Origin of the sequence: Flavobacterium sp., assembly GCF_044338735.1 — a bacterium.
GTDB lineage: Bacteria > Bacteroidota > Bacteroidia > Flavobacteriales > Flavobacteriaceae > Flavobacterium.
In genome coordinates this window covers 1-43,606 of the sequence record NZ_JBIIWV010000002.1, presented here as the reverse complement: position 1 = coordinate 43,606, position 43,606 = coordinate 1, and the positions used below count along the sequence as shown (strand labels likewise).

The 43,606-nt window shown below is 32.3% G+C and carries 49 protein-coding genes, 1 tRNA gene, 1 rRNA gene and 1 pseudogene; 13 read left to right on the top strand and 39 right to left on the bottom strand.

Annotated features, from left to right (window positions below):
• The first annotated feature begins 92 nt into the window (after positions 1-92).
• A 5S ribosomal RNA gene (gene rrf, locus ACIQZC_RS00450) occupies positions 93-202 on the top strand.
• A gap of 232 nt (positions 203-434) precedes the next feature.
• Here rrf and ACIQZC_RS00445 read toward each other — a convergent pair.
• From ACIQZC_RS00445 to ACIQZC_RS00435, 3 genes are all read right to left on the bottom strand, one after another.
• Positions 435-719: a hypothetical protein gene (locus ACIQZC_RS00445; protein WP_396137261.1), complete on the bottom strand. Its 285-nt coding sequence runs from the start codon at positions 717-719 to the stop codon at positions 435-437.
• Between the two features lie 5 nt (positions 720-724).
• Positions 725-1,120, bottom strand: a complete 396-nt coding sequence (locus tag ACIQZC_RS00440) for a hypothetical protein (protein ID WP_396137260.1) — start codon at positions 1,118-1,120, stop codon at positions 725-727.
• A gap of 234 nt (positions 1,121-1,354) precedes the next feature.
• Entirely contained in the window at positions 1,355-2,494 is a 1,140-nt protein-coding gene (locus ACIQZC_RS00435) for an acyl-CoA dehydrogenase (protein ID WP_396137259.1), read from the bottom strand.
• A 96-nt stretch (positions 2,495-2,590) separates the two neighbouring features.
• Here ACIQZC_RS00435 and ACIQZC_RS00430 point away from each other — a divergent pair, with 96 nt between their 5' ends.
• The 8 genes from ACIQZC_RS00430 to ACIQZC_RS00395 all read left to right on the top strand — a co-directional run bounded on the left by ACIQZC_RS00430 (position 2,591) and on the right by ACIQZC_RS00395 (position 9,780).
• Positions 2,591-3,652: an anhydro-N-acetylmuramic acid kinase gene (locus ACIQZC_RS00430; protein ID WP_396137258.1), complete on the top strand. Its 1,062-nt coding sequence runs from the start codon at positions 2,591-2,593 to the stop codon at positions 3,650-3,652.
• Positions 3,653-3,736: 84 nt separating this feature from the next.
• A complete protein-coding gene (locus tag ACIQZC_RS00425; protein ID WP_396137257.1) occupies positions 3,737-4,963 on the top strand; it encodes a Glu/Leu/Phe/Val dehydrogenase dimerization domain-containing protein in 1,227 nt (408 codons plus the stop codon).
• 4 nt (positions 4,964-4,967) lie between these two features.
• Positions 4,968-6,098, top strand: a complete 1,131-nt coding sequence (nhaA, locus tag ACIQZC_RS00420) for a Na+/H+ antiporter NhaA (protein ID WP_396137256.1) — start codon at positions 4,968-4,970, stop codon at positions 6,096-6,098.
• Positions 6,099-6,149: 51 nt separating this feature from the next.
• A complete protein-coding gene (locus ACIQZC_RS00415) occupies positions 6,150-6,857 on the top strand; it encodes a MotA/TolQ/ExbB proton channel family protein (protein WP_396137255.1) in 708 nt (235 codons plus the stop codon).
• A 2-nt stretch (positions 6,858-6,859) separates the two neighbouring features.
• On the top strand, positions 6,860-7,255 hold the full coding sequence (locus tag ACIQZC_RS00410) for an ExbD/TolR family protein (protein ID WP_396137254.1): 396 nt from the start codon (positions 6,860-6,862) through the stop codon (positions 7,253-7,255).
• 2 nt (positions 7,256-7,257) lie between these two features.
• Positions 7,258-8,043, top strand: coding sequence for an energy transducer TonB (locus tag ACIQZC_RS00405; protein ID WP_396137253.1), 786 nt, complete (start codon positions 7,258-7,260; stop codon positions 8,041-8,043).
• A 130-nt stretch (positions 8,044-8,173) separates the two neighbouring features.
• Positions 8,174-9,388, top strand: coding sequence for a bifunctional folylpolyglutamate synthase/dihydrofolate synthase (locus tag ACIQZC_RS00400; protein WP_396137264.1), 1,215 nt, complete (start codon positions 8,174-8,176; stop codon positions 9,386-9,388).
• A 314-nt stretch (positions 9,389-9,702) separates the two neighbouring features.
• A tRNA-Val gene (locus tag ACIQZC_RS00395) sits at positions 9,703-9,780 on the top strand.
• Here the strand turns inward: ACIQZC_RS00395 and ACIQZC_RS00390 are convergent.
• Both ACIQZC_RS00390 and ACIQZC_RS00385 read right to left on the bottom strand, forming a co-directional pair.
• Positions 9,737-11,284 (bottom strand): recombinase family protein, encoded by a 1,548-nt coding sequence (locus ACIQZC_RS00390; RefSeq protein ID WP_396137263.1) that lies wholly within the window; start codon positions 11,282-11,284, stop codon positions 9,737-9,739. The two genes, ACIQZC_RS00395 and ACIQZC_RS00390, sit on opposite strands and share 44 nt — an antisense overlap.
• A gap of 220 nt (positions 11,285-11,504) precedes the next feature.
• Positions 11,505-12,455 (bottom strand): hypothetical protein, encoded by a 951-nt coding sequence (locus tag ACIQZC_RS00385; protein WP_396137252.1) that lies wholly within the window; start codon positions 12,453-12,455, stop codon positions 11,505-11,507.
• 82 nt (positions 12,456-12,537) lie between these two features.
• On the opposite strand from ACIQZC_RS00385, the gene ACIQZC_RS00380 reads away from it, so the two are divergent.
• The gene (locus ACIQZC_RS00380; RefSeq protein ID WP_396137251.1) at positions 12,538-12,930 is read left to right on the top strand and encodes a hypothetical protein; all 393 of its coding nucleotides are present in this window, start codon (positions 12,538-12,540) and stop codon (positions 12,928-12,930) included.
• Positions 12,927-13,139 carry a hypothetical protein gene (locus tag ACIQZC_RS00375; protein WP_396137250.1) on the top strand — a complete coding sequence of 71 codons (213 nt, stop codon included), beginning with the start codon at positions 12,927-12,929 and terminating at the stop codon, positions 13,137-13,139. The genes ACIQZC_RS00380 and ACIQZC_RS00375 overlap by 4 nt, the downstream gene beginning before the upstream one ends.
• Positions 13,140-13,349: 210 nt before the next feature.
• Here the strand turns inward: ACIQZC_RS00375 and ACIQZC_RS00370 are convergent.
• From ACIQZC_RS00370 to ACIQZC_RS00215, 32 genes and pseudogenes are all read right to left on the bottom strand, one after another.
• Positions 13,350-13,514 (bottom strand): annotated as a pseudogene (locus ACIQZC_RS00370) (L,D-transpeptidase family protein); the annotation flags it as partial.
• Positions 13,515-13,691: 177 nt separating this feature from the next.
• Positions 13,692-14,423, bottom strand: coding sequence for a DUF2490 domain-containing protein (locus ACIQZC_RS00365; protein WP_396137249.1), 732 nt, complete (start codon positions 14,421-14,423; stop codon positions 13,692-13,694).
• A 27-nt stretch (positions 14,424-14,450) separates the two neighbouring features.
• On the bottom strand, positions 14,451-14,948 hold the full coding sequence (locus ACIQZC_RS00360) for a DUF6691 family protein (protein ID WP_396137248.1): 498 nt from the start codon (positions 14,946-14,948) through the stop codon (positions 14,451-14,453).
• A 10-nt stretch (positions 14,949-14,958) separates the two neighbouring features.
• Complete coding sequence (locus tag ACIQZC_RS00355) at positions 14,959-15,528, bottom strand: YeeE/YedE family protein (protein ID WP_396137247.1); 570 nt, start codon at positions 15,526-15,528, stop codon at positions 14,959-14,961.
• Positions 15,529-15,646: 118 nt separating this feature from the next.
• The gene (locus ACIQZC_RS00350) at positions 15,647-15,874 is read right to left on the bottom strand and encodes a hypothetical protein (RefSeq protein ID WP_396137246.1); all 228 of its coding nucleotides are present in this window, start codon (positions 15,872-15,874) and stop codon (positions 15,647-15,649) included.
• Between the two features lie 53 nt (positions 15,875-15,927).
• Complete coding sequence (locus ACIQZC_RS00345) at positions 15,928-17,532, bottom strand: hypothetical protein (protein ID WP_396137245.1); 1,605 nt, start codon at positions 17,530-17,532, stop codon at positions 15,928-15,930.
• Positions 17,529-17,891 carry a hypothetical protein gene (locus ACIQZC_RS00340; protein WP_396137244.1) on the bottom strand — a complete coding sequence of 121 codons (363 nt, stop codon included), beginning with the start codon at positions 17,889-17,891 and terminating at the stop codon, positions 17,529-17,531. The genes ACIQZC_RS00345 and ACIQZC_RS00340 overlap by 4 nt, the downstream gene beginning before the upstream one ends.
• A 76-nt stretch (positions 17,892-17,967) precedes the next feature.
• Positions 17,968-18,231 carry a hypothetical protein gene (locus ACIQZC_RS00335; protein WP_396137243.1) on the bottom strand — a complete coding sequence of 88 codons (264 nt, stop codon included), beginning with the start codon at positions 18,229-18,231 and terminating at the stop codon, positions 17,968-17,970.
• 116 nt (positions 18,232-18,347) lie between these two features.
• Positions 18,348-18,608 carry a heavy-metal-associated domain-containing protein gene (locus ACIQZC_RS00330; RefSeq protein WP_396137242.1) on the bottom strand — a complete coding sequence of 87 codons (261 nt, stop codon included), beginning with the start codon at positions 18,606-18,608 and terminating at the stop codon, positions 18,348-18,350.
• Positions 18,605-19,438 (bottom strand): methyltransferase domain-containing protein, encoded by an 834-nt coding sequence (locus ACIQZC_RS00325; protein WP_396137241.1) that lies wholly within the window; start codon positions 19,436-19,438, stop codon positions 18,605-18,607. Before ACIQZC_RS00325 ends, ACIQZC_RS00330 begins: the two co-directional genes overlap by 4 nt.
• Positions 19,431-19,736, bottom strand: a complete 306-nt coding sequence (locus ACIQZC_RS00320) for a DUF202 domain-containing protein (RefSeq protein WP_396137240.1) — start codon at positions 19,734-19,736, stop codon at positions 19,431-19,433. The genes ACIQZC_RS00325 and ACIQZC_RS00320 overlap by 8 nt, the downstream gene beginning before the upstream one ends.
• Complete coding sequence (gene trxA, locus ACIQZC_RS00315) at positions 19,736-20,038, bottom strand: thioredoxin (RefSeq protein ID WP_396137262.1); 303 nt, start codon at positions 20,036-20,038, stop codon at positions 19,736-19,738. The genes ACIQZC_RS00320 and trxA overlap by 1 nt, the downstream gene beginning before the upstream one ends.
• A 218-nt stretch (positions 20,039-20,256) precedes the next feature.
• Positions 20,257-20,712: a DinB family protein gene (locus ACIQZC_RS00310; protein WP_396137239.1), complete on the bottom strand. Its 456-nt coding sequence runs from the start codon at positions 20,710-20,712 to the stop codon at positions 20,257-20,259.
• A gap of 86 nt (positions 20,713-20,798) precedes the next feature.
• Positions 20,799-21,179, bottom strand: coding sequence for a rhodanese-like domain-containing protein (locus ACIQZC_RS00305; protein ID WP_396137238.1), 381 nt, complete (start codon positions 21,177-21,179; stop codon positions 20,799-20,801).
• A 3-nt stretch (positions 21,180-21,182) separates the two neighbouring features.
• Entirely contained in the window at positions 21,183-21,500 is a 318-nt protein-coding gene (locus ACIQZC_RS00300) for a rhodanese-like domain-containing protein (protein ID WP_396137237.1), read from the bottom strand.
• A 26-nt stretch (positions 21,501-21,526) separates the two neighbouring features.
• Positions 21,527-22,942, bottom strand: coding sequence for a rhodanese-like domain-containing protein (locus ACIQZC_RS00295; protein ID WP_396137236.1), 1,416 nt, complete (start codon positions 22,940-22,942; stop codon positions 21,527-21,529).
• A 92-nt stretch (positions 22,943-23,034) separates the two neighbouring features.
• Positions 23,035-23,697, bottom strand: coding sequence for a carbonic anhydrase (locus ACIQZC_RS00290; protein WP_396137235.1), 663 nt, complete (start codon positions 23,695-23,697; stop codon positions 23,035-23,037).
• 128 nt (positions 23,698-23,825) lie between these two features.
• Positions 23,826-25,241: a rhodanese-like domain-containing protein gene (locus tag ACIQZC_RS00285; protein WP_396137234.1), complete on the bottom strand. Its 1,416-nt coding sequence runs from the start codon at positions 25,239-25,241 to the stop codon at positions 23,826-23,828.
• A 232-nt stretch (positions 25,242-25,473) separates the two neighbouring features.
• Positions 25,474-26,118, bottom strand: a complete 645-nt coding sequence (locus tag ACIQZC_RS00280; RefSeq protein WP_396137233.1) for a peroxiredoxin — start codon at positions 26,116-26,118, stop codon at positions 25,474-25,476.
• Between the two features lie 134 nt (positions 26,119-26,252).
• The gene (gene cydB / locus ACIQZC_RS00275; protein ID WP_396137232.1) at positions 26,253-27,290 is read right to left on the bottom strand and encodes a cytochrome d ubiquinol oxidase subunit II; all 1,038 of its coding nucleotides are present in this window, start codon (positions 27,288-27,290) and stop codon (positions 26,253-26,255) included.
• Positions 27,291-27,310: 20 nt separating this feature from the next.
• Positions 27,311-28,663, bottom strand: a complete 1,353-nt coding sequence (locus ACIQZC_RS00270) for a cytochrome ubiquinol oxidase subunit I (protein ID WP_396137231.1) — start codon at positions 28,661-28,663, stop codon at positions 27,311-27,313.
• Between the two features lie 2 nt (positions 28,664-28,665).
• The gene (locus tag ACIQZC_RS00265; protein WP_396137230.1) at positions 28,666-29,064 is read right to left on the bottom strand and encodes a DUF983 domain-containing protein; all 399 of its coding nucleotides are present in this window, start codon (positions 29,062-29,064) and stop codon (positions 28,666-28,668) included.
• 73 nt (positions 29,065-29,137) lie between these two features.
• Entirely contained in the window at positions 29,138-29,818 is a 681-nt protein-coding gene (locus ACIQZC_RS00260) for an ABC transporter ATP-binding protein (RefSeq protein WP_396137229.1), read from the bottom strand.
• Positions 29,815-31,056 carry an ABC transporter permease gene (locus tag ACIQZC_RS00255; protein ID WP_396137228.1) on the bottom strand — a complete coding sequence of 414 codons (1,242 nt, stop codon included), beginning with the start codon at positions 31,054-31,056 and terminating at the stop codon, positions 29,815-29,817. Before ACIQZC_RS00255 ends, ACIQZC_RS00260 begins: the two co-directional genes overlap by 4 nt.
• A complete protein-coding gene (locus tag ACIQZC_RS00250) occupies positions 31,057-32,142 on the bottom strand; it encodes an efflux RND transporter periplasmic adaptor subunit (RefSeq protein WP_396137227.1) in 1,086 nt (361 codons plus the stop codon). It abuts the gene before it with no gap.
• Entirely contained in the window at positions 32,142-33,452 is a 1,311-nt protein-coding gene (locus tag ACIQZC_RS00245) for a TolC family protein (RefSeq protein ID WP_396137226.1), read from the bottom strand. Before ACIQZC_RS00245 ends, ACIQZC_RS00250 begins: the two co-directional genes overlap by 1 nt.
• A 7-nt stretch (positions 33,453-33,459) precedes the next feature.
• Entirely contained in the window at positions 33,460-33,831 is a 372-nt protein-coding gene (locus ACIQZC_RS00240; protein WP_396137225.1) for a hypothetical protein, read from the bottom strand.
• A gap of 3 nt (positions 33,832-33,834) precedes the next feature.
• Complete coding sequence (locus tag ACIQZC_RS00235) at positions 33,835-34,416, bottom strand: TetR/AcrR family transcriptional regulator (RefSeq protein WP_396137224.1); 582 nt, start codon at positions 34,414-34,416, stop codon at positions 33,835-33,837.
• Between the two features lie 13 nt (positions 34,417-34,429).
• Positions 34,430-34,840: a hypothetical protein gene (locus tag ACIQZC_RS00230; RefSeq protein ID WP_396137223.1), complete on the bottom strand. Its 411-nt coding sequence runs from the start codon at positions 34,838-34,840 to the stop codon at positions 34,430-34,432.
• A 157-nt stretch (positions 34,841-34,997) separates the two neighbouring features.
• Positions 34,998-36,269, bottom strand: a complete 1,272-nt coding sequence (locus ACIQZC_RS00225) for an FAD-dependent oxidoreductase (protein WP_396137222.1) — start codon at positions 36,267-36,269, stop codon at positions 34,998-35,000.
• Between the two features lie 84 nt (positions 36,270-36,353).
• Entirely contained in the window at positions 36,354-37,154 is an 801-nt protein-coding gene (locus ACIQZC_RS00220) for a sulfite exporter TauE/SafE family protein (protein WP_396137221.1), read from the bottom strand.
• Positions 37,155-37,227: 73 nt separating this feature from the next.
• The gene (locus ACIQZC_RS00215; RefSeq protein WP_396137220.1) at positions 37,228-37,854 is read right to left on the bottom strand and encodes a Crp/Fnr family transcriptional regulator; all 627 of its coding nucleotides are present in this window, start codon (positions 37,852-37,854) and stop codon (positions 37,228-37,230) included.
• Between the two features lie 222 nt (positions 37,855-38,076).
• On the opposite strand from ACIQZC_RS00215, the gene ACIQZC_RS00210 reads away from it, so the two are divergent.
• A complete protein-coding gene (locus ACIQZC_RS00210) occupies positions 38,077-38,322 on the top strand; it encodes a GIY-YIG nuclease family protein (protein ID WP_396137219.1) in 246 nt (81 codons plus the stop codon).
• A gap of 120 nt (positions 38,323-38,442) precedes the next feature.
• On the opposite strand, the gene murF is transcribed toward ACIQZC_RS00210, so the two are convergent.
• Together murF and gldJ are read right to left on the bottom strand one after the other, a co-directional pair.
• Complete coding sequence (gene murF / locus ACIQZC_RS00205) at positions 38,443-39,726, bottom strand: UDP-N-acetylmuramoyl-tripeptide--D-alanyl-D-alanine ligase (protein ID WP_396137218.1); 1,284 nt, start codon at positions 39,724-39,726, stop codon at positions 38,443-38,445.
• Between the two features lie 79 nt (positions 39,727-39,805).
• The gene (gene gldJ / locus ACIQZC_RS00200) at positions 39,806-41,521 is read right to left on the bottom strand and encodes a gliding motility lipoprotein GldJ (protein ID WP_396137217.1); all 1,716 of its coding nucleotides are present in this window, start codon (positions 41,519-41,521) and stop codon (positions 39,806-39,808) included.
• A 211-nt stretch (positions 41,522-41,732) separates the two neighbouring features.
• On the opposite strand from gldJ, the gene porU reads away from it, so the two are divergent.
• On the top strand, positions 41,733-43,606 hold a 1,874-nt coding region (gene porU, locus ACIQZC_RS00195; protein ID WP_396137216.1), incomplete at its 3' end, for a type IX secretion system sortase PorU.

Sequence of the window (43,606 nt, the reverse complement as noted above, 5' to 3'; positions counted from 1 at the left end):
ATTTGCAACTATGTTGCAGTGAAAAGTAACTAGTAACAAGTGATTAGCCCAAAAGCTAATTACTAATCACTAAGAGCTTATCACTTAAAATTTAAGGTGGTTATTGCGTCGGGGCTCACCTCTTCCCATTCCGAACAGAGAAGTTAAGCCCGATTGCGCAGATGGTACTGCAGTTATGTGGGAGAGTATGTCGCCGCCTTTTTTTAGTAACCCCAGCTTAAAAAGCTGGGGTTATTTTTTTTATAGGTACGCCGTGTTCGCAAGCTCGGTTCGCCGCCTTTCTTTTGAAAAGCCTGTTCTTTTGAACAGGCTTTTTTGTTACCCATATTTCGTCCTGATGGGACTATAAAATAAAAAAGCTACAAGAGTTCAATTGTAGCTTTTTTTGTATGGATTAAAGTCGGAAGACTTACGAAGTGGTTTATTAGTTAGTTTCACCACGCGAAAGGATTCGCGCGGCAGCGGGGGGAATTTGGATTGTCTTTATGAAGGTTACTATATAGAGCCTCAAAATTTTTAGCATTTAAATTTTCAGGTATATTTTCAATTAAATCGGTTAGTCCAACAATCTCAATAAAATTATCCATTGAAGGTAATTTTTTACCATATAATTCTCCATTTCTGTATGTTGAAGCAATACTTGCACCAGCACCAAGAATTACAACGTGACCACCTCCACTCATAACTGTTTTAATTCTATCTTCTTTTGTTTTCGGCATTATTTTTAAAAATTATAAGTAAAAAAATATGCCTTATATTCTTCATCGTATACAAGATTAATTTTCATTAAGCCTCCACCTTCGAGATATGCTTTCCAAGAAGTTTCTGAAACAATAACATATTTTTTATTGTAGTTTTCAACTTGGGCATTTAAGGCAGTCATATTATTTGGAATTTGAATACATCTAAAAGTTAATCCGTCTTCTTTGCTAAAATAATAAGTAAATTCTCCTAATGGCATATCAGCAGATGCGTATTTTGTCCCATCTGTTGTATAATCAATTTTAAAAGTTTTGTCATTATGCAATTCTTTTAGGTCTGTTAAGGAAATTCCTAAATGGGCTTGAGCATTCCCAAAGAATGGCAATAAGAATACTAAACTTAATAATATTTTCTTCATATTTTCTGTTTTTTTGGTTTACGTTTTTTTCTGAAGCTGTCCGCTAACTTGAATATATGTGCTACTTTGTATCGTATTTTCAAATATACTGAATATTTCCAATTATCAAAACATAAGTGATAAATTTTAATTTATAAGCATTATTTTCTACTAAATAGTAACTCGTTGCGCATAAAAAGCACAAAAAAATCCGGCTCAAAAGAACCGGATTTGATGTATAATTTATCGAGTTTATTATTTCACTAAACCTCTTGAAATGACAATGCGTTGAATTTCAGAAGTTCCTTCATAAATCTGCGTAATTTTAGAATCGCGCATCATACGTTCTACGTGGTATTCGCTTACGTAACCATTTCCGCCGTGAATTTGTACCGCTTCATTGGCAACTTCTAAAGCAATTTCTGAGGCATATAATTTTGCCATAGCTCCCGAATGTGCAATGTCTTCGCCGTTGTCTTTTTCGGTAGCGGCTTTGTGAATTAACAAACGCGCACAGGTAATTTTAACGTGCATGTCGGCCAATTTAAACGCAATGGCTTGGTGGTTGAAAATAGGTTTTCCAAACGCCACACGTTCTTGCGAATATTTTAACGCCAATTCATAAGCGCCTTGTGCAATTCCTAACGCTTGAGAAGCAATTCCAATTCGTCCTCCGTTTAAGGTTGACATCGCAAAAGCAAAACCAAATCCGTCAGCGCCAATTCTATTTTCTTTCGGTACTTTTACATCATTGAATAATAAGGTATGGGTATCCGATCCACGAATTCCCATTTTCTTTTCTTTCGGACCTATTTCAAATCCTGGTAATCCTTTTTCAACAATCAACACATTAATTCCTTTGTGTCCTTTTGCGGCATCGGTTTGTGCCATTACTAAATAGGTTGAAGCCGTTCCTCCATTAGTAATCCAGTTTTTGGTTCCGTTTACTAAATAGTGGTCGCCCATGTCAATAGCCGTTGTTCTTTGCGAAGTAGCATCAGATCCTGCTTCGGGTTCCGATAAACAGAACGCTCCAATGACTTCACCTTTAGCTAATGGAGTTAAATATTTTATTTTTTGCTCTTCTGAACCATATTTTTCTAATCCGGCACACACTAATGAGTTGTTTACCGACATGATTACGGCAGCAGAAGCGTCTACTTTTGCAATTTCTTCTATGGCTAAAACATACGACAAACTGTCTAAACCAGCGCCGCCATATTTAGGATCTACCATCATTCCCATAAATCCAAGTTCGCCCATCATTTTTACTTGTTCGGTAGGAAATTTTGAATGTTCGTCTCGCTCAATAACTCCAGGTAATAATTCGGTTTGAGCAAAATCTCTTGCCGCTTGCTGAATCATTTGGTGTTCTTCGGTTAATTTAAAATCCATATTTTTTAGATGTAATGTTTGATAATTTGTTAAATTGAGTCCTCAAATGTAATTATTTATTAGGAAATTTTCAATAACAATTTGTAATTTTAACCCATGTTTAAAGAAAACTACAACGTTATCGGAGTTATGTCGGGCACATCCTTAGACGGAGTCGATTTAGCGTACATAAACTTCAATATTTCAGAGCGTTGGACGTTTGAAATTTTTCAATCGGAAACCATTTCTTATTCCGATGAATGGCAGAACAAATTAAAAAATGCCATTCAATTTAACTCGGCTGAATTAGAACAATTGAATAGTGATTATACAAAACTTTTGGCTTCGATTATTACTGAATTTATTTCGAAACATCAATTCAAAGATATCGATGCCGTTTGCAGTCATGGTCACACGATTTTACACCAACCTCAAAACGGATTGACGCTTCAAATAGGAAATCTTCCTATGTTACAGCAATTGATTCAACAAACTGTGGTTTGCGATTTTAGACTGCAAGATGTGCAATTGGGTGGTCAAGGTGCGCCATTGGTTCCTATTGGTGATGCAATTTTATTTGCTGAATATGATTATTGTTTGAATTTGGGCGGATTTTCGAATATCTCGTTTTCAGATAATGGAACCCGAATAGCATTTGATATTTCGCCTGTAAATACTGTTTTGAATTACTATGCTAATGCCTTAGGTTTGCCGTATGATTCCGGAGGAAGTATCGCTCAATCGGGCAAAGTGAACACTACACTTTTAGCGCAATTAAATGAATTAGAATATTATAAATTGCCGTTTCCAAAATCATTAGGAATGGAGTTTGTAAACCAAGAGATTTTTCCACTAATGCATTCTTTTAGTTGTAGTATTGAAGATAAATTGGCCACTTTTGTGGAGCATATAGCCCTGCAAATTGCTGCCGTTTGTAATAAACCCAATGCTAAATTATTGATAACGGGTGGCGGTGCATACAATGTTTTTTTGATTCGTCGTTTATCAGAATATTTGTACACTACGACCCTAATTATACCAGATGACAAAATAATTCAATTCAAAGAAGCCCTGATTTTTGCCCTTTTGGGAGTCTTAAAATTAAGAGGTGAAAACAATGTACTTTCCTCTGTTACTGGAGCAAGACACGATCATTCATCAGGAATAATTTTCAAATAAATTTTCAAAACAAAAACATATATTAACCCTATGAGCTTATACAGAATATGTATATTTGCAAAACCAAAAAAATTAACTTACAAAATGAAAGATTTATTACAAAAATTTGAAAACAAAGAACCAGAAATAGTATTCAATTGGAAAGATCCAGAAACCGAAGCAGAAGGTTGGACGGTTATTAATTCGTTGCGTGGAGGAGCTGCTGGAGGCGGAACAAGAATGCGAAAAGGTTTGGATATGAACGAAGTTCTTTCGTTAGCCAAAACAATGGAAGTGAAATTTTCGGTTTCAGGTCCGGCTATTGGTGGAGCTAAATCGGGAATTAATTTTGATCCAAATGATCCGAGAAAAAAAGGCGTTTTAGAGCGTTGGTATAAAGCGGTTTCTCCGTTATTAAAAAATTACTATGGAACAGGTGGCGATTTGAATGTAGATGAAATTCACGAAGTAATTCCAATGACCGAAGATTGTGGGGTTTGGCATCCGCAAGAAGGGGTTTTTAACGGACATTTTAAACCTACCGAAGCCGATAAAATCAATAGAATTGGACAATTGCGTCAAGGAGTAATCAAAGTAATTGAGAATCCAAATTTTTCACCAGACGTAAACAGAAAATATACGGTAGCCGATATGATTACAGGATATGGTGTTGCCGAAGCGGCGCGTCATTATTATGATATCTATGGCGGAACCATCGTAGGCAAAAAAGCCATTGTGCAAGGATTTGGAAATGTAGGTTCGGCAGCGGCTTTTTATTTGGCTCAAATGGGTGCAAAAGTAGTAGGAATCATCGATAGAGATGGTGGTGTTATCAATGAAAACGGTTTTTCTTTTGAAGAAATTAAAAATTTATTCTTGCATAAAGACGGAAATAAATTAGTAGCAGAAAACATGATTCCTTTTGCCGAAATTAATCAGAAAATATGGTCTATGGGAGCGCAAGTTTTTGCACCTTGTGCGGCTTCAAGATTGGTTACAAAAGAGCAAGTGGATAACATGGTAGCGTCTGGATTAGAAGTAATTTCAAGTGGTGCGAATGTGCCTTTTGCAGACAAAGAAATTTTCTTTGGACCGATCATGGAAGCAACCGATCAAAAAGTAAGTTTAATTCCAGACTTTATTGCAAATTGCGGTATGGCTAGAGTTTTTGCTTATTTTATGGAGAAAAAAGTACAAATGACTGATGAGGCAATCTTTTCAGATACTTCAAATCGAATTAAAAATGCGATTCAAAAAGCACACGCCATCAATTCGGATAAAAAGAATATTAGTGCTACTGCGTTTGAAATTGCCTTGAAACAATTGGTATAAATAAATGAGACTTTCAAAATTATTTACTTCTTTTTTTGAAAGCGAAAAAGCGGGCGGTTTAGTTTTATTACTCTGCACCGCTTTTTCGTTAGTAATTTCTAATACCTCATTTTCCGAAAGTTATTTTGCTATTTGGCATCATCCCATTGCAAACCATAGTTTTGAGCATTGGATTAATGATGGACTAATGGCGATTTTCTTTCTGATGATCGGATTAGAATTAGAACGCGAAGTATATAAAGGAGAATTGTCAAAATTTAAAGATGCCATTTTGCCTATTTCTGGCGCTTTAGGTGGAATGTTAGTTCCTGCCTTGATATTTCTTCTGTTTAATTTTGGAACAAAAACACAATCGGGTATCGGAATCCCTATGGCTACCGATATTGCCTTTGCTTTAGGAATATTATCATTAGTTGGTAAAAACGTTCCTAATTCGTTAAAAGTGTTCCTAACGGCATTAGCGGTAATCGATGACTTAGGTGCTATTATTGTTATTGCGTTATTTTATACTAAAACGCTCTATTTTGTAAATCTTATTATTTCGTTATCCATTTTTGGCGGACTTTTGGTTTTAAACCGAATGAAGGTCAATAATCTATGGATTTACTTAATTGCGGGTGTGTTTATGTGGTATTTTATGCTGAATTCGGGTGTTCATGCTACCATTACGGGAGTATTACTAGCGTTTGCTATTCCTTTTCAAGACGGTTCGGAAAAATCTATTTCGTATAAATTACAACATTTTTTACATAAACCTGTGGTATATTTTATACTTCCTTTGTTTGCTTTGTGTAATACAGCAATTATCATTGGAGCTGATTGGATGCAGAATTTTTCAGAAGAATATTCGTTGGGAATTCTCTTTGGCTTAATTATTGGTAAACCTTTAGGGATAATTGTTTTTTCATATTTAGTAATTAAGGTTGGGTTAGCTAAATTACCCAAAGAATTAAGTATGAAAAAACTTCTAGGTGCCGGATTTTTAGGTGGAATTGGATTCACCATGTCGATTTTTATCAGTTTATTAGCTTTCGATGATGCGGAAATTATTAATAATGCTAAATTTATGATTCTTGCAGCATCACTAGTTTCAGGAATAGTAGGGTTTTTGTGGTTAAAGAGGTTCTGTAAATAATTCAAACAATTTTTATTTTATATTTACGTTTTAAAATTAAACTTAATAATTATGAGTATTTTTCTTCAAATAGATAGTGTTGCTACTGCCGCTAATCAAGCAGTGGAAACAATTGCAACTAAAAAAGAGTTGACCCTAATGGAAATTATTTTCAGTGGTGGCATAGTAGGGCAAATTGTAATGACGTCCATTTTTATCATGTTGTTTCTTACCATTTATTTATACTTAGAACGACTTATGGCTATTAAAGCAGCCTCTAAAATGGATCAAAATTTTATGACGCAAATTAAAATGCATTTGCAACAAGGAAAAATTGATAATGCAAAAATGCTTTGCGCGGCAACAAATTCACCTGTTGCTCGATTAATTGAAAAAGGAATTTCTAGAATTGGCAAACCACTTGAAGATATTAATATTGCTATTGAAAATGCAGGAAAGCTTGAAGTGTATAAATTGGAAAAAAACGTTAGTTTATTGGCTACGCTTTCTGGTGCTGGTCCGATGACCGGTTTCTTAGGAACGGTTGTAGGTATGGTAATGGCATTTCATGAAATGGCTGCTAGTGGTTCTAATAAAATTGAAATGAGCGTTTTAGCCGAAGGAATTTATACCGCAATGATGACGACAGTAGTTGGATTAATTGTGGGAATTATCGCTTATGTAGGTTATAATCATTTAGTGAGTATAACCGATAAAATTGTGCACATGATGGAAGTTAATGTGGTAGATTTCTTGGATGTACTTAACGAACCTGTTTAATTATGAATTTAAGAGGAAGAAATAAAGTAAACGCAGAATTCAATATGTCATCTATGACTGATATTGTTTTCTTGTTGTTGATCTTTTTTATGATTGCCGTCACCACTATGACAAATACTAATGCTTTAGATTTAGTATTGCCTAATTCTTCAGGTCAATCTGATGAAGTGGAAACAATTTCGGTGAGCATTGATGATAAATTCAACTTTTTTTTAGATCAACAGCAACTTCCTATTGAAGATTTGGAAGCTGCTTTGCAACAAAAGTTAGCCGGGCAAAAAGAGCCTAATATTGTTTTGCACGTTGCAAAAGATGTTCCAATTGAGAATGCGGTTAAAGTTATGGATATTGCCTATAGAAATAAATATAAAATAGTATTAGCGGTTTCGCCAAAGTAATAATGATATTAGAAACTAAATATGAAAAACGATCTTTTGGTATAACGTTAGTTGTATTCATTATTTTGTTTATTTGTTTTTATTTTTATGTACTGAAAGACGATCCGAATGTTCCTTATGTATTTAAAGGAGGCGAAATTGCAATTAATTTTGGTACTTCTGATACTGGAAATGGAGACATTCAACCGATTGAAAAGGTACAAACCGCTCCTGAACCAGCGGTAAAAGATGTGGTGGAAACGCCTGCACAAAAATTAGTAACGCAAACCACAACAAAAGCGGCGGCTGTAAAGACGTCAACCACTAATTCTGATGCACCACCAACACCAACACCGCCCAAACGAAAAACCAACAGCGCATTAAACAGTATATTAAAAGGACCCAAAACTACTGGAACTACACAAACTGGTCACGGCGATGATAAAGATGGTGGCGACAAAGGAAGTTTAAACGGTAGTTTGTATGCTAATAGTTTTTATGGAGACGGCACTGGCGATGGAAAAGGAACTGGTAAAGGCACAGGCTGGGGATTATCGGGGAGAAAATTATATGGCAATAGTAAAAAGGTTCAAGATTGTAATGAATCGGGAAAAGTGGTAGTGAAAATTTGGGTGAATCGTCAAGGTAATGTAATTAGAGCTGAACGTTCCCAAGGAACTACAAATTCTGATCCTTGTTTAGTGAATCCAGCAATAGAAACCGCAAAAACCTTCAAATGGCAATCTGATGCTAATGCACCAGAAACTCAAATTGGTTTTGTAGTGGTTAATTTTCAAATAGGTGAATAACCAAGAACTCTAAATAGATTGCTAATTAACCCCGATAGTAATGAAAATCCAATGCCGCTAGCATTGATTGTAATGGATAGCGGGAAAATGGATTACAAGAATGCCTAAGCCATTCGTTTCAAATAGTAAAATGGATTATAAAGAAACTACAGATTGGATGTTTAGTCAGTTGCCCATGTTTCAAATGCAAGGTGCCTCTGCTTATAAAAAAGATTTGACCAATACGCTATTATTGGTAGAGCATCTCAATCATCCCGAAGTAAAATTTAAATCGGTTCATGTGGCAGGAACCAACGGGAAGGGCTCTACATCTTCTATGATTGCTTCTATTTTACAGGAAGCGGGATATAAAGTTGGGTTGTACACTTCTCCGCATTTGAAAAATTTTAGAGAACGAATTCGCATAAATGGCGAAACGATTTCGGAAGATTTTGTGGTTGATTTTGTGAAAAATAATAAACCTTTTTTTGAGCAAAATCAGCTAAGTTTCTTTGAAATGACGGTTGGTTTGGCGTTTGATTATTTTGTAAAAGAGCACGTAGATGTTGCTGTGATTGAGGTTGGGATGGGAGGAAGGCTTGACTCAACCAATGTGATTACGCCGTTAGTTTCAGTAATTACAAATATAGGGTTTGATCATACACAGTTTTTAGGGGATACTTTAGAAAAAATAGCTTTTGAAAAGGCGGGTATAATTAAAAGGAATATTCCGGTAGTTATTGGAGAATATACTGAAGATACAAAACCGGTATTTGAAGAAAAGGCAACTATGGAAAGTGCCACAATTTATTTCGCACAAGATCAATCAGAAGTGGGTTATGAATGCGCTTTGAAAGGAGATTATCAAAAACAAAATATGAAAACGGTTATGAAAGCTGTTGAGTTACTCCGCACAACATTTGAAATTTCAGATTTACATATACAAAACGGATTTAAAAACGTAATTAGAAATACCGGTTTGCTTGGAAGATGGCAAATTTTAAATGAAAAACCTTTTGTAGTTGCCGACACCGCTCATAATGCTCATGGATTAAAACGTGTGCTGCAGCAAATAGAGAATCAACATTATCAGACTTTGCATATAGTTTTAGGGGTTGTAAATGATAAAGATTTAGATTCAATACTGCCATTGTTTCCTAAAAATGCAAAATATTATTTTTCTAAACCCAATATTCCAAGAGGATTAGATGCCGCCGTTTTAAGAGACGAGGCAAGTGCATATGGGTTAAATGGCAAGGTATATAATTCTATTTCAGAAGCTTATACTTGCGCTTTGAATACAGCTACTGAAAATGATTTTATTTATGTAGGTGGCAGTACTTTTGTTGTTGCTGAAATTATATAATTTTTTTATAAAAGACTTGCAAAAATAAATATTCAGTGTATATTTGCACTCGCATTAAAGCAATGTTTTGCAGTTATTGGGGCAATTAGCTCAGCTGGTTCAGAGCATCCCGATTCTATCGGGAGGGTTGGGGTTCAGTAAGATCAAAAACATATTGGGGCAATTAGCTCAGCTGGTTCAGAGCATCCCGATTCTATCGGGAGGGTTGGGGTTCAGTAAGATTAAAAAATATTGGGGCAATTAGCTCAGCTGGTTCAGAGCATCCCGATTCTATCGGGAGGGTTGTTGGGGTTCAGCAAGATTAAAAAATATTGGGGCAATTAGCTCAGCTGGTTCAGAGCACCTCGTTTACACCGAGGGGGTCGGGGGTTCGAACCCCTCATTGCCCACCATCCCGGACAAATTCAATTTTTTTGAATTTGTTCTTTTTTTTGTCCTCTGCGAAAGGCCGTTAATACTGGAAATTTTCAAAAATAACGGGTTCAAATCTGCGGTTCGAACTTTTTTATTTTCGAATTGGAATTTTTTCGGAAATATCGAACCAATTATTCTTCGTTTACCTTCAATATCCGACACATTATATTGATATTGAATAGTTTCAAGCTTTGTTAAAGCACTTTGATAAATTTCAAAAACCCTCTTTTTATCTTTTTGTTCGCCTTCGCTTGATTTTAAATCGTGATGAATTGTATCATACCTTTCTTTTGCTATTTTATATTCTGATTTTTCAATATTTCCTTCAATATATAAATCCTGTAACCGTACTAATTTATCTTCAATATTTTTTACTTTTTCATAATGTTTAGGACCAAGTTCTGATTTTCCCGTTTGCTTCAATAATTCATCTTTTATCATTTCAACTAATAGTTTCTGAACCGGTTTCTCTAAAGTAATTGTTTGGAGAAAATCAGCAAACCAAAGATTTACGTCTTCAAGTCGGTATCTTTCATTACAAGGACTAATACAATGGTAATAGGTATAATGTTTAGACCTGCCTTTTGAAGAACTTGCGGTCAATGGAGTTAAACATATTGGACAAGTTAAAAATCCTTTAAGGGGAAATTTTTCGTTTATTTTTTTATGTGCAGTGTGGTACTTCTTACATCTATTATTCAAAACATCTTGTGTTTTTAGAAAAAGTTTTTTTGTAATTATTGGCTCATGGATTCCATCAACCACAGTTTCTTCTTCCTCCTTATAACCTTTGATAAATACACCCCCATAATATAAATGGTTTCTAAAAATAGACGAAAGAGCTGTCATACTACTTTTAAAACCTTTTGCTTTTAATTTATTATAAACTTCTTTTTGATTGTATATTCCAGTGGCCATTAACTCAAATCCTTCTTGAATATATTTAGCATCATCATTTGGAACTAACAACGGCTTCTTACTTGCATCCACTCCGTTAGAATAACCTTTTGGAGCATTTCCAACGTACCGTCCTTCTTTAAATGCTCTTCTCATTCCCGCAATAACATTCAAAGAACGGCGTTGGTTTTCTACCTCAGGAATTGAAAGGTAAACAGCCAACATCAAACCTTGTTCTGGAACGGTTAAGTCAAGTGGTTGCTCAATTGCATTTACTTGAATTGAAAGTTGATTAAACACACCAATCATTTGGTAGGATTCAGCAGTGTTTCTAGAAAATCTATCCCATTTGATAAATATCATTTGGTGAATATCTTTTTTATTCTTCTTACAGTACTCTAATAACTTCTTAAATTCGGGACGCTTGAAAGTTTTAGCCGAAAAATCTTCTCTGAATATATGTAAAACATTAAAATTATTGTTTTGGCAATAGGTCAATAATTTTTGTTCTTGATCCCGAAGTGAATAACCCCTACCGGCTTGCTCGTCTGTTGAAACCCTAACATAAAGAATTACATTTTTCATTTTTTGATGACTTTAAAAGATTATTCACCCAAACACCCGCAAACACTTCGAGCATTTGCATTATTTCAATTATTTCTTGGTCTGTGTACTTTTTCTCTGATTCTGTATTTAAAATTTGTTTTGCTTTTTCAAATTCCATTATTACCTGTAGGAGCAAAAATAAGTAGGACATACTTGTTTGGGCTTTTAGGCGGTTTGGCACTAAGGGATACTTAGGACGTTATTCTTTTTTTATAACTTTTTTGTTACTGTTTTTAATTACTAAATGACTTTCGTTTCTATAAATCACTTCTACTCTGTCATACATTTTTAGCCCTAATATTTTCCTGAGCTTTTTTGCTTCTTCACCAGATATCTCTTTAGTGTCAGAAAAATTAACAGTATAATCTCCGCTTGGATGTTTCGCTATTTTAATTTCTTCACATTCTTTATTTCTAACCGCTTCTAAAAGTTGTTTTTCTTGATTATTGAAAAACCCATATTCATAACAGCGGTTAATTATCTTTTCATTTTCAAATAATTTTTCCAATACGTTAATTATAGGTAAATTGATAAAAGTAGCTTCTGAACATGTCTTCGTGTAAAATTGATATAACTCTTCTTTTAAATTAGTTTCCGAACTATTGTTAATTGCAATTGTGAATTCAAATACATCCGCATCTTTATTAATTTTTATTATTATAGATGGAGATGTTTCTGTAATTAAAGCTCCATAAATTAATACTCCTAAATTTGATAAAAATGTGTCTTGGTATAAAAGTGTAGATAAAGACTTTATTACTTTCTCTCTAGATGTAAAACCACCAACGCTCTCAAGCATTTCTTTAGGCAATAAACTAACTATCTTATTTTGAAAATCTTCTTCAGATATTTTCTCAAGTGCCGATTTTACATCGGGCTGTTCTTTTATAAATTCCTTTAATTTTTTTATGGTTTTTAAATCAAGGTTAAATTTTCTAAGTTCAACTATTATTAATAGCCACAATGCTTCAAATATATCTAAATATACCCATTTCCTTTTTTCTACTTTTTCACCCAATACAATATTAACTCCTTCATAAAATGTTAGTCCTTCTTCTTTCCATGCAATATGAGTTCTTGGATGGATTCCAATTTCAGATAATAGTATTTTTTTTTCCAACAAATATGGAAAGTAGTTTTTTAATTCCATGTTAAATTTATTATATACGCCAAATGTAATAAAAATATTTGTATATATTTGTATAATGTTATTTAATTTAAAATTAATTTTTATGAAAAAACCAATAAAGTTTTGCAAAAACCCAGACTGTGAGGAGGAAATGCAGGATTATAAATCTTCAAAAAAATTGTATTGTTCTGACAAGTGCCGAAACTATGACGGGCATAAAAGACGCACTGAAGAAAACTTAGAATTTAATCTTAGCAGAAAAGGCATGATAGAAAACTATAAACTTTTGAAATTATACCAAGACAGGGACATACTTATTGAAGACCTAGATAAATTTGAAAAATTGGGTTTTAATACAAAATATCTTCCGGAAACAAAATTCTTTAAAGTAGGTGGTGTATTAACAAAATGTTATCAAATTAAAGATATCGTTTTTGGATTAGACCCAAAAGACGAAACTAAAATAATTATTTATAAAAAAATAGAAAAAAAATGAAAGAAATCATAATTACCTCTAGACAACTAATGTTACCTCCTGATCGATTATCCTATGAATTTGGTCTAATTCCTACAGCAGAAAAAATGGAAAATAACAAAATAGCAACCTATGTTTTAATTGGTGTATTTGCAACAATTACAATAGGAATAATATCTTATAGCGTTTATCAAATTCATCAAGAAAACAAAAGCAAAAAACTAAATTAAGTCGAAGCAAAAAAACCAGTGAAAATCGCTGATAATCGATAATCACTGATTTTATCTAGTTGTAAGTAGTAATAAGTAGTTTTTATCGGCGGTTACCGATGATTAGTTGTTTTAAGCATTATTATTTACCTATCAAAAATTCGATAATCCATCGGTAATTTATATTAGAGTTTTAATGCTTAAAAAATGAGATTTTATAAAATTAACAAATCAGGGTTTAATAATAACTATAGTCTTCGAATTAACCGAATTATAAATTTCATCCATATCTTTATTATTTATAGCTATACAGCCGTCAGTCCAATCATAAAATCTGTGGAATTTATATAGGAAACCAAAGCCATTTTTTATACCATGTATACAAATATTACCTCCTGGTTTTTTAAAGTGATTTTTTGCATAATTCTTGTCTGCATTTTATGGATGATTAATACGAAAGCTTTTATATGCAATACTAGTTTTTAAATTATATAGAATAGCTGCCTTCTGGTTTTTTTTCATCTCTTTCAATTTTTTTTGTGACTAATTAAATCGTTAAAAAATTGCAATAGTTTACTTGTGCTTATTTTTTTGAAGTGCATATGTAAAATTCAAATAAAAATTACTTTCATCAATCAAATCAATATTACTTTTTGTTAACCTTGAAATGTATATATACCCAATATCAAACTTAAATTCTGAATTTGGTTTATAAGATAAATTGGTGAATATTCGATTGTGATCAAAAATATGTTGCGCATCAGTTCCTGATGAATTTATTAATATTTCATCTCCTAATGCTATATTATAATTTGAATTATAATCATATCTAAAAGCTAGTCTATTTCGTAAACGAGTTGTATTTTCTATTGAACCTTCAAAAACTCTATATTCCAATGCAGTTCTATCTACAACAAATAATTTTGTTGCTAATTGGTGTTGAATTTCAATTGATGAAGTAAAGCGGTATTCGTTAATTGGAGCTGTAAATCCATCGCTTTCTTTTTTGATTATATTATAGTTTGAAAAATAAGCAAAAGGTGAAATAGCATAAACTACATCTTTGTTTTGCTTGTAATATATCCAAGTTCTGAAGGTGTACATTAGATTTTTATTGAAAAGGTTATCGCTTTCAAAATCATTTTGTCTACGGTGTTGCAATTCTAAATCAGTTTTTATTTTGTTGGTAACAGGAATACTTAATGTAGTTCTGAACCAGCTATTTGTATGTTCTTGAGCAACTGTTTTTGGGGCAAAAAAGGTTACAATCACTAGTAAAATTAAAGTGTATATTTTAATTTTCATTGTTTTATTCTTTATTTTTAATTGCGATTAATGAGGTAATTTGTCTCTGAAATAACCATATACCCAAGTTCCAACAATAGCAAAGAATAAAGTAACAATCATCACGGTTACTCCAGTTCCAATTTGAGCAAAAAGCGGACCTGGACATGCTCCAGTGATAGCCCAACCTAAACCAAAAATTAGTCCACCGATAATTTGTCCTTTATTGAATTTCTTATCGTGAAATTCTATTTTCTCGCCATAAATGGTATTGACTTTAAATTTTTTAATTAAAAATACTGAAATCGCACCAACCACTACCGCGCTACCAATTACACCATACATATGAAACGATTGAAAGCGAAACATTTCTTGTATTCGGTACCAACTGATAATTTCGGCTTTAATGAATACAATCCCAAATAATAATCCTACGATTAGGTATTTAATGTTATGGTACCATTTGTGCTCTAACTGACTTTCGTTGATACAAATTGTGTCTAAAGAGCGTGTTTCAAAATCGGTGTTTTTATCTAAATTATTCATATTTTGTTTTTTAAAGTGAAAGTAGGTAAGGAAGAATAATATTTGCCATTATTAATCCGCCTATGAAAAAGCAACAAGTGGCAATTAATGAGGGTAATTGTAAATTTGATAATCCCGAAATTGAATGACCACTAGTACAGCCACCTGCATAACGGGAACCAAAACCTATCATAAACCCGCCTAAAACCATCATAAAAAATCCTTTTATTGTAAATAGATTTTCCCAAGAGAATATTTCTGAGGGTAACATTCCATCAATATTCGTAATACCATAGGTTGCTAATTCTGTTCTTAAATCAGCATTGATGATTAAAGGATTGGGATTGGATAAAAAGTTAAATGCAATTATACCTCCTAATAAAACGCCGCCAATAAAAAACATATTCCAAATTTCTTTTTTCCAATTGTAATTAAAGAATGAAATATTTGCTGGTAAACATGCGGCACAAGCATGACGTAAATTGGCACTAATACCAAAATTCTTGTTTCCTAAAATTAATAAAGCGGGTACCGTAAGTCCAACTAAAGGACCAGCAATATACCAAGCCCAAGGTTGTTTGATGAATTCTATAATTTCCATAGTTTTATTTTTTATAATGCAAATTAAATGTAATAAAATGTAGTTGTTTGTAACCTTTATCACATAACAAAAAAAGTGCTTGATTTCTCAAGCACTTCCTTCAAAAATTAATCTATAATTAAGATTTTTCCTCTACTTTTTTAGCATCACAATGCGATGATTTTTTCTCTGTTGCTTCAGATGAGCATCCTTTTTTTTCTTCTCCTGCACAACATTTTTTGCCATTTACTGAACATTCTTTTTTAGCTTTTTCTTTTTTCTTTTGCTTTGGTTCTTGTTCTTGAGCATTTACATTCATTGAAAACAAGAAAGCTACTAAAGCTGTCATTAAAACTGATTTTTTCATTTTTGATTATTTATTAAATTAATTTATAGATTGCCCAATGGCATTTTTATTGATTATAACTGTCTGATTACTTTTTGCGATGCATAATATTTATTATCTAATATAAAAGTGATAATTACTACGTTTTCATTTGCATTTTCTAAACTAAAATTCATTTCATTGTTACCAATCTTCAAACCATCTATCTCACCATCTTCAAGCATTTTACCGTCTATCGATGTAATAAAAAAATCTAAAGTTGCGATATATGGCAAGTTGAATTGAATACGCACCGTATCGGTATTCGTTGGATTTGGTGAAACTGAAAATGTAAACGGATTTTTTCCATCCATTGTAGCAACACTCAAACTTGGGTTGTAAACTAATTTTACTTCATAAATAGTTGGATCGGCTAATGTAGTTGTGGTTTGATTGTTAGTAAATGGATTAATCGTTGGACTTTGAATACCACCATAAAGATGTCCAATAACAAATTCGGTTGCTGTAATATCATTCAATTTAATTACTTCATTTGTATAATGAGATAAGTTTGTATTTGGAATAAATTCAGATCCAGCACCTTTTAAATTTGGCATTTCTACTGGGAAATTATGTTCGGACAAACTACCATCAGCCAATCGAGTGGTTCTACTTATGGTTTTTACAAATGGTACATTATTATCTTGTACCAAAGTTGTTCCATTGTAATAATACTGGCTAATTCCACCAAAAAACAAGTTGTGCATTCTGTTATTTGTTTGGTCATATAGGCCAATTTTACCCGAATGGTAATTGCTTAAATATTGGTTGAATTGTGTTTGTGGAAAATAACCGCTACTTTTTATATCCACAGGATAAAGAAATGGTAAATCGGCATTGATTTGAAAAACGCCCGATGAAATTGTGTAGCCTTCTTCACCATCAGGAAATACTTGTGGGACTAAATTATAATCTCTTCGATGCAAATGAACGGCATCTGTAACCTCTGAATAATTACTAAAACTTAATTGTGTACCCGAATTATCAATAGTGAATTTTTGAATTTTACTAACATACGATTGTACAAAAGTTGGGTTGTTCATTGGATTGTATCTTCCTGTGAAAATTTGCCCTCCAACGAGATAAAACTCATTTCCAATTTTGCCTAATTGTCCACCCGTATTTTGAAAAATAGGATTGGCAATTTGTTTGAAATAACTTGTTACTGGATTTCCTGCAATAATGGCATTGATTAAATTTGGTACATCAATAGTTGTTAGTTTATCGAAAGTAATGTGATCGTTTGCCGATGTAGAAAAGGCATAACCACCAATAACATACAATGTGTTTCCGTCTTGATGGAAGTTCATATTTGTCGATTGTAATTGCTCTTTCAAACCAGTTGAAAGATTATTTACTGATGTTGACCAAAATTGTTGTGTTGCAACATCGACCACATAAATGTCGGTATTGTTTTGAGCATTTGGAAACGCATTGAAAGGTTGTCTTGCGTGAATACCGTCTTTCCTACCTCCAATTATTAACCATTTTCCGTTGTGTTGCGCAAAAGCATACGAATGTAATCCCGGTAGATTTGCAATTGCAATTGGTGTAAGTTGCACATCATAAGGAAATGTGTTTTGTGCTAACATTACTTTGCTAGAAAGTAAAATTAGGATTAATAAAATATATTTTTTCATCTTTTCTCTATTTTAAAATTATCCGGATATTCGTCAGTATTCAAGTCAACTTTTTCTGATTTTATTTGTGTCTTTTCAGTTTTTGGAATTTCATTTGAATAAGACTTTATTTTTTTAAAATAATTTTGAATATTAATTTTAAGACTATCATTACCCATTGAATTGTCTTTTTGACAATTATGACATTTTGCACATCTAGCAACTGCTGTCGCTACATAAAGTTTTTGCTGTTTTAAATTAAATTTGTTTGTGTTTTTGATAATTGAAGTATAGTCTTGTTTGTTTTCAACAGATTGAAAGCTAGATACTACAAATACAATTATACCGACTATGCTAGTAAATATTATTTTAGTTTTCATTGATGTATATATTAAAGATTAGCACCACAACAAAATAGATTGTTATGTGCTTTATTTCTTAAAAAATTGAAGGTAATTAAACTAAAAAAGTAATCTTTGGCGGTTGCCAGATTGAACCTTTGTATTGGGAAATAAAAACTTTTTTGTAAATTATATTTTCCTCTTTAGCTATTTGAAAGAAAACATTTTTTTTATTGTAAGATAATGATTGCGAGGTTTCGTAATAAACTGGATTAAAACTCAAATTCATTATTATTTTACCTTTTTCACAACCTGAAGGTTCATCATTATTGGAAGTGTTTTTTTGACAAGAAGATTGGCAATTGTCTGAAAATTGCATTTTTATTGCTCTAACTGACGGAAGTGTAGTTAAAGCAAATAGATAAAAGCAAAATATGTAGGCAAAAAATTTCATCGACTCAAATATACAACTTTTAATTTATCTAGTGTTGCTATTTACTTAGTTAAATTTCCAACAGCACAACTCACAAAAGATTTTCCTTTATGTAAAAGTGTGTTATGTCCTTTTTCGGGATAACCCAGACTTGAAAGTGTGTTTACAAATACTGCTCTATCGTTGTCGGCATCTATTGTAATTGTGTCAGTTTCTTTATCAATTGCGACTTCGGTTACATTTTCAATTTTAAGTAATGCTGTTTTAATACTGTTCATACAACCACCACATTTTATATTTTCGACTTCTATTTTATGTGTCATTTTGATTTTATTATTTTATAATTTTCATCGTAGGAAACTATTTCTTGCAATTTTTTTAACTCAATTTCCGTTTTGCTAACAATTATTATTTCTAAAAAATTAGAATTCATACTTACATTTAAAACACCATCAATTTCCAGAAATTTATTTGAAACGGTATTCATACAACCACTGCAAGTGATACCTTCAAAATGATATAAAGTAACTTGATTGTGATCGTTTTTTTGAAATTCAAAAAACAATTCGGTGTTGGCTCTTAATGGTATTGAATTTCCTGCCAATGATATCGCATTGAATACAAATGCTTTTTGAAACAATTGTTCGTATTCTTTTAAACTTCCTCCAAATGGTGGACTAATTTCAAACTCTCGATTAAAAAGCAAACCAATTAATTTTCCATAATCTGACAATAATTGGTGCATTTTCCAAGTATATTTTTGTCGCATTGGTGGTGGCAAAGCACAGAAAAAAGTTTGCTCAATAATGTAATCGTAATTACCTTGATGTTCAAAAAAATCACCTAAAACAACTATTATATTTTTATTATTTGCAAATTTCTGTTTTAGATTTTCTACTAATGTTGGTGCAATGTCAATTACTGTAACATTTGTAAAACCAAGTTGTAACAAATATTCTGCTTCGTAGGTATTACCACAACCCGGAATAAGAATTTTAGCGTCTTTATTTTCGATAGTATCGATATACGTTTTAATTGGTGGTGACACTTGCCCCAAATCCCAACCTGTTGCATTGGCTTGGTATTGATTGTCCCAATAGTTTTGGTCAAGCGGTAAATCGCAAGTAATTACGCAACATTTTTCTTCACTCATAATATTCTAATTGATAATCACCAATGTGTTTTTTGTTCTCTAAAATTGATTTTTTATGCTTGAAATAGTTGAAAATTCCAATTATAAAAATAATTACGGAAGTTGAAAATAATGCTATTTCGATGACAATACTATTTTCGATTTTTAATACATTTTTCAGACTTAAACCTGCAATTAGAAAATACATTGAAGTTCTTAAAAATGCTAAAAAAGTGGATTGATTTGCCAATACCGTTCTTTGTAAAGCCAATCTTTCTCTTAAAATTAAATCTTTATTGATCGATTTTTGATTACTCATTAAGAGTTTATTTTATCAAGAATAATATTGATGATTTCTTCTTTGGTCAGCACTCCAGATTGTCTCCAAAGTTGTTTACCATTTTGAAAAAGCATCATGGTAGGAACTCCCCGAACTTGGTGTTTTTGTGCCAATTCTTGGTTTTTGTCAACATCTATTTTAATAATCGTTATGCGATCTTGAAGACTGTCCTTCACTTGGTTTAGAACAGGCAAAAGCATCTGGCATGGACCACACCAAGTGGCAAAAAAATCTACTAAAACTGGTTTTTCAGAATTTATAATATCATTGAAATTACTCATTTTCTTGTTTTTTTCTAGGAATTGCACAACCATTATTACCACAACAACCCACGCTAAATATAGCCATTGCTGCAAAAATAACACCCGGAATTATCATTAGATATTGTTGTGTTTGAAAAGATTGAATTATAATAAAAAATCCCAGAATTAGTCGTATTGCTCGCATAAAGTTCCAGTTTGTAAAAATTGTTTTTAGCATCGTTTTATAGTTATAGTTATTATACAAATTTTCTAATATTCATCATAAACCCAAGATGAATTCCTTCGTGATAATTATTGAAATTTATAGCTTCTTCAAATGTAGCCAAGTGGAAACCTATATGAGTTTCGTAAGTTGTAAATGCAACAAATTTTCCATTAGCATAATCGTCTTGTGTTTGCTGAATTAATGAGATTAGCAACTCTTTTATTTCGTCAACTTCTTCTTTTGTTGTAGTTTTTGTTGGTACAGAACCATATTTGTATTTGTTATGAAATTCTTTTGAAATCATTACAGGCAAACCCGACAATCGATAAATTAAACCTTGTTGGGTTGTAATAATATGACCAACATTCCAAATCAAATTGTTTTTAAACCCTTCAGGAATTTTATTGAGTTGCTTTAGAGTGTATTTTTCTAAAAACTCTAAATGTAATTTTCGGTTGGTTTCCCAAATTTTGAATGTGGTTTGCATAGTTTATCATTTTGATAAAAATAGTCCAATTTAAAACAGGCATCAATCTGTTTAAAACTGAACTATTTTTGGGTGTTATTTGTGATTTACTTTTTCATTTTTTCGATAACATCTTCCCAACTGCCACCATTAGTAACATTTATAATACCATTTTGTTCTAAAATAGCTTTTGCTTTACTGCTACGACTTCCGCTTCGGCAAAAGACCACAATATTTTTTTTGCCTTTGAATTTTGCTAATTGCTTTTCAATTTGGTCTAAAGGAATGTTTACTGCTCCTTTAACAGAACCTTGAGCAAACTCTGCTGGTGTTCTAACATCTACATAAAAAGTCTCCTTTTTTGTAATTGGTTTTACCTTTTGAGTTGTAGGCTTTTTTATTACTGCTTTTGTGTTTTGAGCACCAATTGTGTTGCTCGAAAAAGCTGTTAATAAAAGTAGAAAACCAATTTTCAGTATGTTTTGCATCCGTTATTTATTAATTACAGCATTAACATCTTGCCAAGTTCCACCGTTGGTGACATTAGTAAAACCATTTTGTTCTAAAATTGATTTGGCTTGACTGCTTCTGTTTCCACTTCGACAAAAAACGACAATATTTTCTTTATTTTTAAATTTTGCTAATTGATTTTGTACTTGGTCTAAAGGTATATTGACTGAACCGTTTACATGACCTTCTGCAAATTCTGCTGGTGTACGAACATCAACTAAAAAAGCACCTTTTGATATTATATCTTTCATTTGAGTTGTATCAGCATTAGAAAAAATATTTTTGAATATTCCGAACATAATTGAGATTGTTATAATTACTACTATTATTTTAATACTTTGCTTTGACATACAAAATCGGTTTTAGGAACGTTTGTTTTTGAAATGGCATTGAAACCACCTTCAACTTCGCTAAAGTTTCTATATCCACGAGCCTGTAATATTGACGCAGCCATCATAGAACGATAACCACCAGCACAATGCATAAAGAAATGTTCTTCTGGATTAATATCTTTTACCCATTCGTTTATCGCAGCTAATGGACGACTGTAAGCATCTTCTACGTGTTCTGCTTCGTATTCACTTTCTTTTCTAACGTCAATAACTTTGCTTTCGCCAATTTTTACTTCATTAGCAAATTGCTCGGCGGTAATTCTGTTTATTGTATCAACTTCATAACCAGCTGCTGCCCACGCTTGAAAACCATATTTTAAGTGTCCTATTAAGTTATCAAAACCAACACGAGTTAAACGCGTTACAGTTTCTTCTTCCATACCTAAATCGGTTACTAATAAAATTGGTTGTTTTACATCGCCAATTAAAGCACCAACCCAAGGAGCAAAATCGCCATTGATACCAATGTTTATTGATTGAGGAACATATCCTTTGGCAAAATCTCCATTGCTACGCGTATCTAAAATTAAAGCCCCAGTTTCTTCAGCAACAACTTCAAATTCGGTTGCATTGATAGCTTTCATACCTTGATTGAAAACGGTTTCAAAACTTTCAATTCCGCTTTTGTTCATGGCTACATTCATTCCGAAATAAGCTGGTGGCGGTAATAAACCATCCGTTACTTCAGTAACAAATTCTGCTTCAGTCATGTTAGCACGTAAAGCATAATTGGTTGCTTTTTGATCTCCAATAGAACCCACAGTTTCTTTACTCATATTTTTTCCGCAAGCCGAACCTGCTCCGTGCGCTGGATATACAATTACATCATCAGCCAAGGTCATAATTTTATCTCTCAAAGAATGGAATAACAATCCTGCTAGCTGCTCTTGTGTCATATGAGCTGCTTTTTGTGCCAAATCTGGACGACCCACATCACCTAAAAATAAGGTATCACCGGAAAAAATGGCGTGGTCACTACCCTCAGCATCAATTAATAAATAAGTGGTACTTTCCATTGTATGACCCGGTGTGTGCAACACTTTTATTTTGATGTTTCCAATTTCAAAAACTTGATTGTCTTTTGCTGAAATAAATTCAAAGTCAGGTTTAGCATTTGGACCATAAACAATAGATGCTCCTGTTTTTTTACTTAAATCTAAATGACCCGAAACAAAATCTGCATGAAAATGAGTTTCAAAAATGTATTTTAGTTTAACTCCATCTTTTTCTAACCTATCCATATAAGGTTGTGTTTCACGAAGCGGATCAATGATTGCTGCTTCGCCATTTGATGTAATATAATAAGCACCTTGTGCTAAACATCCTGTATAAATTTGTTCTATTTTCATAATTGAAGTTATTTTTGTTGTTAAATAATAATGCAAATGTATAAGTTGAATTTATCAAAAATTGTAACTAATGTCACATAAGTCTTTTTTTGTTACAACAAGACTATTTTGCCTGTATGAACATCGTAACGGATTGCTATTATTTTGGTTTTATGGTCTTTAATAATTGGATTGTTTGCAATAGTCTTTGTTGAATGCTCAATGTTTGCGTTGATACATCCTAATATATTTTTTTCTTTTGAATGTAGTTTTTCTTCTTGTTTTTCTTCTTGCTCGTTGGCAATAGTTTCTACAATATCATCAATGTGGTTGTGGTGTTTTTTGTAGTCGTTGTTTTTATCACTAACATAAGCTTTAATGGCGCCACATTCGGTATGACCTAAAACCACAATTAATTTTGCATCAAGATGTTCTACAGCGTATTCAATACTTCCCATATCGATATCAGAAATTAAATTTCCGGCATTTCTAATTACAAATAGGTCGCCTATACCTTGGTCAAATAGTATTTCCGGCGCAACACGACTATCGGAACAAGTAACAATGACAGCAAAAGGGTGTTGCCCATTTTGATTTTCTAAAACTGATTTTTTATTTTGATGTGGATGAATGGTTTTTTCCTCTAAAAAACGTTGATTACCTGCTATTAATTTTTCTATTGGTGTTTGATTTGCTTCAATTGAAATTGGCGCTTCTTCTTTCTTGCAACTTATTAGAGTTAGTATAACTGTTATTGCTAGGAATGTTTTTCTCATTTTACATTTAAATATTTTTTCAAAAGTAGTTTATGAATTTCGGGAAATTTGTAACTTAAATCACATAGCAAAAAAAAGAGATTGCTTTTTTGAAACAATCTCTTTTAGAATTTAAATAGTTACTTTATTTATAACAATGTTGTTGGGCAAACGTAATCCGTTTTTAAAAGATTGGTGTTTTTAATTTCTGCAAATCCTCCTATAACATCTACAAAATTATCCCAACCACGTTGCTTTAAAATTGATGCAGCAATCATAGAGCGATAACCACCAGCGCAATGCAAAACAAATTTTTTATCTTTTGGAAATTCTGCCAAGTGATTGTTGATTTCGTTTAATGGAACATTTATTGCACCTACAAGATGTTCTGATAAGAATTCGCTTTTCTTTCTGACATCAAAAATTAGTGTTTCGTCAAAATCGATAGTGTCTTCTAATTCTTTGGCTGCAATTCTGTTTATGGTATCTAGTTCAAAACCTTCATTTTTCCATGTTTCAATTCCACCATTTAAATACCCAATAGTGTGGTCATATCCTATACGAGATAAGCGCACCATACTTTCTTCTTCTTTCCCAACTTCGGTTACTAACAGTATTTCTTGTTTGATGTCGGCTATCATTTCTCCAACCCACATGGCAAAACTTCCATCTAAACCAATATTGATGCTGTTTGGAATGAAACCTTTAGCAAACTCAGAAGCATCACGAGTGTCAAGAACCAAAGCTCTAGTTTCGTTTGCAGCAACTTCAAATTCAGTTGGATTTAATGGTGTTTTGGCTTTTTTTAATACTGCATCTAAACTTTCATACCCTTTAATATTCATCAATACATTAGCAGGAAAATAGCCTGGAGGATTTGTTAATCCAGTTAAAACTGCAGTTACAAATTCGTCTTCCGTCATTTTTGGATTTAGTGCGTAGTTTGTTTTCTTTTGATTGCCAAGCGTATCGGTAGTTTCTTTACTCATCATTTTGCCACAAGCCGAACCAGCTCCGTGATTTGGATATACAATTAAATCATCGGACAATGGCATAATTTTTTCTCGAAGCGAATGAAATAAGTAGCGTGCTAATTTGTCTTGTGTTAAATCGGCAACAACGTGCTGTGCTAAATCTGGTCGACCAACATCGCCAATAAATAGCGTGTCGCCTGTAATTATGCCGTGCTCTTTTCCGTTTTCATCTATAAGTAGGAAGGTTGTACTTTCCATAGTGTGTCCAGGTGTATGGATAACTTTTACTTTATATTTTCCGATTTCAAAAATTTGACCGTCAGTGGCAGATATAATTTCATAAGCAGGTTTTGCTGTTGGACCATATACAATTTTAGCATTGGTTTTATTAGCTAAATCCAAATGACCCGAAACAAAATCGGCGTGAAAATGAGTAAGAAATACATATTTAATTTTTGCATTATCTTTAAATGCGCGGTCAATGTAAGGTTGTACTTCTCGTAATGGGTCAAAGATTGCAGCTTCGCCATTACTTTCAATATAGTATGCTGCGTGAGCAATACATCCTGTATAAATTTGTTCAATTTTCATAATTATAGTTTTTGAATTAATACTAGATCTTTTCTAATTAATAGTACGACAAAAGTAACTTTGAGATATTATTTTAAGTATGACAATTATCATAAGAAAACAACTTTTTTATCAGTAAATACAGTATGTGACAAAAGTCACAGAGAAAAAAGAATGGTGCTAAAAATAATTAAAAAGCATAAAAAAACCATCCTGTAATTCGGATGGTTTTGATTTGTAATTTCAACTATTATTAGATTGATTTTTTTGCTAAATACCAATCTACCATTTCTAAATTACTACTTTTTCTTTCTGCTAAAGCTTCCACAGTTTTAGGCGCTGGGATAATTACTTTATCGCCAGGTTGCCAATCTAAAGGCATAGCTACTTTATGCTCATCTGAAGTTTGTAAAGCCAGTAGAGAGCGTTTAATCTCTGCCATATTTCTACCTACATTTAATGGGTAGTACATGATCAAACGTACTTTTCCTTCTGGATCCATAATAAAAACGGCTCTAACAGCGGCAGTTTCACTTTCTCCTGGTTGTAGCATTCCGTATAATTTAGATACTTCCATAGAAATATCAGCTACTATTGGGAATTCAAATAAAACGCCTGTTTTTTCATGAACTGCATTTACCCAAGCAATATGCGAGTGGATACTGTCAATACTAAGACCCATCAGTTTGGTATTATGTGCTGCAAAAAAATCTTTTTCTAAAGCAAAACCACTCATTTCTGTTGTACATACTGGAGTGAAATCGGCAGGATGTGAAAAAAACACTACCCAACTTCCTTTGTTGTACTCTGAAAACTTTAATTTCCCGGTTGTTGTTACAGCTTCAAAATCTGGAGCCATGTCGCCAATTCTTGGCATTAAAAAAACTTTCTCTTCCATTGTTATATTATTTAGATGATTAATTAATACTGCAAATTTAGGTTAGAGAAAAGTATTGGTTTGTGATATTTATCACTTATTATAAATATTTCTTATAGAATTTATTTATTTGATAATAAATAACTATTATAGTATTAATAACTTGTGTCGTCTAGTTTTACTTTTCCGTTAAAGGTACTGTATAGAAAGAAAAAATATCCAGCCAACAAAGGAGTTCCAATTACAACAATGGTTAGCATAATACCTAATGATTTTTGCGAAGATGCTGCATTGTAAATTGTAACATTATATTTGGGATCAATGGTAGATATTAATAATGTTGGGTATAATTGAATTGCAACAAGCATCAACAAGAACATCATGGTTATGGATGAGAATACCAACGCTAGCATATATCTTTTTTTTGAAACCAATCGAGGGACATTTGCAACGGCTAAAAATGATAAAAGAGGCACTACGAAATAGACAGGATTTTCCCTAAAATTTGCAGTTACTTCAGGAATAAAAACTAGGGTATATAATGTCATCAGTCCGAAAGTAATTATAAAAAATATCATTCCTCTTCGAAGTAAAAATGTTAATCTGGTGTGTAATCGTCCTTCGGTTTTTAGTAATAAATAAATTGCCCCTTGTGTCATGAACAAAGATAAAGTTGTTAAACCAGTCATTATTGCATACGGATTTAAGAAAGAGAAAAAGACACCTCCTTTGTAAGTGAAATTTTCTCCCAAAGGAAAGCCTTGCAAAATATTTCCAAGAACTACGCCTAATAAAAATGCAATCATAATGCTGGAAACACTGTATACAATATCCCAAGTTTTTCTCCACCACAACATTTCTTCGGTACTTCGAAATTTTATAGCAGCTGCCCGAAGTACATTGAACATTAAGAACAACATAAAAGGCACGTACATTGCCGATAGCATTGTGGCATACATTACTGGAAAACCAGCAAATAATGCCCCACCGCCAATAACCAACCATACTTGATTGGCATCCCAAACTGGAGCAATTGCATTTATAGCAATTCTTCGGCTTAAATCTTTTTGAAAAAACAAATGCCAAGCACCTGCACCAAAATCAAATCCTTCGAGAATAGCATAACCAGAGAATAAAAGTCCGATTACTAAATACCATAATGTTGGATAATCAATTCCTAAAAAATATTCCATAATTATTGATTTTAAGATTTTTAGAATGATTGAAAATTAACTGGTTCATTGAGTTCGTCATAAGGGCCGTGTTTTATTTTTTTATTTACCATGTAGAGGAATAAAACTAATAAGAGAGCGTAAACTACTGTAAACATAATTAACGAAAATACAATTTGATGTGAAGAAACCTCTTGTGAAAAAGCTTCACTAGTTCTCAAATGACCATAAACCACCCAAGGTTGTCTGCCCATTTCAGCAGCAAACCAACCAACCTGATTGGCAATTTGTGGCAAAATTACGGCAAATGAAAATATCCATAATAACCATTTGGTTTCAAATAATTTTCCTCGCCACCATAAAAAACTCGCGTACAATGTTAATCCAATAAGCATCATTCCGATAGCAATCATAATGTGATAAAATTGAAAAACGGCATTGATTTGACTTGGTCTATCTTCTACTGGAAAACTATTCAAACCAGTAATAGGTGCTTTGAAATCTTGATGTACTAAAAACGATAATCCACCAGGAATACCAATACCAGTTACTTCTTGTTTTTCTTTGTCGACCCAGCCTAAAAGGTACAAATCGGCAGGAGCCGATTTTTCAAAATGACCTTCCATTGCGGCTAATTTCGCAGGTTGATTTACAGCAACACCATCGGCAGAACTGTGTCCAGATACTAATTGAGATAATGAAAAAACGGTCGCCACAACCAATGCAATTTTAAATGCTTTTTTAGATATTTCGGTATAACGTCCTTTTCGTAAATAGTAGGCGTGAATACTTAAAACCAAAAATGCTCCAGCTAAAAAAGAACCTTGCCAAGTATGCACTAATCTGTCTATACTAGACGGATTGAAAACCATTGCCCAAAAATCTGTAACTTCTGCACGAGCGTTTAATCCTTCACCTACAATATGGTAACCAGCTGGCGTTTGTTGCCAAGAATTAGCCACCACAATCCAAACTGCCGAAAACATTGAACCTAAAAACACACCAATGGTTGAAACCAAATGAACCCAAGGTTTTACTCTGTGCCAACCAAAAAGGAGTACACCCAAAAAGGCACTTTCTAAACCAAAAGCAAACAAACCTTCAGCTGCTAGTGCGCTACCGAAAATGTCGCCAACATATCGAGAATAAACAGCCCAGTTGGTTCCAAATTCAAATTCCATTATGATACCCGTTGCTACACCAATACCAAAAGTGAGTGCAAATATTTTAATCCAAAAGCGTGTTAAAATTTCATATTCTTTTTTACCTGTTTTTAGGTAAAGACTTTCCATAATAACCATTATTAATCCAATACCAATACTTAATGGTGGATAGATGTAATGAAAAGCTATTGTAAAAGCAAACTGAATTCGAGCAAGAATTTCTACGTCCATAATTAGTTGTTTTTGTTGTTTTGATGAAATTTATCATCATTTTTATAAAACATTGTCAACCAAATTGACCTAGATAAACGCATGAGCCAAGGTTGCAATAAAATTAAGAGTAAAACATTAAGGGGAAACCAAAATAAAATTTCTTTATTTTTTAAATTATATCCAGTACTTAAAATCCAAATCACAAATGTGATTATTGATATACCAACAGTCAATCCGTAACTAATATACCCTGTTCCTTGATAAAACCCAGGTTCCAATTCGGTGCGTTGACTGCAAACCGAACATTTTTCGACCATTTTATTACCATTTGTTATATTATACCATTTGTTAAAAAAAAGATTGCCTTGGTGACATCTAGGGCATTTGAAGGAAAGGATATTTCTTACTAATTGAATCATAACTTATATTTTTTACAAAACTAAGTAAACTAATTTTTTCGATACGTGATATTAGTTACATAACCAAGAACTATTATAAAATAATACCATCCACCATTTCGATAATTCTGTCGCTCGCTTTTGCAAAATCGTTATCGTGTGTTACAGCTAGAACGGTTTGATTGAATTCGGTTGTAAGATGCTTGAATAAATCAAAAACAATAGCAGCGTTTTTACTATCTAAATTGCCTGTTGGCTCGTCACCCATAATGATTTTGGGATCATTGATTAAAGCTCTTGCAATAGCAACGCGTTGTTGTTGTCCGCCCGAAAGTTTTGATGCTGGCTTGAGTGCTTGGTCTTTCAAATCTAGTTTTGTTAAAATTGCATACGCTCTTTCTTCAATTTCTTGTTTTGAATAGTTGCCTAATTTAAGAGCAGGTATCATCACATTTTTTAAACTTGAAAATTCGGGTAACAAATAATGAAACTGAAACACAAAACCTATTTTTTCGTTGCGAATAGCTGCCAATTCCTCTTTAGTTTTTTGAGTCAAATTCTCGCCGTCAAACAGAATGTTACCTTCATAATCCGTGTCCATTGTAGACAGTAGGTATAACAAAGTTGATTTTCCTGAACCCGATTTTCCGACCATCGTTACAAATTCGCCTTTATGTATATCGAATGAAATGTCATTTAAAACTTTAAATTTTTCGGGTTCGTAAAAGTATTTACTCACCTTCTTTGCTTGTAATAAAAGTTCTTTCTGTATCATTTTCTGAAAATTGTTATTGGGTCTAATTTTGCTGCTTTTCGTGCTGGAATATAACCTGCTAATGTGGTTACTAGCAATCCGAAACCAATTCCTAATACGAAGAATTTAGGGAAAAATCGAATTGGAAAAAAACCTATATCTCCACCAACCCACAAATTGCCCATTAATTTTACTAAAATCATTGCTAGAATTAATCCAAAAGCAATTCCTATTATTCCGATAATGACGGCTTCTTTTACAAAAATTTTGATAACATCTTTGCCCGAAAAACCAATAGCTTTAAGAATGGCAATGTCATTTAGTTTTTCCATAATGGTCATATTCAAAATGTTATAAATTCCGAATGCTGCAACAAGCATTATTGAAAATGAAATTGCCATTGCCATCATTTTTCTAATTTTATTTGCTGCTGCTGCCGATACATTGGCGGTTTCCCAATCTTCGACTTCGTAGCCACTTAATTGTTTGAATTTTGGTAAAACTTTTCTAGACGTTTCAAAATCTTTGATGTTTACAAAAATATCCGTAATGTAACTTGAACCATGTTTGTTAAGTTGTTGTGCTGCCGAAATATTAGTATATGATAATGTATTGTCTGTATTGGTAACTCCAGTTTTTAATAATGCTATGACTTTCATCACTTTTGATACGCCATAAGCAGTGGCAACCGAAATATTATCATCTAATCGAACATTCAGTTTTTCGGCAATACCAACGCCAAGAATAATGCCATTTTGATTCGATTTTAAATCGGAATATTTTCCTTCTACAATATAATCTTCAAGATGAAACATTGTATTTTGTTCTTCTATATTTACACCCGATGTTCTTCCTATTACTTGTGCTTCGCCATTATTATAAAAAACATTTGCCGAAACATTTGGAGTTACACCAATAACTTCGGGTTGTTTTTTAAGTGCTTCTATAATTAAATTGGGATTGATTAGCTTCTTGCTTTCTTTGGTGATTTTTGGGTTGGCTAACAATGCTAAATTATTTTCTGAATTTGAAACTAGAGGTTGACTTATTTTTTCTTCTTTATAAATTCGTAAATGTGGAGTAGATTTGAACAAACTTTCAACAGAATAAACTTCAAAACCGTACATTAGTGAGTTCATAAATATAAAAATTGCTATACCTACCGTTACGCCCAAAGCAGCTACCAAAGTTTGTTTTTTCTTTGAAAACAAATGTGTATAAGCAATTTCGGAATTGATATTATGGTTGTGATTTTTCATTTAATCTAATTCTTTTAAAACCGTTTCGCCTTCTTTCAAACCCTGTAAAATTTCTACATAATCGGAAGAAACAATTCCTGTTTTCACATCTATTTGATTTTTATCAGTATCTAAGACTTTGTTTCCGTAACCCAAATAGCTTCTAGGCATTACTAATGTTTTTTTCTTTTCATTGACTAAAATATTTGCTTCAAGTTGTGTTCCTGAAATAGCAAAATCTATAGGCTCAGTAAAGAATGCTTTTACTATAAAAGATTGTGATTGCTCGTCAAAAGTGGGCAGAATTTCCGAAACTTCGGCTTTGTATGTTTTAGTTGTATTTACATTGAGTTTTATGACAATTTGTTGGTTGAGTTTTATTTTATCCATATTGCTTTCGTCGATGTTGAGGTTGGCATAAATCTTCTGATTGTTTGCCAAAACTGCAATAATATCACCTTTGCGAACGTAGTCACCAACTTGTTTTTTTTGTTTGTAAATTTTGCCGCTTACCAATGCTTTTACTTCGTTAAAACTTTGAATCGCATTACTGTTTTCAAGTTGTTGGTTTTGAATTATTACTTGCTGATTGGCTTGTACTAGAAGATTTTGATATTGCTGTTCTAATGCTAAAACGATTGCTTTGGAATTTGAAACGGCTATTACTATATTCTCATATTCAACCTTTGCAATACTATTGTTGTCAACTAATTTTTTGTATCTTAATGCTTGTAATTCGTCTTGTTGGAGTTTTAATTTTGCAGCATTCAAATTGGCTTTGCTTTGTTGTAATAATGGTGCGTTAGAATTGCTGTTTTCTTTTGCGATTTTCAATAATTTAGAACCACTTTTGGTGTTAATATTACTTTGAGGATTATCGATAATTGCTAGCGTTTTACCAATAACAACTTCGTCACCTTCATTAAAATTAATTTTGGTAATATAACCATCGGTTTGCGCCATTAGATTGTATTCGTCATCTGCTTTCAGTGTTCCTGAAGCAAAAACCATTTCGGTAATATTCTTGCGTTCAACTTTGGTTTCTTCTGTTTTTTTACCACAAGAAAAGAGTAGTATTGTAATTGATAATAGAAGTAATTTTTTCATTATTGTATCGTATTATTGATGTTAATTTTAGTTTTTAAATAATCAGTGTTTACTTGATTTACAACTGTATTTAATTCAGCATTGAGTTTATCATTAAAAGAAATTAATAAGTTATCAATTGACACTAAATCTTGTTGGTATATCTCCAAATTTTTGTTGTAAGTGTCTGTTTTTAAAATCAATATTTTTTCACTAATAGTATAACTATCCAATGTTTTTTGATAGTCCACCTTCAGTTGTTCGTTAGCATTTTTTTCTTGTAACTGATTGTGTTTTGCATTTTCTTGTGCAATATTTAGATTTATTTTTAAAGTTCGTTTTTGTAAATATTTTGATGCTTCCGGAAGTAAATAATTTAAACGCAATCCAATATAAGAAGATTGAAACGTATTTGAATTGGCGTTAAAAAAACCAATATTACTATTGTCTTGATAGGTCCAATTTCCAACAGCAGAAAGTGTTGGATAAAAAGACGATTTATAACTTTTTAATTCTTGATTTATTAAGTCTTTTTGCAAGTTACTTTGTTGGCTCAACAACTTATTATTTACATCAATAGTTATACTTTTTTCAGTTTTAGATTCTGAATAATTTATGCTTAAATTGGTATTAAAATCTATGTCACACAAGACTTTTAAAGCATTGTTTTGTTGTAAAAGTGTTGTTGTTAGTTGTGATTTCTTATCCTCTATTTGTAATAAATTAACAGTTGCTTGGTTTACATCTTGTTGGCGTGCCAAACCCTCTTTATTTTTGTTGGTTACGACATCTTCAATTTTTTTATTATTAACATAATTAGCATCTAAAATCTTGATTTGCTTTTGAATAGAAACTATAGTATAATAGGTCATAGCAATATTTTCAAACAAGTTTTTCTTAATCAATAATTGTGTTCTTATGCTCAAATTTTCATTAATTTTTGAAGCTTTTATTATTTGCCACGACTGAATATTTATTAAATCTATTTGAGGTATAATATTGATGGCGCTTATGTATTGCTGACCAAATTGTGTTTCTTTGAAAGTGCCAGGAACACCACCAAAAATTTCGGCAGGTAAATAATTTGATGGTAGTTGCAAATTATCCGTTGCGGAAGCCGAAGCATTCCCTCTTGGGTTAAAAATGTTGATTTTGGAAATTAATGTTTGGTATTTTGCAAATGCCAATTGCTCGTTTGAAATTTTGAAAACCGAAGCATTTTTTTCTGCATAAACCAAAACTTCATCAATAGACTTGAACGAAATTGTTTCTTGTGCTTTTGCTTGAAAAGAATACAGGATTAAGAAGATGATTTTAAATGTTGATCTCATTTTATAATTATTTTATCAATAACAAATTACTATTTTCAATTCCGTTTACCCAATGTTTTACATTTGATTCAATTTTCACAAAATCTCCAGAATACAAAGTTGCTTTATTGCCTTTTTCATCTTCATAAATTGCATTTCCTGTAACACAAATCAACAAAGCAGGCACATTGGTTATATGCTCTTTTAATTGGCTATCTTTTAAAATCTGAAGCGATATTACCTTGCCGTCTATGGTTGGAAACATTATATTGGTTTGTACGCCAAGAGTATCATTGTGTAAGTCTTTTAAGTTCATTGTAGTATTATTTTTAGTTTGTGTGAATCCGATTAAGCTCATTAATAGTGCAGTTGCTGCGATAATTATTTTTGTACGTTTCATTTTTCATTTTTTTAAAAGTGTCATTAAATTAATCATTGTTTTTAAGCCTTGTGCTTCAATATCTAAACCAAAATCAGATAATTTCCACTTTAGCATTTGTAAACGAAATGTTCCCATTGCAAAATGAACCAAATTATCGGCACTAATTTCTTGGTTGAATAGTTTAGATTTTTGTCCTTCTAGTACCACCGTTTTGTAGCTAATAGTATTTAACTGAATTAATTTTAGAATACTATTTTTCACTTCTACCGAATTATCCATAAGACCATCAGACAATATAATTACTATGAAATGGGGATTTTTATTAAAAAATGAAAATTGACTTCTGAACAGTTCAATAAATTTTTCTTCAGTATTCATATCTGAATTTAAAATACTCTCAAATCTCACATTGATATTATTGGATAAATATTGAATTAAAAGCAAAACAATTTCCTCTTTATTTTTAAAGTGTCGATACAATGCACTTTCTGAAAAATTCATTTCTAGCGCAAGGTTTTTAGTTGTCAATCCTAAAATCCCTTTTTTCAGTAGTATCTTACCTGACGCTTCTATTATGGCTTGTTGTTTGTCTGAAATTTGCATTTTTTATAACTTCTTAATTGTTTACGTTTTTCATTTTAAAGAAAGCAATACCTAACCAAATCACTGATGTTGTCATAGCAATTGCTCCTATTAATACTAAAGCTGGAGGAAAACCAAAATACACTTCTGTCAAAATTCCTATTGGCATTAGTAACCCAGTTAATGCTAGCCACGAAATTGCTTTTGTATTGTTCAATTTTGATTGAAAATGTAATAATAGATATCCTATTACGATGTTTAAAAAAGCAAACAAATTGCCGTGAACGTGTGCTAATCTTGTTTCAAAATGTTTCCCAATGCTGTATGTATTTACCCATTCCTCTTTACCTGGTGCAAAATCTCTTAAATAGATTAAAAGAAATCCATAAGTCATAAAAAATCCCATTGTAAGAAACCCAATTGCGATGTTGTTTTTGCCATTCATTATTTCTAGGTTTTAATTGTTAGTGAATATTCACTCTGCAAAAGTATAACACCTTAAATCAGTATTATGTGATAATTATCATATAAGTGAAAATAAAAAATCTCTTTCAAGTAAAATTGAAAGAGATTAACAAACTAAAAAACTATGGGATTAATTTTTAGGCCGTTCCTTTTAGGATTTTGTTCCAGTACAACCAAGGTAAAACTTTAGTTTTTAATAGCCACATTGTCCAACGTGGTTTTGCTTGGTCGAAAGGAAAAGTCATTTTTGGTTTATTGGTGTAATCAAATTCAGCCAACATTAATTTACCGTATTGAGTTGGAATAGGGCATGCACTGTAGCCATCATACGAAGCTGTTAGTGCTTTTTTATCCATTACTTCTAATAAATTGGTTACAACGACTGGTGCTTGTTTACGAATTGCTGCACCTGTTTTACTACAAGGTGCATTGGTACAATCTCCTAAAGCGAAAACATTTGGAAAACGAGAATGTTGCAGGGTGTTTTTATCAATTTCAACATAACCAAGTGCATTTGCTTGGTCACGTAACGGACTGTTTTTGATAAAATCAGGAGCAGATTGTGGAGGTACTGAATGACATAAATCAAAATTCATGGTAAATCTACTTACAGAATCGGCATCGTTGCCCTCAGCTATACTGTAACAAGCTGCGGCAGATTTTGAAAGACTTTGTTTTACAAACTCCGTGTTTTTAGTTTCAAACTCTATTGTTTTGTTATTTCCATCAATTGCAATAGTGTTGGCACTATAATGTACTTTGATGTTTCCTTTTAGTAATACTTTTTCAAGTGTTGCTTTGTATTCTGGCACACCAAAAATAACAGTTGCACCTGAAACATAGTGCACATCGCATTTGTCTAAAATTCCTTTTTTACGCCAATAATCAACCGCCAAATACATTATCTTATGAGGTGCGCCACCACATTTTATTGGTGTTGATGGGTTTGTAAACACTGCTGTTCCACCTTTGAAATTTTTAATCATTTCCCAAGTGTATGGAGCCGAATTAAAATCGTAATTACTACTTACATTGTTTTTGCCTAATGTTTCTTTAAGTCCTTTTATTTTATTCCAATCGAGTTGAATTCCAGGACATACAATCATATAATCATAAGTGATTTCTGTGCCCGAAACGCATTTAACTTTGTTAACTGTTGGTTCAAATTCTGAAACGGCTTCTTTTATCCAAGTTGTATTTTTTGGAATGAGCTCTTTTTCATTACGGACCGTTTTGTTTACGTCGAAAATTCCCGCACCAACAAGTGTCCAAGCTGGTTGATAATAATGTTTTTCGGAAGGATCTACAATTGCTATTTTAAGATTACTTCTTTTTTGAAGTAATTGCGAAGCTACAGAAAGTCCTGCATTTCCTCCGCCGATAATAAGTATTTGATAATGATTTGCCATTTTTTGTATGTTATTTATAATTTAAAGTATTCAATATTATTGATTTATAATTAATAATCTTGTGACTTTTGTCACACAACTATTTTATTTAGGAAAAAATAACTCTTTGGTTATGATATAAATTCCCATCACCAAAACAAACCAACCAAATGCAGGTTTTAATTTTTCGCCGTCTATTTTTTTGGATAAAGCAGTTCCAATAAATATTCCGACAATTGCAAAAGCAGAAATTGTGAATAGAAATTGCCAATTGATTGCGGTTGCTTCGCCTTCTCCAAAGAAACCAATTAATGATTTGGCAGCAATTATAACTAATGATGTTCCAACAGCTTCTTTCATTGGTAGTTTACTTAAAATTACTAATGCAGGAATGATTAAAAAACCGCCACCAGCACCCACTAGTCCTGTAAGTATCCCGACTACGGCACCTTCAATAAGAATTAATGGATAATTGAATTTTTGCTCACCGTTTTCGTTACTCGCTGTTTTTTTATCCTTTTTTATCATACTATATGAAGCTGCAATCATTAAAACTGCAAAAAGTAGCATCATTAAAATACTTTTGGTAACAACAAATTCACCTATGGTAAAAACTTCTTTTGGTATTGCAGGAACAATTAAAGCACGAGTTGTAAAAACGGCTATAATTGATGGAATACCAAAAACTATCGCTGTTTTGATATTGACCAAACCTTTTTTGAAATAACCAACAGAACCAATACCGCTAGTTAAACCAACAATAAATAATGAGTAAGAAGTTGCTACAACAGGCTCGATAGCAAACAAATAAACTAAAACGGGGACAGTTAAAATTGAGCCACCACCACCAATTAGTCCTAACGCAACACCAATAAGTATTGATGCAAAATAACCTATATATTCCATAATTGTAAAATTTTATACTGCAAATATTGGCAGTTTAAATTTCACAATTTGTAACTTTTATCACATAGGTACTTTATTTTAAAAGTTCAATGTGATTTCGGTGCAATTTTAACGCACCGCGCTGTTCTAATTTTTTAAGTAATCGAGAAATTACTTCTCTTGAAGTATTTAATTCGGTAGCAATTTCTTGATGTGATAATTTTAAATCTACACAACCGCAAGCATCTTTATGTCGTTTTAAATAAAACTCCAAACGTTCATCCATAGCTCTAAATGCAATACTATCGACCACTTCTAAAACTTCTTCAAAACGACTTCGGTAGGTGTCAATCACAAATTCATACCAGCTACGGTGTTGCATCATCCATTTATCCATAAGAGGCAACGGTACCATTACTAATTCTACATCTTCTACAACTTTTGCCATAATTTGGCTTTGCTCATTTTTTGTAGCACAAATCATAGAAATTGCACACGCTTGACCTGGTTGTAAATAGTACATAAAAAACTCTCCGCCATCTTCGTCTTCACGATAAATTTTGATGCTTCCGCTCAAAACTAAAACTGTGTTTTTTATATACTGACCTGTTCTCATTATGACATCGCCAGCAACAAATGATTGATCAATAGCATTTGCATTTATATCATCTATAAGAGCAGTTGAAAATGATGAGAATAGTTTTTTAAGGTTTTGATTCATTGTGTGCGTTTTACACTAAATAGAATAACTTAGAGATTTTATTTCTACAAAGTTAGCCAAATTATAAAGCAAAAAGTTTATTATCAGTAAAATTGAAATTTTTTAAAATATTTCCTCAATAAAATATTCTAGAAAATCTAACATTTGATTTGAAGTTAAATCAATATCGCCCACAAAGTCCTTAGAAATAGGGACTTTTTTTATATGCCAAACTTATATTATATGCCTTTTTTTGTTTACATTCTTCACAGTCTTACTAAAGACAAATTTTACATTGGTTTTACTTCTAACTTAGAAGAAAGAATAATTCGTCACAATCAAAAAAGCAAAGGTTTTACTGGTCACATAAATGATTGGGAAATGATGTATTCAGAATCTTTTGCCTCAAAATCTGAAGCTTTGGCAAGAGAAAAACAAATAAAGTCTTGGAAAAGTAGAATCAAAATTCAAGAATTACTAAGTAAATAAGATTAGCTCAGCTGGTTCATAACATCCCGATTTCATCGGGAGATGCGGGGTGAACCCCTTTCCGAAATACGGAACAAGCAATTGCCCACAAAAAAAGCACTTCAAACGAAGTGCTTTTTTTTATAGTATATCTAATGTTTTTTCTAACGCCATTCCGCGCGAACCTTTAATCAAAATCAAACTTTTTGAGGGAATATTTGATTTTAAAAAGACTGAAAAATCTTCAAAGGTTTTAAAAAATTTTAAATGAGGCTGGTTGATTTGATTGTTGTAAAAATCATTGCCTACAAAATAAGTCGTAATTTGTGGCTGGTTAGCAAGTAATTCTATTATTTTAGCGTGTTCTTCAGGGCTTTCTGTGCCTAATTCAAACATATCTCCAAGTAAAGCAGTTTTGTTTGTTTGCTCAAGTTGAATGAAGTTAGTTAAAGCTGCATTCATACTACTAGGATTTGCATTGTAAGCATCAAGAATGATTTCGTTTCCGTTTTTTTGAATCAGCTGTGAACGATTGTTTTCCGGAATATAATTTTCAATTGCCGTTTTTATAGCTTCATCGTCAACTTTAAAATACTTTCCAATTGTAACTGCTGCAATAATATTAGTGGCATTATATTCACCAATAAGGTGTGATTGAATAGTTATCCCATTAAATTCTATTGCAACCATAGGATTTGCTTCAATATGATCAATTTTGACATTGCTACTATTTGTAAATGTAGAAAAGGTGTAGCGATTTGTTGAAGTGGTTTTTTGATTTTGCAATGCATCATCAAGATTGACAAAAACTGTTTTGTTAGTCTGAGAAAGAAAATCATACAATTCACTTTTTCCTTTTATTACGCCTTCAACACCACCAAAACCTTCTAAATGCGCTTTACCAAAGTTAGTAATATAACCAAAGTCTGGCTCTGCAATAGAGCAAAGGAAGGCAATTTCTTTTTGATGATTGGCTCCCATTTCCACAATACCAATTTCGGTTTCTTTTGTAAAACGTAATAACGTTAATGGAACACCAATATGATTGTTCAAATTCCCAATAGTGGCTAATGTTTTGTATTTCTTTGATAAAACCACATGGATTAATTCTTTGGTTGTCGTTTTCCCATTACTGCCCGTTAAAGCTATTATTGGAAGTCCTAGATAATTTCTATGATATTTAGAAAGTTCTTGAAGTGTTTCTAACGTATTTTCAACCAAGATTGTTCGGTGGTCCAAATAGTAGTTTGCATTATCAATTACTACATATTTTGCTCCTTTTTCTAATGCTTCTTTCGTAAAAGTATTGGCATCAAAATGGTCTCCTTTTAAAGCAACAAAAAAACTGTCTTTTTCAATTTTTCGGGTATCAGTAGCTACAGAATTACATTCTAAAAATAAGGAATGAATTTTATCTATTGTCATTGTAAAATGATTTATTGAGAAACGAAGATAAAAAAAAGCCCTTTTAAACAAAAGGGCTTTTATAAGTATTTAGAAAAAATTATTGTTTTGGATTTCCTCTAGGAGTCTTTTTGCTGGATTTTGGTCCAACTTTTGACATTGCACATCTGAATCCAATGAAATCAGTTGCCATATCTTGAGGGAAATATCTTCTTGATGCTGGATCTAACCAATAAGCTCTGTCTCTCCAAGATCCACCTTTATAAACTCTAACATCATCATTGACTAAAGTAGTTCTTTTGTCAGATTTGTCATATTGTTTAATCATTTTTTTTCCATTGCTTGCTGAATCAACTACAGTAGAAATTTTATGTTTTGGTGATTCATACATTCTAAATTTTTCTGAAGCTCCTTCAGCATTCTCTTCATCAGAACCTCCAAATTTGAAGAAACGGGTTGATTGTCTATCACCATCTCTATAATTTTTGTTGTCAGAAGTTGAGAACTGCGTTCTTAAGTAGGTTTCATTATCATCAACTGGTACTTGAGCTATTTGACCAGGAAAATTTCTAGCCATAATTCTACCGTTGCTTAATGTATCATACTTAATGTTATCAGAAGTAACTAGTTCAGCATTTCCTTCACCATCCAATTTATTTTTAGTGTAAACGTTACCTCTAAAATAGTTGAAATCATTTGCTTCGTCATCAACCATTGGTCTATAAACGTCTTGTACCCATTCTGCAACGTTTCCAGCCATATCATATAAACCAAAATCGTTTGGCGCATAGCGTTTTACTTCGTTTGTAATATCAGCACCGTCATCAGACCATCCTGCAATTCCACCGTAATCTCCTTTACCTTGTTTGAAGTTTGCTAATTGATCTCCTTTAGATTGTCTTTTTGAAGAACGAGTATATTGACCATTCCAAGGGTATTTTTTTTGTCCTTTGTAAATATTGTATTCTCTATTTCCTACAAGTGCTACTGCAGCATATTCCCATTCTGATTCAGTAGGTAGTCTATATTCTGGTAAAATTAATCCAGAACTTCTTTGAGCATATACGTTTTTCGCATCATCACCAACTTGTTTTTTTCCGTTTGCACCTTTCTTTAAAACTACTTCTTCATTTCCACCTAAAGATTTAGAAGGAGAGTTGATATAAGCTTCTGTGTCAAAAGAAGCTTCTCCTTTAACATCAACACCTAAACTTACTTTGTTATCTTTTTTAAGATATTTAGCTTGTTCTAAGATATTTTCATTAACACGGTTGGTTCTCCATTTACAAAATTCTGTTGCTTGAATCCAATTTACACCAACTACAGGGTAGTTTGCATAAGCAGGATGTCTAAGGTAGTTATTGGTCATGGTTTCATTATAACCTAAGCGATTTCTCCAAACCAATGTATCTGGAATAGCTCCATTATAAATGTTTTTGTAATTTTCTTCTGTTGGAGGAAAAACGGCTTTTACCCAATATAAATATTCAGCATACATTTTATTGGTAACTTCCGTTTCATCCATGTAAAAAGACTGAACATGTTGTTGATTTGGGGAATTGTTCCAATCATGCATGACATCATCTTGAACTTTACCCATAGTAAATGTTCCACCCTCGACTGGTAACATACCAGGAGGAGTTTCTTGTTTTTTAAACTTGTCATTAAACTGGAAACCGCCTTTTTTGTCGTTGATTTTCCATCCTGTTGCAGAAGATCCGCCTTTAGTGCTTCCTTTCTTGCTGCAGCTGGTAAAACCTATTGTTAGTGCCAATACAACTAACAATTTTAAAGCCATAGTTTTCTTAATTTTCATACTTAGTAGGTAATAAATTTAGTGTCGCAAGATAATAATTATGTATTAATATGCAACACGTTTTTAAAAATTTGTAAAAAAAAAATTTATTTGGAGCAATTTGCTTTTATCTACAACGACTTATTTTTTATTTTATTGTATTTTGTTAGCTTAAAATAAATTATTTATTTCTCTTTGTAATATATTTACATTATTTGCGTTTTTTAAAACAATGAAAAAGCTCCTTTTACATTTTTTTTTATTAATTTCTTCTTGCCTTTTTGCTCAACAAAGTGAAACATTACTTTTAGATTGGTCAAAAGAGGCAACTTATACAATTGAAGATTATTCGTTTAAAGTGCCACAATTTCAAATAGAAAATTTTGATATTGACATTGATGTAAAAAAAATAAGTTATACCAAAATAATAGATTTCAGTAGTTCAAACGCATCTATTTCGGTTACCAATGTAGTATACAAAACCATCTCCATTGCGGAAATATATGATTTGAATTTGCAGTTAATTCCTTCTGCTATTAATTTTAAGTATGAAATCACAAAAGCAAGGAATATAAATAAAGGGATTATAAAATTTTCGCCAATTATTAAAGACGGCGGAAATTACAAAAAGGTTATTTCGTTAACCTACACAATCACTAACGAAAATCAAGTGAACAGATCAACTTTTTCAAATCAATCGATAACAAATTCTGTTTTAGCAACCAGTAAATGGTATCGATTTTATGTTGAAAAATCGGGTGTTTATAAAGTTTCAAAATCGTTTTTACAAAGCCTCGGTTTAGAGGTCAACGTAGATCCTAGAACCATTAAAATATATGGTAATGGTGGACGAATGTTACCTTTGTTAAATGCAACTGTTTATCCAAATGATTTAGAAGAAAATGCAATACAATTTATAGGCGAAAGCGATGGGGTTTTTGATGCTTCTGATTATATTTTATTTTATGCAGAAGGAGTTGATACTTGGAATTCTGAAAGTTTAACAAGCGTAAATCTTTATGCGGATAAATCTTATTATTATGTTACCGCATCTGGCGGACAAGGAAAGCGAATTCAATCGGCAATTGAGCCATCAACAGCATCCAGTATTAATTTTTCCCAATTTGATGACCGAATTATTTATGAAAAAGATTTGGTTAACGTTGGAAAAGTTGGAAGAAGGTGGTTTGGAGAACAATTTAATATTGACAATACAAAAACTTTTTCTTTTTCTGTTCCCAATTTAGATCTAACAGTTCCAGTTGAAGTTAAAATTAACACAGCATCTAAATCATTTGGAAATTCATCGTTTAATTTTAAAGTTAATAATCAAGATATTGGAACGGTTACTTTTCCGCAAATTATTTCTAATGGTGGAATTGAAGGTTATGAAACAGCTCTAAATAGCACATTTTCTGCGACAACTAACACTTTGGATTTTTTACTAACGTATGATAATGGAGGTGTTCCTACTGCAAATGGATATCTCGATTTTATTCGCCTTAAAGTAAAACGAAATTTGGTCGGATATGGTAAACAGTTTCTTTTTTCAAATGATTTGGAACAGAATAATATTGGTGTTGGTCAATACTCGTTTACAAATGCTGCTGCAATTTCGCAAATTTGGGATGTTACAGATAGTTATAATACCGCAAAATATGACAATACTACTGGGACAAATTTTTCTTTCAAAGTAAATTTAGGAACAGCTAAAAAATATGTTGCTTTTGATGAGTCGGATGTTTATGAGCCGTTAAAGGAATCTTCTTCAACCGTGGTTAATCAGAACCTAAAAGGAACTATTTTTAAAGATAATTTTGGAAATTTTCAAGACATTGATTATTTAATCATTACCCCACAATTTTTAGTAAATCAGGCAGAAACTTTAGCGAATTTTCACAGAACTAATTCGGGAATGATTGTGCGAGTGGTTCCATTAGATAAAATTTACCAAGAATTTTCATCGGGTAAGCAAGATATTGCAGCGATACGTAATTTTATAAAATATGTCTATTGGAATGCTTCTTTGCCTGAAAAGAGAGTCAAATATGTCAATTTATTTGGCGACGCTTCCTATGATTATAAGGATCGAATATTTAATAATAC

Excerpts from the sequence above, each read along its gene's own strand:
- ACIQZC_RS00445 (WP_396137261.1), bottom strand. The coding sequence starts at position 719 with ATGCCGAAAACAAAAGAAGATAGAATTAAAACAGTTATGAGTGGAGGT.
- ACIQZC_RS00440 (WP_396137260.1), bottom strand. The coding sequence starts at position 1,120 with ATGAAGAAAATATTATTAAGTTTAGTATTCTTATTGCCATTCTTTGGG.
- ACIQZC_RS00435 (WP_396137259.1), bottom strand. The coding sequence starts at position 2,494 with ATGGATTTTAAATTAACCGAAGAACACCAAATGATTCAGCAAGCGGCA.
- ACIQZC_RS00430 (WP_396137258.1), top strand. The coding sequence starts at position 2,591 with ATGTTTAAAGAAAACTACAACGTTATCGGAGTTATGTCGGGCACATCC.
- ACIQZC_RS00425 (WP_396137257.1), top strand. The coding sequence starts at position 3,737 with ATGAAAGATTTATTACAAAAATTTGAAAACAAAGAACCAGAAATAGTA.
- nhaA (WP_396137256.1), top strand. The coding sequence starts at position 4,968 with ATGAGACTTTCAAAATTATTTACTTCTTTTTTTGAAAGCGAAAAAGCG.
- ACIQZC_RS00415 (WP_396137255.1), top strand. The coding sequence starts at position 6,150 with ATGAGTATTTTTCTTCAAATAGATAGTGTTGCTACTGCCGCTAATCAA.
- ACIQZC_RS00410 (WP_396137254.1), top strand. The coding sequence starts at position 6,860 with ATGAATTTAAGAGGAAGAAATAAAGTAAACGCAGAATTCAATATGTCA.
- ACIQZC_RS00405 (WP_396137253.1), top strand. The coding sequence starts at position 7,258 with ATGATATTAGAAACTAAATATGAAAAACGATCTTTTGGTATAACGTTA.
- ACIQZC_RS00400 (WP_396137264.1), top strand. The coding sequence starts at position 8,174 with ATGGATTATAAAGAAACTACAGATTGGATGTTTAGTCAGTTGCCCATG.
- ACIQZC_RS00390 (WP_396137263.1), bottom strand. The coding sequence starts at position 11,284 with ATGAAAAATGTAATTCTTTATGTTAGGGTTTCAACAGACGAGCAAGCC.
- ACIQZC_RS00385 (WP_396137252.1), bottom strand. The coding sequence starts at position 12,455 with ATGGAATTAAAAAACTACTTTCCATATTTGTTGGAAAAAAAAATACTA.
- ACIQZC_RS00380 (WP_396137251.1), top strand. The coding sequence starts at position 12,538 with ATGAAAAAACCAATAAAGTTTTGCAAAAACCCAGACTGTGAGGAGGAA.
- ACIQZC_RS00375 (WP_396137250.1), top strand. The coding sequence starts at position 12,927 with ATGAAAGAAATCATAATTACCTCTAGACAACTAATGTTACCTCCTGAT.
- ACIQZC_RS00365 (WP_396137249.1), bottom strand. The coding sequence starts at position 14,423 with ATGAAAATTAAAATATACACTTTAATTTTACTAGTGATTGTAACCTTT.
- ACIQZC_RS00360 (WP_396137248.1), bottom strand. The coding sequence starts at position 14,948 with ATGAATAATTTAGATAAAAACACCGATTTTGAAACACGCTCTTTAGAC.
- ACIQZC_RS00355 (WP_396137247.1), bottom strand. The coding sequence starts at position 15,528 with ATGGAAATTATAGAATTCATCAAACAACCTTGGGCTTGGTATATTGCT.
- ACIQZC_RS00350 (WP_396137246.1), bottom strand. The coding sequence starts at position 15,874 with ATGAAAAAATCAGTTTTAATGACAGCTTTAGTAGCTTTCTTGTTTTCA.
- ACIQZC_RS00345 (WP_396137245.1), bottom strand. The coding sequence starts at position 17,532 with ATGAAAAAATATATTTTATTAATCCTAATTTTACTTTCTAGCAAAGTA.
- ACIQZC_RS00340 (WP_396137244.1), bottom strand. The coding sequence starts at position 17,891 with ATGAAAACTAAAATAATATTTACTAGCATAGTCGGTATAATTGTATTT.
- ACIQZC_RS00335 (WP_396137243.1), bottom strand. The coding sequence starts at position 18,231 with ATGCAATTTTCAGACAATTGCCAATCTTCTTGTCAAAAAAACACTTCC.
- ACIQZC_RS00330 (WP_396137242.1), bottom strand. The coding sequence starts at position 18,608 with ATGACACATAAAATAGAAGTCGAAAATATAAAATGTGGTGGTTGTATG.
- ACIQZC_RS00325 (WP_396137241.1), bottom strand. The coding sequence starts at position 19,438 with ATGAGTGAAGAAAAATGTTGCGTAATTACTTGCGATTTACCGCTTGAC.
- ACIQZC_RS00320 (WP_396137240.1), bottom strand. The coding sequence starts at position 19,736 with ATGAGTAATCAAAAATCGATCAATAAAGATTTAATTTTAAGAGAAAGA.
- trxA (WP_396137262.1), bottom strand. The coding sequence starts at position 20,038 with ATGAGTAATTTCAATGATATTATAAATTCTGAAAAACCAGTTTTAGTA.
- ACIQZC_RS00310 (WP_396137239.1), bottom strand. The coding sequence starts at position 20,712 with ATGCAAACCACATTCAAAATTTGGGAAACCAACCGAAAATTACATTTA.
- ACIQZC_RS00305 (WP_396137238.1), bottom strand. The coding sequence starts at position 21,179 with ATGCAAAACATACTGAAAATTGGTTTTCTACTTTTATTAACAGCTTTT.
- ACIQZC_RS00300 (WP_396137237.1), bottom strand. The coding sequence starts at position 21,500 with ATGTTCGGAATATTCAAAAATATTTTTTCTAATGCTGATACAACTCAA.
- ACIQZC_RS00295 (WP_396137236.1), bottom strand. The coding sequence starts at position 22,942 with ATGAAAATAGAACAAATTTATACAGGATGTTTAGCACAAGGTGCTTAT.
- ACIQZC_RS00290 (WP_396137235.1), bottom strand. The coding sequence starts at position 23,697 with ATGAGAAAAACATTCCTAGCAATAACAGTTATACTAACTCTAATAAGT.
- ACIQZC_RS00285 (WP_396137234.1), bottom strand. The coding sequence starts at position 25,241 with ATGAAAATTGAACAAATTTATACAGGATGTATTGCTCACGCAGCATAC.
- ACIQZC_RS00280 (WP_396137233.1), bottom strand. The coding sequence starts at position 26,118 with ATGGAAGAGAAAGTTTTTTTAATGCCAAGAATTGGCGACATGGCTCCA.
- cydB (WP_396137232.1), bottom strand. The coding sequence starts at position 27,290 with ATGGAATATTTTTTAGGAATTGATTATCCAACATTATGGTATTTAGTA.
- ACIQZC_RS00270 (WP_396137231.1), bottom strand. The coding sequence starts at position 28,663 with ATGGACGTAGAAATTCTTGCTCGAATTCAGTTTGCTTTTACAATAGCT.
- ACIQZC_RS00265 (WP_396137230.1), bottom strand. The coding sequence starts at position 29,064 with ATGATTCAATTAGTAAGAAATATCCTTTCCTTCAAATGCCCTAGATGT.
- ACIQZC_RS00260 (WP_396137229.1), bottom strand. The coding sequence starts at position 29,818 with ATGATACAGAAAGAACTTTTATTACAAGCAAAGAAGGTGAGTAAATAC.
- ACIQZC_RS00255 (WP_396137228.1), bottom strand. The coding sequence starts at position 31,056 with ATGAAAAATCACAACCATAATATCAATTCCGAAATTGCTTATACACAT.
- ACIQZC_RS00250 (WP_396137227.1), bottom strand. The coding sequence starts at position 32,142 with ATGAAAAAATTACTTCTATTATCAATTACAATACTACTCTTTTCTTGT.
- ACIQZC_RS00245 (WP_396137226.1), bottom strand. The coding sequence starts at position 33,452 with ATGAGATCAACATTTAAAATCATCTTCTTAATCCTGTATTCTTTTCAA.
- ACIQZC_RS00240 (WP_396137225.1), bottom strand. The coding sequence starts at position 33,831 with ATGAAACGTACAAAAATAATTATCGCAGCAACTGCACTATTAATGAGC.
- ACIQZC_RS00235 (WP_396137224.1), bottom strand. The coding sequence starts at position 34,416 with ATGCAAATTTCAGACAAACAACAAGCCATAATAGAAGCGTCAGGTAAG.
- ACIQZC_RS00230 (WP_396137223.1), bottom strand. The coding sequence starts at position 34,840 with ATGAATGGCAAAAACAACATCGCAATTGGGTTTCTTACAATGGGATTT.
- ACIQZC_RS00225 (WP_396137222.1), bottom strand. The coding sequence starts at position 36,269 with ATGGCAAATCATTATCAAATACTTATTATCGGCGGAGGAAATGCAGGA.
- ACIQZC_RS00220 (WP_396137221.1), bottom strand. The coding sequence starts at position 37,154 with ATGGAATATATAGGTTATTTTGCATCAATACTTATTGGTGTTGCGTTA.
- ACIQZC_RS00215 (WP_396137220.1), bottom strand. The coding sequence starts at position 37,854 with ATGAATCAAAACCTTAAAAAACTATTCTCATCATTTTCAACTGCTCTT.
- ACIQZC_RS00210 (WP_396137219.1), top strand. The coding sequence starts at position 38,077 with ATGCCTTTTTTTGTTTACATTCTTCACAGTCTTACTAAAGACAAATTT.
- murF (WP_396137218.1), bottom strand. The coding sequence starts at position 39,726 with ATGACAATAGATAAAATTCATTCCTTATTTTTAGAATGTAATTCTGTA.
- gldJ (WP_396137217.1), bottom strand. The coding sequence starts at position 41,521 with ATGAAAATTAAGAAAACTATGGCTTTAAAATTGTTAGTTGTATTGGCA.